Source organism: Salinisphaera orenii subsp. orenii MK-B5 (assembly GCF_003788635.1).
In the GTDB taxonomy this organism is placed as follows: Bacteria; Pseudomonadota; Gammaproteobacteria; order Nevskiales; family Salinisphaeraceae; genus Salinisphaera; species Salinisphaera orenii.
This window is the reverse complement of record NZ_AYKH01000013.1, coordinates 1-57,671: the sequence shown is the minus strand read 5'-3', so window position 1 is coordinate 57,671 and position 57,671 is coordinate 1. Positions and strand designations below refer to the sequence as shown.

45 protein-coding genes (1 of these 45 running past the window's edge) are annotated in these 57,671 nt (G+C 69.0%); 11 read left to right on the top strand and 34 right to left on the bottom strand.

Annotation, left to right across the window (positions count from 1 at the left end):
- Nucleotides 1-998, top strand: the 3' portion of a protein-coding gene (locus SAOR_RS08625; RefSeq protein ID WP_185015605.1) for a choice-of-anchor A family protein. Its footprint begins 31 nt before the window's first position; only the last 998 of its 1,029 coding nucleotides appear in the window; its start codon lies off the left edge, out of view; it ends in the stop codon at nt 996-998.
- 511 nt (nt 999-1,509) lie between these two features.
- Here SAOR_RS08625 and SAOR_RS08620 read toward each other — a convergent pair.
- The 17 genes from SAOR_RS08620 to leuC form a co-directional block, all read right to left on the bottom strand.
- Entirely contained in the window at nt 1,510-2,271 is a 762-nt protein-coding gene (locus SAOR_RS08620) for a ferritin-like domain-containing protein (protein ID WP_245965430.1), read from the bottom strand.
- Between the two features lie 29 nt (nt 2,272-2,300).
- Entirely contained in the window at nt 2,301-3,488 is a 1,188-nt protein-coding gene (locus SAOR_RS08615; RefSeq protein ID WP_123631065.1) for an O-succinylhomoserine sulfhydrylase, read from the bottom strand.
- Between the two features lie 224 nt (nt 3,489-3,712).
- Complete coding sequence (purF, locus tag SAOR_RS08610) at nt 3,713-5,224, bottom strand: amidophosphoribosyltransferase (RefSeq protein WP_123631064.1); 1,512 nt, start codon at nt 5,222-5,224, stop codon at nt 3,713-3,715.
- A 28-nt stretch (nt 5,225-5,252) separates the two neighbouring features.
- Nucleotides 5,253-5,777, bottom strand: a complete 525-nt coding sequence (locus SAOR_RS08605) for a CvpA family protein (RefSeq protein ID WP_123631063.1) — start codon at nt 5,775-5,777, stop codon at nt 5,253-5,255.
- A gap of 79 nt (nt 5,778-5,856) precedes the next feature.
- The gene (locus tag SAOR_RS08600; protein WP_185015604.1) at nt 5,857-6,609 is read right to left on the bottom strand and encodes an SPOR domain-containing protein; all 753 of its coding nucleotides are present in this window, start codon (nt 6,607-6,609) and stop codon (nt 5,857-5,859) included.
- A complete protein-coding gene (gene folC, locus SAOR_RS08595; RefSeq protein WP_123631061.1) occupies nt 6,609-7,874 on the bottom strand; it encodes a bifunctional tetrahydrofolate synthase/dihydrofolate synthase in 1,266 nt (421 codons plus the stop codon). Before folC ends, SAOR_RS08600 begins: the two co-directional genes overlap by 1 nt.
- Complete coding sequence (accD, locus tag SAOR_RS08590) at nt 7,871-8,761, bottom strand: acetyl-CoA carboxylase, carboxyltransferase subunit beta (protein ID WP_123631060.1); 891 nt, start codon at nt 8,759-8,761, stop codon at nt 7,871-7,873. The genes folC and accD overlap by 4 nt, the downstream gene beginning before the upstream one ends.
- The gene (trpA, locus tag SAOR_RS08585) at nt 8,758-9,594 is read right to left on the bottom strand and encodes a tryptophan synthase subunit alpha (protein WP_123631059.1); all 837 of its coding nucleotides are present in this window, start codon (nt 9,592-9,594) and stop codon (nt 8,758-8,760) included. The genes accD and trpA overlap by 4 nt, the downstream gene beginning before the upstream one ends.
- Complete coding sequence (gene trpB, locus SAOR_RS08580) at nt 9,591-10,838, bottom strand: tryptophan synthase subunit beta (RefSeq protein WP_221179928.1); 1,248 nt, start codon at nt 10,836-10,838, stop codon at nt 9,591-9,593. Before trpB ends, trpA begins: the two co-directional genes overlap by 4 nt.
- Before the next feature lie 2 nt (nt 10,839-10,840).
- Entirely contained in the window at nt 10,841-11,467 is a 627-nt protein-coding gene (locus SAOR_RS08575; RefSeq protein ID WP_123631058.1) for a phosphoribosylanthranilate isomerase, read from the bottom strand.
- Nucleotides 11,468-11,509: 42 nt separating this feature from the next.
- A complete protein-coding gene (truA, locus tag SAOR_RS08570) occupies nt 11,510-12,301 on the bottom strand; it encodes a tRNA pseudouridine(38-40) synthase TruA (protein WP_245965429.1) in 792 nt (263 codons plus the stop codon).
- Between the two features lie 192 nt (nt 12,302-12,493).
- Nucleotides 12,494-15,346, bottom strand: coding sequence for a FimV/HubP family polar landmark protein (locus SAOR_RS08565; RefSeq protein WP_123631057.1), 2,853 nt, complete (start codon nt 15,344-15,346; stop codon nt 12,494-12,496).
- A gap of 97 nt (nt 15,347-15,443) precedes the next feature.
- Entirely contained in the window at nt 15,444-16,469 is a 1,026-nt protein-coding gene (locus tag SAOR_RS08560; RefSeq protein WP_123592661.1) for an aspartate-semialdehyde dehydrogenase, read from the bottom strand.
- Between the two features lie 41 nt (nt 16,470-16,510).
- Entirely contained in the window at nt 16,511-17,587 is a 1,077-nt protein-coding gene (gene leuB / locus SAOR_RS08555) for a 3-isopropylmalate dehydrogenase (RefSeq protein ID WP_123631056.1), read from the bottom strand.
- 333 nt (nt 17,588-17,920) lie between these two features.
- Nucleotides 17,921-18,565 carry a 3-isopropylmalate dehydratase small subunit gene (gene leuD / locus SAOR_RS08550; RefSeq protein WP_123631055.1) on the bottom strand — a complete coding sequence of 215 codons (645 nt, stop codon included), beginning with the start codon at nt 18,563-18,565 and terminating at the stop codon, nt 17,921-17,923.
- Between the two features lie 12 nt (nt 18,566-18,577).
- Complete coding sequence (locus tag SAOR_RS08545; protein WP_123631054.1) at nt 18,578-19,384, bottom strand: class I SAM-dependent methyltransferase; 807 nt, start codon at nt 19,382-19,384, stop codon at nt 18,578-18,580.
- Nucleotides 19,385-19,389: 5 nt separating this feature from the next.
- Nucleotides 19,390-20,802 carry a 3-isopropylmalate dehydratase large subunit gene (leuC, locus tag SAOR_RS08540; protein WP_123631053.1) on the bottom strand — a complete coding sequence of 471 codons (1,413 nt, stop codon included), beginning with the start codon at nt 20,800-20,802 and terminating at the stop codon, nt 19,390-19,392.
- 108 nt (nt 20,803-20,910) lie between these two features.
- On the opposite strand from leuC, the gene SAOR_RS08535 reads away from it, so the two are divergent.
- Nucleotides 20,911-21,807, top strand: a complete 897-nt coding sequence (locus SAOR_RS08535) for a LysR family transcriptional regulator (protein ID WP_123631052.1) — start codon at nt 20,911-20,913, stop codon at nt 21,805-21,807.
- On the opposite strand, the gene SAOR_RS08530 is transcribed toward SAOR_RS08535, so the two are convergent.
- The 3 genes from SAOR_RS08530 to prmB form a co-directional block, all read right to left on the bottom strand.
- Nucleotides 21,791-23,086 carry a L,D-transpeptidase Cds6 family protein gene (locus tag SAOR_RS08530; protein WP_123631051.1) on the bottom strand — a complete coding sequence of 432 codons (1,296 nt, stop codon included), beginning with the start codon at nt 23,084-23,086 and terminating at the stop codon, nt 21,791-21,793. The genes SAOR_RS08535 and SAOR_RS08530 overlap by 17 nt on opposite strands.
- 130 nt (nt 23,087-23,216) lie before the next feature.
- A complete protein-coding gene (gene aroC / locus SAOR_RS08525; protein WP_123631050.1) occupies nt 23,217-24,320 on the bottom strand; it encodes a chorismate synthase in 1,104 nt (367 codons plus the stop codon).
- The gene (prmB, locus tag SAOR_RS08520; RefSeq protein ID WP_123631049.1) at nt 24,320-25,255 is read right to left on the bottom strand and encodes a 50S ribosomal protein L3 N(5)-glutamine methyltransferase; all 936 of its coding nucleotides are present in this window, start codon (nt 25,253-25,255) and stop codon (nt 24,320-24,322) included. The genes aroC and prmB overlap by 1 nt, the downstream gene beginning before the upstream one ends.
- A 185-nt stretch (nt 25,256-25,440) precedes the next feature.
- On the opposite strand from prmB, the gene asd reads away from it, so the two are divergent.
- Entirely contained in the window at nt 25,441-26,337 is an 897-nt protein-coding gene (gene asd, locus SAOR_RS08515) for an archaetidylserine decarboxylase (protein WP_123631048.1), read from the top strand.
- Nucleotides 26,338-26,430: 93 nt separating this feature from the next.
- On the opposite strand, the gene epmA is transcribed toward asd, so the two are convergent.
- Nucleotides 26,431-27,384, bottom strand: a complete 954-nt coding sequence (gene epmA, locus SAOR_RS08510; protein WP_123631047.1) for an EF-P lysine aminoacylase EpmA — start codon at nt 27,382-27,384, stop codon at nt 26,431-26,433.
- 19 nt (nt 27,385-27,403) lie between these two features.
- A complete protein-coding gene (gene efp, locus SAOR_RS08505) occupies nt 27,404-27,976 on the bottom strand; it encodes an elongation factor P (protein WP_123631046.1) in 573 nt (190 codons plus the stop codon).
- Between the two features lie 71 nt (nt 27,977-28,047).
- Here efp and epmB point away from each other — a divergent pair, with 71 nt between their 5' ends.
- Both epmB and SAOR_RS08495 read left to right on the top strand, forming a co-directional pair.
- Complete coding sequence (epmB, locus tag SAOR_RS08500; RefSeq protein ID WP_123631045.1) at nt 28,048-29,109, top strand: EF-P beta-lysylation protein EpmB; 1,062 nt, start codon at nt 28,048-28,050, stop codon at nt 29,107-29,109.
- Between the two features lie 31 nt (nt 29,110-29,140).
- Complete coding sequence (locus SAOR_RS08495; RefSeq protein WP_123631044.1) at nt 29,141-31,246, top strand: EAL domain-containing protein; 2,106 nt, start codon at nt 29,141-29,143, stop codon at nt 31,244-31,246.
- 306 nt (nt 31,247-31,552) lie between these two features.
- Here the strand turns inward: SAOR_RS08495 and parC are convergent, their stop codons facing one another.
- Nucleotides 31,553-33,790, bottom strand: coding sequence for a DNA topoisomerase IV subunit A (gene parC, locus SAOR_RS08490; RefSeq protein WP_123631043.1), 2,238 nt, complete (start codon nt 33,788-33,790; stop codon nt 31,553-31,555).
- A gap of 15 nt (nt 33,791-33,805) precedes the next feature.
- On the bottom strand, nt 33,806-35,716 hold the full coding sequence (gene parE, locus SAOR_RS08485; RefSeq protein ID WP_123631042.1) for a DNA topoisomerase IV subunit B: 1,911 nt from the start codon (nt 35,714-35,716) through the stop codon (nt 33,806-33,808).
- 132 nt (nt 35,717-35,848) lie between these two features.
- On the opposite strand from parE, the gene SAOR_RS08480 reads away from it, so the two are divergent.
- The gene (locus SAOR_RS08480) at nt 35,849-36,136 is read left to right on the top strand and encodes an exodeoxyribonuclease VII small subunit (protein WP_123631041.1); all 288 of its coding nucleotides are present in this window, start codon (nt 35,849-35,851) and stop codon (nt 36,134-36,136) included.
- Between the two features lie 154 nt (nt 36,137-36,290).
- On the opposite strand, the gene SAOR_RS08475 is transcribed toward SAOR_RS08480, so the two are convergent.
- Nucleotides 36,291-37,202, bottom strand: a complete 912-nt coding sequence (locus tag SAOR_RS08475; RefSeq protein ID WP_185015603.1) for a DNA/RNA non-specific endonuclease — start codon at nt 37,200-37,202, stop codon at nt 36,291-36,293.
- Between the two features lie 71 nt (nt 37,203-37,273).
- Between SAOR_RS08475 and SAOR_RS08470 the strand changes: the two genes are divergently transcribed.
- A complete protein-coding gene (locus tag SAOR_RS08470; protein WP_123631039.1) occupies nt 37,274-37,945 on the top strand; it encodes a Bax inhibitor-1/YccA family protein in 672 nt (223 codons plus the stop codon).
- A gap of 77 nt (nt 37,946-38,022) precedes the next feature.
- On the opposite strand, the gene cysG is transcribed toward SAOR_RS08470, so the two are convergent.
- A complete protein-coding gene (cysG, locus tag SAOR_RS08465; RefSeq protein ID WP_245965428.1) occupies nt 38,023-39,441 on the bottom strand; it encodes a siroheme synthase CysG in 1,419 nt (472 codons plus the stop codon).
- 27 nt (nt 39,442-39,468) lie between these two features.
- Nucleotides 39,469-40,284 (bottom strand): sulfite exporter TauE/SafE family protein, encoded by an 816-nt coding sequence (locus SAOR_RS08460; RefSeq protein WP_123631083.1) that lies wholly within the window; start codon nt 40,282-40,284, stop codon nt 39,469-39,471.
- A gap of 127 nt (nt 40,285-40,411) precedes the next feature.
- Here SAOR_RS08460 and cysB point away from each other — a divergent pair, with 127 nt between their 5' ends.
- Complete coding sequence (cysB, locus tag SAOR_RS08455; RefSeq protein ID WP_123631038.1) at nt 40,412-41,392, top strand: HTH-type transcriptional regulator CysB; 981 nt, start codon at nt 40,412-40,414, stop codon at nt 41,390-41,392.
- On the opposite strand, the gene serS is transcribed toward cysB, so the two are convergent.
- The 5 genes from serS to SAOR_RS08430 all read right to left on the bottom strand — a co-directional run bounded on the left by serS (nt 41,386) and on the right by SAOR_RS08430 (nt 47,859).
- Nucleotides 41,386-42,684 carry a serine--tRNA ligase gene (gene serS, locus SAOR_RS08450; RefSeq protein ID WP_123631037.1) on the bottom strand — a complete coding sequence of 433 codons (1,299 nt, stop codon included), beginning with the start codon at nt 42,682-42,684 and terminating at the stop codon, nt 41,386-41,388. The genes cysB and serS overlap by 7 nt on opposite strands.
- Nucleotides 42,685-42,857: 173 nt before the next feature.
- On the bottom strand, nt 42,858-43,559 hold the full coding sequence (locus SAOR_RS08445; RefSeq protein WP_123631036.1) for an ABC transporter ATP-binding protein: 702 nt from the start codon (nt 43,557-43,559) through the stop codon (nt 42,858-42,860).
- Nucleotides 43,546-45,432, bottom strand: coding sequence for a branched-chain amino acid ABC transporter ATP-binding protein/permease (locus tag SAOR_RS08440; protein WP_123631035.1), 1,887 nt, complete (start codon nt 45,430-45,432; stop codon nt 43,546-43,548). Before SAOR_RS08440 ends, SAOR_RS08445 begins: the two co-directional genes overlap by 14 nt.
- Before the next feature lie 5 nt (nt 45,433-45,437).
- Nucleotides 45,438-46,313 (bottom strand): branched-chain amino acid ABC transporter permease, encoded by an 876-nt coding sequence (locus SAOR_RS08435; protein ID WP_123631034.1) that lies wholly within the window; start codon nt 46,311-46,313, stop codon nt 45,438-45,440.
- Between the two features lie 190 nt (nt 46,314-46,503).
- Nucleotides 46,504-47,859 (bottom strand): substrate-binding protein, encoded by a 1,356-nt coding sequence (locus tag SAOR_RS08430; RefSeq protein WP_123631082.1) that lies wholly within the window; start codon nt 47,857-47,859, stop codon nt 46,504-46,506.
- Between the two features lie 1,321 nt (nt 47,860-49,180).
- On the opposite strand from SAOR_RS08430, the gene SAOR_RS08425 reads away from it, so the two are divergent.
- Complete coding sequence (locus SAOR_RS08425; protein ID WP_123631033.1) at nt 49,181-52,630, top strand: PAS domain-containing hybrid sensor histidine kinase/response regulator; 3,450 nt, start codon at nt 49,181-49,183, stop codon at nt 52,628-52,630.
- Nucleotides 52,631-53,427: 797 nt separating this feature from the next.
- On the opposite strand, the gene SAOR_RS08420 is transcribed toward SAOR_RS08425, so the two are convergent.
- The gene (locus tag SAOR_RS08420) at nt 53,428-54,117 is read right to left on the bottom strand and encodes a response regulator (RefSeq protein WP_342782577.1); all 690 of its coding nucleotides are present in this window, start codon (nt 54,115-54,117) and stop codon (nt 53,428-53,430) included.
- A gap of 479 nt (nt 54,118-54,596) precedes the next feature.
- On the opposite strand from SAOR_RS08420, the gene SAOR_RS08415 reads away from it, so the two are divergent.
- Together SAOR_RS08415 and SAOR_RS08410 are read left to right on the top strand one after the other, a co-directional pair.
- A complete protein-coding gene (locus SAOR_RS08415) occupies nt 54,597-55,943 on the top strand; it encodes a DcaP family trimeric outer membrane transporter (RefSeq protein ID WP_123631032.1) in 1,347 nt (448 codons plus the stop codon).
- Nucleotides 55,944-56,082: 139 nt separating this feature from the next.
- Complete coding sequence (locus SAOR_RS08410; protein ID WP_123631031.1) at nt 56,083-56,757, top strand: haloacid dehalogenase type II; 675 nt, start codon at nt 56,083-56,085, stop codon at nt 56,755-56,757.
- Between the two features lie 172 nt (nt 56,758-56,929).
- Here SAOR_RS08410 and SAOR_RS08405 read toward each other — a convergent pair.
- Nucleotides 56,930-57,671: AAA family ATPase (locus SAOR_RS08405; protein WP_484336707.1), on the bottom strand; the 742-nt coding region annotated here is incomplete at its 5' end.

Sequence of the window (57,671 nt, the reverse complement as noted above, 5' to 3'; positions counted from 1 at the left end):
CCGTGGCCGGGGGCGTGTTTCTGGCAACCGCGGGCGGCGCTTCGGCCGCGCCGATCACCGGCGATGCGCTGATGCAGCAGTTCAATCTGATCGTACTGGGCGATCTGGATTCGACCTCCGAGGTCGAGGGTCGCACCTATGTCGGTGGCAATCTCGGCGGTTCCTCGTCGACCTACTACACCCGCGGCAGCCAGGCACCGGCCTCGAGCTACGACGCGGTCACCGTGGGCGGCAACATCACCGGCGGCTACAAGAACATCAACGGCGGCGGCAATGTCGCGGTCGGCGGCAACGTCGAGAACATGAATCTGAACGGCGGCAGTGCGCGCATCGGCGGCACGGTCACCGGCAACGTCAACGGGTCGAAGCAAACGGGTGCCACGGTCACGATTCCCAGCTTCGGAACCGTGTTCCAGGACTATTCCGGTTCGCTCAACAGCCAGACCAGCAACAGCACGTTCACTCAGAACAGCCAGGGCGTGCGCTTCGCTGGCGGCGGCGCCGATCTATCCGTGTTCTCCATCGGCGCCGACCTGCTCTCGAGCAGCCGCGAGATCGGCTTCTCGCTCGGCACCGACGACCACATCCTGATCAACGTCGACGGGTCGTCGCTGGCCAGTGGCAGCATCCTGTCGCTCTCGGCCAACTTCCTTGCGCCGACGTCGACCATCGCCTCGAACGTGATCTGGAACTTCGGCGACATCGGCGCGATCGATTTCGGCACCGAATTCTGGGGCTCCATACTTGCCCCTGACGCCCAGCTGACCAACCGCAACAGCCTCAACGGCAGCGTCGTCGCCGCCGGCTTCACGCAGCGCGGCGAAGTACATCAGCCGGTGCTCGACGGCGACTTCCCGTCGCCAGTACCGAACGATCCGCCGCGCGCGATCTCCGAACCCGCGATCTGGCCGTTGTCCGCCCTGGCAATGGCCGCCATCGCCGTCGTCGGTTTCCGTCGTCGGCGCGATGATTCGGCCGCAGGTGCGGTGCAGGCCTGATCACGGCCCGCACCGTCATCGGATAGCGCCCCGGCGCATCGCGCCGGGGTCCTGTCCTTGAGCTTGGGCCTCAGCACTTCATTCGAACGCTGCGTTGGCGATCGCACATCGTGCGCGTCAAGGCGCGAGTCGCGGGTCGTGGCACGTCACGATCAAGACGTGCAATGCCGCAGCGCGCCCATGGTTGTTTCTTGCGCAGCCCAAACCTTCGAGACAAGTGTCGTTGTGTGGCAATCCAGCGTTGCCGCATGCTGACGCAGAATGATCGCGCGGCGCGCACGACGCCTCGTCTTGCGCCCATAGTCGATTTTTTGGAAGCGTTTGGCTCGGGGCTCTGAGGTATTAATAGGCTCTGGGCGATCGCCACCACGCTAGGCGAGCCCGGTAGTCGGCCTGTGGCGCCGACCGCCCCGTTCCTTCCCGATCTACTGCTGACACCGCTACGGCGCAGTGCGTCACGCGGGCCAGACCGGGGCGCGAGCCGTTGTCGATCTCACCGCGTCCCCCCGGATCAACGGCGCTCGCGCTCGGCGAGCCAGTCCAGCTCCGGTTCCGAAAACCGCGCCTCGCGGCGCGCGGGAAAATTGTAGGGCCCGGGCGGGCCGCCGTTCATGTATTCGTCGAGCAGACGGGTGAAGGTGGTATCCGGGCCCAGGCCGCGCGGCTCGGCGCAGTGGCGGAACCAGCGCGTGCCGATCTCCACGTGCGGCACTTCCTCTTCGAGGATGATCTCGAAGATCGCCACCGTCTCGTCGTCGCCCGCCTGGCGCAGCTTTTCGATCATGCCGGGCGTGACGTCCAGTCCGCGCGCCTCGAGCACGCGTGGCACCAGGGCCATACGGATCATGACGTCATGTGCGGTCTTGACCGCCATCTCCCAGAGGCCGTTGTGGGCATCGAAATCGCCGTAGGCGAAGCCGTGATCGGCCAGACGCGCGTGGAGCAGTTCGAAGTGGCGGGCCTCGTCGGCGGCCACCCGCAGCCAGTCGGCGTAGAAGTCCTCGGGCATGCCGCGAAAGCGGTAGGCGGCATCCAGTCCCAGGTTGATGGCGTTGAACTCGATATGGGCGATGGCGTGGATGAGTGCCGCCCGGCCTTCCGGGCTGCCGAGCCCGCGTTTGGACAGCTTCGCCGGATGCACGAGCGCGGGGCGCTCCGGCCGGCCGGGCACTGGGACATCCACGGGCGTGCCGCCGGCCGCGGCCAGCGGCGCACTGTCGGCGGCGTGCAGCGCGCGTGCCGCCGCGCACTTGGCCGCCGGATCGCGGGTCATCAACGCCGCGTGAACGTCGTCCGGGTGCATCAGGCCAGCCCCGGCTCGAGGTCGGCGATGATGTCCTCGACGTTCTCCAGCCCCACGGCGACGCGCACCACGCCGTCGGTGATGCCCGCCCGCGCGCGCTCCTCGGCGGAGATGCGGGCGTGGGTGGTGCTCGCCGGGTGCACGATGGTGGTTCGCGTGTCGCCCAGATTGGCGGTGATCGAGATCATGTTCGTCGCATTGATCAGCCGGAAGGCGGCCTCGCGCCCGCCCGCCAGGCGCAGCGAGAGAATGCCGCCGAAGCCGCCGGGCTGCTGGCGCGCGGCAAGTTCGTGCTGCGGATGCGACGCCAGCCCGGGGTAGTAGACGTGCTCGACCGCCGGCTGGTCGGCCAGCCATTCCGCCACTCGCTGGCCGGCCGCGCTGTGCGCGCGCATGCGCACTTCCAGCGTCTCCAGCGCCTTGTGGAATATCCACGCGTTGAACGGGCTCATGGTGGGCCCGCAGGTGCGCAGGAAACGGAACACCCGGTCGCCGACGATGTCCGCGTCGCCGATAACCGCACCGCCGAGCGCCCGCCCCTGGCCGTCGAGGAACTTGGTCGCCGAATGGACGACCACGTGGGCACCGAAATCCAGCGGCCGCTGCAGCGCGGGCGTGCAGAAGCAGTTGTCGACCACCAGCAACGCGTCGTTGTCATTAGCCAGGTCGGCCAGCGCCCCCATGTCGACGACCTCGGTCAGCGGGTTCGAGGGCGTCTCCACGAACAGCATGCGCGTGGCCGGGGTGATCGCCGCCCGCCAGGCGTCGAGATCGTCCGGCGCGACATAGCTGGTCGTGATGCCAAGCTTGCCGAGATAGTTGTTGAACAGGCCGATGGTGGAGCCGAACAGCGTGTGCGCGGCCACGATATGGTCGCCGGATTCCAGCGTGGCCAGACAGGTCGCCAGAATCGCCGACATGCCCGATGCGGTGGCCACGCAGCACTCGCCGCCCTCCATGGCCGCCAGACGCTTCGAGAACGCATCGACCGTGGGGTTGGTGAAGCGTGAATAAATGTTGCCGGGCGCCTCGCCGGCAAAGCGCGCCGCGGCCTCGTCGGCGGACTCGAATACGAAGCTGGACGTCATGTAGATGGCGCCGCTGTGCTCGCCTTCGGGCGTACGGTGCGTCCCGGCGCGTACGCCGCGGGTGGCGGTTCCCCAGTCGGGGTCGAAATCGTCGCTCATGGCTGTCTCCTGGCTGGGTCCGGGCACAAAAAAACCCGCTGTCGCGCATGCGAAAGCAGGCCTGCCACCCTCGACCCGTTTAGCGGAATTTCAGGCCGGTTCACGCTGTGCGTGCCGTGGTCCGGCCCTGGGGCGCCCGCAAGCTGTTTCAAATCGGCGCGCGGGGCAGTATGCAGCGGCCGCGCGAGGCGATCAACCGCTCCGCACGGCCCGGCATACCGCATCTACTCGGCGTTGTGCAGTTCGAGCACCGCATTGTCCTGATTGCGCCGCTCCTCTCGCTTGGCATCGGCACGGAAGAGCTCGAGCTGCTCGAGATAGTCGGCGCTGACGTCTGCGGTGATGTACTGGCCCGAGAACACCGAGTCCTCGAACGCGGTCAGTTCGGCGTTGCCGGCGCTGACCGCGCGCTCGAGGTCGGCCATGTCCTGATAGATGAGCTTGTCGGCGCCGATGACCTGGGCGACCTCTTCCTCGGTATGGCCGTGGGCCACGAGCTCGGTCGCGCTGGGCATGTCGATGCCGTACACGTTGGGATAGCGCACCGGCGGCGCGGCCGAGGCGAAATAGACCTTGCGCGCCCCGGCCTCGCGCGCCATCTCGATGATCTGGCGCGAGGTCGTGCCGCGCACGATCGAGTCGTCGACCAGCAGTACGTTCTTGTCGGCGAACTCCAGATCGATGGGATTGAGTTTCTGGCGCACGGACTTCGCCCGCTGCTGCTGGCCGGGCATGATGAAGGTGCGGCCGATGTAGCGGTTCTTGATGAAGCCCTCGCGGTACTTCACGTCGAGCTGGCTGGCCAGTTCGACCGCCGCCGTGCGGCTGGTCGACGGGATCGGGATGACGACATCGATGTCGTGATCGGGCCAGTCGCGGCGGATCTTGTCCGCCAGATACGTGCCCATGCGCAGGCGCGCCTTGTAGACGTAGACGTCGTCGATGACCGAGTCCGGGCGCGAGAGATAGACATACTCGAAGATGCACGGCGCGTAGCTGGGCTGGTCGGCGCACTGCTGGACGTGGATCTGGCCGTCCAGGGTGATGACCACGCACTCGCCCGGGTTGATGTCGTCGATGATCTCGTAGCCCAGCGCGTCCAGCGCCACCGACTCGGAGGCGATCATGTAGTCGGTGCCGGCTTCGGTCTCGCGCTTGCCGTAGACCACCGGGCGGATGCCGTGCGGGTCACGAAAGCCCACCAGCCCGTAGCCGGTGATCAGCGCGGTCGCCGCATAACCGCCGCTGCAGCGGCGATGCAGGCCGGTCACTGCGCGGAAGATATCGCCTGGCGAGAGTTGCAGCGCCTCCGTGCGCATGAGTTCGTGGGCGAACACGTTGAGCAGGATCTCCGAATCCGAGTCGGTGTTCAGATGCCGGCGGTCGGTCCGGAACAGGTCTTCGGCGAGCTGTTCGGCGTTGGTGAGATTGCCGTTGTGCGACAGGCAGATCCCGTAGGGCGTGTTGACGTAGAACGGCTGCGCCTCGGCGCTGCTCTCCACGCCCGCGGTGGGATAGCGCACGTGCCCCACCCCGGCGTTGCCCTGCAGCCGCAGCATGTGGTCCGTCCGGAACACGTCGCGCACCAGACCGTTGTCCTTGCGCAGGAACAGCCGACCCTCGTGCGTCGTGACGATGCCGGCGGCGTCCTGCCCGCGGTGCTGAAGGACGGTCAACGCGTCATAGATTTCCTGGTTGACCGGGGAGTGGGAGACGATGCCAACAATGCCGCACATAGCGAGACCGCTTGGAGTGAATGAGTGATCAGGGCGCCGCCGGGGCGTCCGCGGGCGGCGTGTCCGGGTAGGTCACCGCGCCGGCCAGATCCGGCGGCAGGAAATCCCGCGCCCAGAGCGCGCCGTCCTCGAGATGGCCGATGAACATCGAACGCTGCCACCAGGCGTCGCGCGGCACGGGCGTGACGCCTGCCAGCAGCACCAGCAGTACCAGCACGGCCACGCCGCGCAGCACGCCGAAGGCGCCGCCGAGGGCTCGGTCCGTGCCCGCGAAGCCGGTCTCGCTGACCAGCCGCCCGATGATGTAGTTGACGATCGCACCGAGCACGAGCACCGCGACGAAGACGACACCGAAGGCCACCGCCAGGCGCGCGGAGTCGACCGAGATCCAGTTCTGCAGAAAGCGGGCGCCGACTTCCGCGAAGGTGAAGGCGAGATAGAGCGCCAGAATCCAGGTTGCCAGACCCAACGCCTCCCGCAGGAATCCGCGAAAGAAGCCGATGATCGCCGACAGCGCAATCACCGCGAGAATAGCCACGTCGACCCAGATCATCGCACCCGCTCGTGCCCTGCGCGCGCGGACAGTCTAGCAAACACCGCGACCGCCGGCGCGATCGGCCGCCGCGTGGCCGTCACCTGTTGCGCTGCACGAGCGCTGATCGTCCCTGCGAACGCAGAGTCGAGGCCGCAGCACGGGCGGCGTCCTCGCTCTCGAACGGGCCGACTCGCACGCGATAATAGGTGGTGCCGTCGACGTCGCCGGCGCGGTAGTAGGCGTCGAAGTCGCCCGACAGCGCGTCGGCCACGCCCTGTGCGTTCGATTCCTGTCGGAAGCTGGCCACCTGCACGACCCAGCCGCCGCCGGCCGGGGCACTGTCGCGGCGCAGCGCGCCGCCCTCGGAGGCGGTGGACTCGGCGTCCGCGGCCCCGGCCTCCGGCGGTTCGGGTTCGGAGTCGGCCTCGGCTTCGGGCGCCGCGTCGGACGGGCCATCCGGCGCCGACGCGGTCTGAGTGTCGGCCGCCGGTTCGGGCGGCAACTCCGGCGTCGGCGTCGACTCGGGCTGCGGCTCGTCAGGCTCGGCTTCGCCGGCGGCCGTCGCATCCGCATCGGACTCCGGCGATACCGGCTCCGGGGGCGGCGCCGATTGCGCGTCGCCGGAGCCATCGCCCGTCGCGTCTCCGCCGGCGCCGCGGGCCTCGTCCGCGGCGTCCGCCTGCTGCCCTTCGCCCTCGCCGGCGCGGCGCGCCTCGCCCTCCGGCGTGATCTCGTAGACGCGCATCGATTGCGTGGCGCCGTCGCCGCCGTTCAGGCACCGGGCCAGCAGAAGCGGAATGAGCACGCCGATGATCACGAGCACCACCGCACCGACGATGCGTTTTTTCATCACGTCCTGCATGACAGCGTCTGCCTCCGGGCGTTGGCCACGGTGAAGAAGGAACCACAGACCACGATGCGATCACCGGCGGCACTCGCCGCGCGTGCCGCCGCCAGCGCCGTTGCCGGATCCGGATGGCAGGGCGCATCGCTTGCCAGCCGCTTCGCGAGCGCGGCCGCGGGCAGGCCGCGATCGGTGACCGTATCCAGACCCGCGATGTAGAGCGCATCGGCCAGATCACGCAGCCGCCCGCCCGCGGCCTCCACCGGCTTGTCGGCGAGCATACCCAGCACCACATGCGTGCGCCCGGGAACCGGCTGGCGGGCCAGATCGTCGACGAGCACGGCAATGGCCTCGGCGTTGTGCCCGACATCGTAGATGATCGCCACATCGCCGTCGACGACCCGTTCGCGCCGTCCCGGCAGCGCCGCCTGGACGCGCGCCGCGGCGATCACGTGCTCGTCTCGCACGGCCGCGCCGAGCCGCCGCACCACACTCAGCGCCGCGGCCAGATTCTCGACGAGCACGCCCGCCTGCGCCGGGATGTCCAGCGCGGCGTCACCATCCCGCCAGCACCAGCGATCGTCCTGCGCCTGAAGGTCGAAATCACGGCCGATGACCGCCAGCGGCGTTCCCTGGGTCGCCGCCCGCTCGGCGATCGACGCCGGCATGTCGCGGTCGGCACAGACCGCCGGCCGGCCGGCGCGGAAGATGCCGGCCTTCTCGAAGCCGATCTGTTCGCGATCGTCCCCCAACCAGGCCACGTGATCGAGGCCGATGTTGGTCACCAGCGCAACGTCGCCGTCCACTACGTTGACGGCATCGAGCCGGCCCCCGAGCCCGACCTCCAGGACCAGGAAATCCAGCGCCGCACGGGCGAACAGCCACAGGGCCGCGAGCGTGCCGAACTCGAAGAAGGTCAGCGCCACCCCGCCCCGCGCGGCTTCCACCGCGGCGAACGCCGCGCAGAGATCCGTGTCGGCCACGGGCGCCCCGTCGATCCGGATACGTTCGTTGTAGCGCCAGAGATGCGGCGAGGTGTAGCTGCCTACCCGGCCGTGGTGCGACAGCAGGGATTCGATCAGCGCCACGCAGCTGCCCTTGCCGTTGGTGCCGGCCACGACCACCGATCGTCCAGGCGGCGGCAGCACCTCCAGCGTGCGTGCCACGGCCGCCACGCGGTCGAGGCCGAGCTCGATTTCGGTGTCGTGCAGCGCGAGCTGCCAGTCCAGCCAATCGTCGACGCTGCCGCCGATCGGCGCCGCCGCGCTCACGCGTCGGCAGTCTCGCCGGAGGCGGGCGCCTGCGGGCTGTGCGTAAGCACCGACAGCACCCGGTGGATGCGGTCACGCAGATGCCGACGCTCGACGATCATGTCGATCGCGCCGTGCTCGAGCAGGAACTCGCTGCGCTGGAAACCCTCGGGCAACGTCTGCTTGACGGTCTGCTCGATCACGCGCGGGCCGGCGAAGCCGATCAGCGCCTCCGGTTCGGCGACGTTGATGTCGCCGAGCATGGCGTAGCTGGCGGCCACGCCGCCCATCGTCGGATGCGTGAGCACGGAGACGAACGGCAGGCGGCGCTCCGCCAGTCGTGTGAGCGCCGCGCTCGTCTTGCCCATCTGCAGCAGCGAGAACAGGCCCTCCTGCATGCGGGCGCCGCCGCTGGCGGAGAAGAATACGAAGGGGCTGCCGTTGTCGACCGCAGCGTCGACGCCGCGCACGAAGGCCTCGCCGACGACGCTGCCCATCGACCCGCCCATGAAGCCGAAATCCAGCGTCCCGGCCACGATCGGCATCTGCTTGAGTGAGCCGCGCATGACCAGCACCGCCTCGCGCTCGCCCGAATCCTTCTGAGCCTGGGCGAGACGGTCGCGATACTTCTTGCTGTCGCGGAACTTCAGCGGGTCCTTCGGCTCCAGGCCGGTGGCGATCTCCTCGCGGCCGTCGGCGTCCAGGAAGAGGTCCAGCCGCTTGCGCCCGCGCAGCCGCTGATGCGCGTTGCACTTGGGACAGACCTCCAGCGAGCGCTCCATCTCGGCGCTGTAGAGCACCGCGCCGCAGTCGTTGCACTTGGTCCAGAGCCCCTCCGGCACCGCGTTCTTCTTGGCCGCCGAGTCGTTTCGCATCTGCGACGGCATGATCTTTTCGAGCCAGCTCATGCGCGGCGTTCCTCTCTGTTGTTCGAATCCTGTGCGTCGATGGCCGAGCGCATCCCGGCCAGCGTCGTGCCCAGCGCCTCGCGCGTGGCCGCCAGATCGTCGCCGCCGTCGGCGATGCAGCGCACCAGCGTGCTGCCGACCACCACCGCATCCGCCACCCGCGCCACGTCGGCCGCGTTGGCCGCGGTGCGCACGCCGAAGCCGACCGCCACGGGCAGCCGACTGTAACCGCGGATGCGCTCGATCTGGCCGCCCAGCGAGGACACATCCAGACTGGACGAACCAGTCACGCCCTTGAAGGACACATAGTAGACGAAGCCGCCGGCGTTCTCGCAGATCCGCGCCATGCGCGATTCGCTGGTGGTGGGCGCGATCAGGCAGACCGCGTCCAGGCCGTGCGCGTTCAGTGTGGGCATGATCTCCGGCGTCTCCTCGGCGGTCATGTCCACGATCAGCACGCCGTCGACGCCGACCGCCGCGGCCCGCTCGGCGAACCCGGCCAGGCCGAGCCGGTCGATGGGGTTGAGATACCCCATGAGCACGACCGGCGTATCGCCGTCGTCGCGCCGGAATTCGGCGACCATGTCGAGCACCTGCGACAGGCTGGTGCCGTGAACGAGGGCACGCTCGCAAGCGGCCTGGATGACCGGGCCGTCAGCCATCGGATCGGTGAACGGCACGCCGACCTCGATCACGTCGGCGCCGGCCGCGACCAGCGCGTGCATGAAGCCGACGGTGGCCTCCGGCCGCGGATCGCCGGCGGTCAGATACGGGATGAGCGCCGTGCGGCCGGCCTCGCGCAGGGCCGAGAATCGCGTGTCCAGACGGCTCACAGGCTTTCCCCCGCGGCCTCGGCGACGCTCGCCATGTCCTTGTCGCCGCGGCCGGACATGTTGACCAGCACGATCCGGTCCGGCGCCATGGTGGCCGCCAGCTTCTGCGCGTAGGCGACCGCGTGGGCGGATTCCAGCGCCGGCATGATGCCCTCGATCCGGGTGCATTCGTGGAAGGCGGCGAGCGCGTCCTGGTCGTCGACGGCGACGTAGTGGGCGCGGCCGATGTCCTTGAGCCAGGAGTGCTCCGGGCCGACGCCCGGGTAGTCCAGACCCGCCGAGACCGAGTGGGTCGCGCTGATCTGGCCGTTGTCGTCCTGCATCAGATAGGTGCGGTTGCCGTGCAGCACGCCCGAGCGCCCCGCCGACAGCGGCGCGGCGTGGCGGCCGGTGGCCACCCCGTCGCCGCCGGCCTCCACGCCGTAGATCTCGACCGATTCGTCGTCGAGGAACGGGTGGAACAGACCGATGGCGTTGGAGCCGCCGCCGACGCAGGCGACGATGGCGTCGGGCAGGCGGTCGCAGCGCTCGAGCATCTGCCGACGCGACTCGCGTCCGATCACGGCCTGGAAGTCGCGGACCATGGCCGGGTACGGATGCGGACCGGCGACGGTGCCGATGATGTAGAAGGTGTCGTCGACGTTCGCCACCCAGTCGCGCAGCGCCTCGTTCATGGCGTCCTTGAGCGTCCGGGAGCCGGACTCGACCGGCCGGACCTCGGCGCCCAGCAGACGCATGCGGTAAACGTTGGTGGCCTGGCGGCGCATGTCCTCGCTGCCCATGAAGATCACGCATTCCAGCCCGAGGCGCGCCGCCACGGTAGCCGTGGCCACGCCGTGCTGGCCGGCGCCGGTCTCGGCGATGATGCGGGTCTTGCCCATGCGGTCGGCCAGCAGCGCCTGGCCGATGGTGTTGTTGATCTTGTGCGCGCCGGTGTGGTTGAGATCCTCACGCTTGAACCAGATCTGGGCGCCGCCGGCCTTCTTCGACAGCCGTTCGGCGTGGTAGATCGGCGTCGGCCGGCCGACGTAATCGGCCATATCGGCGTCGAGCGCGGCGATGAAGGCCGGGTCGTTGCGCGCGGATTCGTAGGCGGCGGCGAGCTCCTCGAGCGGCGCCATCAGCGTTTCCGCGACGAAACGCCCGCCGTAGGGTCCGAAATGGCCGCGGGCATCCGGCATCTCGCGCCACGCCTGCGCCAGCGTGGCGGGGTCGGCGGCGTGCTGGGGATCGATGGTGGCCATGCTCATCCTGCTCTGGTTACCGCATCCACGAAGGCGTGCATGCGCTCTGGGTCCTTGACGCCCGGCGCGCTCTCCACGCCGCTGCTCACATCCACTGCATACGGCGCAAAACGCCGAATGGCTGCACCGACGTTGTCGGCATCGAGGCCGCCGGCGATCACCAGCGGCATGTCGGGCAGCGCGGTGTCATTGTGCCACTCGAAGCGCTGGCCCTGCCCGCCCGCGGCGCCGGCGCGGTTGGCGTCCAGCAGCAGCCCGTGCGCCTCCGGATAGGCCCCGGCCCAGGCCGCGGGGTCGGCGTCGGCCTCGCCCATGGGCACGGTCTTGATATAGGGCATGTCGAAGGCGCGGCAGTATTCGGGCGTCTCGCGGCCGTGAAACTGCAGCATGGAGGGGCGCACCCGATCGATCACGGCCTGCACGTCGGCGGCCGCGGCGTCGAGAAAGAGCGCAACGCGGGCCACGAAGGGGGGCATGCTGCGCGAGATCGCCAGCGCCTCGTCGAGATCCACGTGACGGGGGCTGTCGGCGTAGAAGACGAAACCGATCGCATCCGCGCCGGCGGTCACCGCCGCGCGCGCGTCGGCTTCACGCGTGATGCCGCAGATCTTGACGCGAACCCGTTTCATCGGCTGCTGCGCACGCCTCGAGCGTTGGAACGATCCTCTATTCTACCAGCCGCCATCGTCCAGCGCCGGGGGCGGCAGGCCGAATGCCGGGTCGTGAAACACCCGTCGCAGCGACAGCCCCTGCGCCGGCGCGGTCATGCCGGCGACCCGCCGATCGCGACCGGCCAGCAGTCTCGTCAGCCACGCCGGATCGCGCTCACCGCGGCCGATCGGCAGCAGGCTGCCGACGATATTGCGCACCATGTGGTGCAGAAACGCGTTGGCGCGCACGTCCAGGCGCAGCCAGTCGCCCGTGCGGGTCACGGTGAGCCATTCGATCGTCCGCCACGGGCTGCGGGCCTGACAGGCCGCCGCGCGGAAGGCGCTGAAATCGTGCTCGCCCACGAGCTGGGCGGCTGCGGCATGCATGGCTTCGGCATCGAGCCGATGATGGCTGTGAAAGGCCCGGTTGCGCCACAGCGCGCTCGGCGCGGTGCGGTCGAGGATCCAGTAGCGGTATTCGCGGGCGAAGGCGCCGAAGCGGGCGTGAAAGGTGTCGGGCACGGGCCGGCACCACTGCACCGCGATATCGTCGGGCAGATACCGGTTCGTGCCGAGCACCCAAGCCCGTTCGCGACGCTCGACCGTGGTGTCGAAATGCACGATCTGGCCCTGGGCGTGGACGCCGGAATCCGTGCGTCCGCTGCAGACCGTGCGCACGAAGGTATCGGCCACCCGCGATAGCGCGGCCTCCAGCGTGTCCTGCACGCTCGGCGCATGCGGCTGGCTCTGCCAGCCCGAGTAGTCGCTGCCGTCGTATTCGATACAGGCCGCCCAGCGCATGTCAGCGTCCACCGCGACGTCGTGCGGCCGCCGCCGATGTAAAGGCCGCGGTGGCCATGCGGCCAAACCGCGTCGCCCGTGCCGGCGCGGCGCTCGAAGCGCACAACGCGGCTTCGCGGTGTCCGTGTCCGTGTCGGTCGATGCTCATCGGCAGGCCGTCCCTTCGAACGCACGATGTGCTGTCTCACGAGCCATCGGCACCGCCTAGCCCAGCCGCTGCATGAGCTCGCGCGCGGTTTCGCGCTGGTCGGCGTTGCCGTCCGCGGCCGCCTCTTCGAGCAGCTCGCGCGCCGCCTCCGGATCGTCCATGTCCAGATACATACGCGCCAGATCCAGACGGATGTCGATTCGATCGTCTTCGGTGTCGGCAGCGCCGTCCTCGGCCTCGCCGCCCTCGTCCAGATCGAACTCGCTGGTATCGATCGGCGGCAGCGACGCGCCCTCATCGGCCACCGGCCGCGGTTCGCTGTCGGGCGAATCCGAGGTATCCAGTTCGAAGGCCAACCCGGGGTCCGCACCGCGATCGTGCTGGCGCGCCTCGCCCTCAGCCACCTCGGACGCCTGCCAGTCGTAGCCGCCGATATCGTCTGAGGAGGTATCGAGTTGTAGGCCGTCGCCGGCGTCGCCGGGGATTTCCGCCGATGCCCGCGGCGATGCCTCGGCCTGAGGCCCGAGCTCCGCGTCGTCATCCGAAGGCGCAGGCGGCTGCGAGGGCTGCGAGGGCTGCGAGGGCTGCGAGGGCTGCGAGGGCTCGGACGGCTCGGACGGCTCGGACGGCTCGGACGGCTCGGACGTGTCCGGCGTGTCCGGCGTGTCCGGCGTGTCCGGCGTGTCCGGCGTGTCCGGCGTGTCCACAGGATCGTAGGCTGAAGACACGTCGATGTCGGGTTCGCGATCCGTCCTCACAGGAGCGTCGCCCCCTGTGACCGCATCGGGCGCCGATGCCCGATCGTGATCCGCCGAATCGTATGACGCGGGGACGACCGAAGGCGGCGCATCGGTGGGGTCGTGATCGGCCGGATCCCGCTCCTGCACCGGGGCGGGGGCCGCGGGCGCGGGCCGGGCCGGTTCCGCGGCACGCCCCGACGCAAACCGCGGGTCGTCCGGACGCAGGACCCGTCCCATCGCCGCGACGCCGGCCCAGCGCACCCCGCTGCCCGCCAGCGCGCTCTGGAACCGCGTGATTGTGTCGCCGAAGGCGTTCGCGTCGCCGGCCAGATACTCGAGTTCGATGCGCTTGTCCTGCAGCGCGGCATCATCGGGAGCCCGCGCCAGGGCCTCGTCGAGCGTGGCACGCGCCTCGTCGAACAGGCCGATCTCCATCTGGCGATCGGCGTCATCCAGCGCGGCCCCTGTGGTCGGCACGGAAGAGGCGACCGGCGTCGCGGGCCGGGCGGGCGGCGGCGTTTCCCCGGCGGTCGTCTGCGTCGACGTGGCCGTTACCGCATGCGTTTCGTCCTCGTCGTCGTTACCGAAGTCCAGCGCCACCGGTCGATACTGGCGCCGACGCTGCCAAGCGATCAACAGTCCGACGAGGGCCGCGAGCAGGGCGAGCAGCAACAGATTGCGGATGGAGAACAGGCCGCCGCCCTCGCCGGCGGCGGCGACATCGCGCTCGCCCGCCGCCGCGATCGGGCGTGAGCCGTCGTCGCCGTCGGTGCCCGACTCTTCCGCGGTGTCGGAGGCTGCATCCGCTTCGCGGGCGTCGCCGTCCCCGGAATTCGCCTCCGATCCCGCGCCCGCGACGGCCGGGCCGGCCTCATCCGCGGCCGACGGCGCATCGACGGCCGACGAGGCGGCCGCGGCGGCCTCCGATTCGGGAGCCGATGCCTCGGTGTCGCTTGTCTGCGGGCGGTCGACGTTCGAATCGACCGCGGTCGTGCCGCCGGTCACGTCACCGTTCTGTGGATCGCCGGCGTCGACCGTCATCGGCGTCGACGGCCCGGACTCGTCTTCGCCAGCAGGGTCGGCGCGTTCAGTGTCGGCGCCGTTCTCCGCAGTCTGATCAGCCACATCGGACGCGGCGGGTCCGGCCCCGGTATCAAGCGAGAGGCGCGATCCGGTATTCGCCGCATCGGCGAAGGCGGGTGCCGACAGGCGACCGAAGCCGGACGCCCCCTCGCCCGCCACACGAGGCTCATCCGCGCTCCCATCCGCCGTCGAGCCCTCGACGCTGGGCGGCTGCAGACGCAGCCGGGCCCGGCTCGATGACGGCTCGGCGTCTGCGGCCGCTGCCGGCGTGTCGCCGTTCTCGGCCACAGCCGCGGGCGCCGGCTCCCGGCTCGGCCGCTGTGTGCGTACCGTCGATCGCGCTGCGGCTGCGTCGATCGCCGCCACCCGTGCCCGGCCGGGCACGGACAGGGTCGCGCCGCGCCGCAGGACGTTCATGCTCTCGCCGAAAGCCTGCGGGTTCTCCCGGTACAGCGCCACCTGCATCTGTTCGCGGGTCACGTCGGGATAACGCAGACGGGAGGCGATGCTGAACAGCGTATCGCCGGCTCGAATCGGGCCATAGGAATCGGCGGTGTCGCGACCGGCGGCGGTCGTCGGGTCGCTGACCGACTCGACCGCCGCCCTGTCTTCGCGCCGTGCCGGGGCCCGACGATTCGGCGGCGCACTGCGGTCCGCCGCGGCCGGCGCCCGGCCGGGCGGATCCAGCAGGACGGTGTATTCACGCAGCGCCCGGCCGCCGCCGGTTCGGGCTTCGAGCAGAATACGCACGAAGGGCTCGCGCACCGGTCCGCGCGTCGTCAGATGTACCTGCGCCTGCCCCGAACCGGTGGCCGCGACATCGATGCGGATATCGTCGGCGAGCGCCGTGCGCTCAATGCCGAAACGCTCGAACATCGCCGGCGGCGCGACGCGCACCGACAGCGTGTCGGCTTCGTCTGCCGAAAGGGCGGTCAGCGTGACGCGGGCATCCAGCGGTTCGTTGAGGGCCGATTCCAGCCGGAGAGCGCCGAAGCCGAGCGCGAACGCCGCGCCCGCATAACCGAGGCACAGCAGCACGGCGAGGCCCGCGCCGAGGCGCCGGATTGTCGGCATGAGATCAAGCACGGGCCCTGCATCGCTCCCGGTGGCGGACTTCCTGGCGGACGGCCGGCGCCTGCCGCCGCGACGCCGGCCGCGGGCCGACGCCGTGGCGGTGCAATCTCTACAGATACGTCTCGATCAGCTTCTCGGCGATCTGGACACTGTTGAGCGCCGCGCCCTTGCGCACGTTATCGGCCACGACCCAGAAATCCAGACCGTTGTCGTGCGAGATGTCCTCACGGATACGCGAGACGTAGACGTCGTCGGTGTTGGCCGCCTCGGTCACGGCGGTGGCATAGCCGCCCGCCTCGCGGGTGTCGAGCACCGACACGCCCGGCGCGGCCCGCAGCAGCTCGGTCGCCTTCGCGGCCGTGAGCTTGTCGCGGGTCTCGATGTGGACGGCCTCGGAATGGCCGAAGAACACCGGCACGCGTGCGGCGGTCGGGTTGATGCGGATGTCGGGCTCGCCGAGGATCTTCTGCGTCTCCCAGACCATCTTCATCTCTTCCTTGGTGTAGCCATTGTCCAGGAAGACGTCGATGTGCGGCAGCGCGTTGAACGCGATCTGCTTGGGATAGGCCTCGGGCTTCTGGATCTCCTGGCCGTTGAGCAGGCGCGCGCTCTGGTCGGCCAGCTCGCGGATCGCCGACGCGCCGGAACCGGATACCGCCTGATAGGTCGCCACGTTGATCCGCTCGAGGGTGGCGAAGTCATGCAGCGGCTTGAGCGCGACCACCATCTGGATGGTCGAGCAGTTGGGATTCGCGATGATCCCGCGGTTGCGGTAGTCCGCGATGCGCTCGGCGTTGACCTCCGGAATCACCAGCGGCACGTTCTCGGCCTGACGGAAATGCGACGTGTTGTCGATGACCACGCAGCCGGCCTCGGCGGCCTTCGGCGCGAATTCCTCGGAGATCGAGCCGCCCGCGGAGAACAGGCCGATCTGGACCTGCGAGAAGTCGAACTCGGCCAGGTTCTGGATGGTGACGTTCCGACCCCGGAACTGGATCTTCTTGCCGGCGGAGCGCTCGCTGGCGAGCGGATAGATATTGCGGATCGGGAAGTTCCGCTGTTCGAGGATGCTCAGCATGGTCTCGCCGACGGCGCCGGTGGCGCCGACGACGGCAACGTCGTATTCCTTGGCCATGTAGGGTTCTCAACCGTTCTGCGCGGGTGGATAGACGCTTTTCAGCGTAGCATATCGACGATCGCGCCCCCCATCTCCTGGGTGCTCGCCATCTGCGTTTCGTCGTCCATGATGTCGCGGGTGCGCAGACCGCGATCCAGCGCGTAGCCGACCGCGTTCTCGACCTTCGCCGCCAGATCCGCGCGGCCGAGGGTGTAGCGCAGCATCATGGCCACGGAGAGGATGATCGCCAGCGGATTGGCCACGCCCTGGCCGGCGATGTCCGGCGCGCTGCCGTGCACCGGTTCGTAGAGGCCCTTGCCCGCCGCGTCCATGGACGCCGACGGCAGCATCCCGATCGATCCGGTCAGCATCGCCGCGGCGTCGGAGAGAATGTCGCCGAACAGGTTGCCGGTGACCACCGTGTCGAACTGCTTCGGCGCCCGGACCAGCTGCATGGCGGCGTTATCGACATACATATGGGTGAGCTCGACGTCCGGGTAGTCGCCGGCCAGGCCGTTCATGATGTCCCGCCAGAGCTGAGAGACATCCAGCACGTTGGCCTTGTCCACGCTGCACAGCCGGCCGCTGCGGGCGCGCGCGGTGTCGAAGGCGGCCCGGCCGATGCGCTCGATCTCGGCCTCGTCGTAGCGCATGGTGTTGTAGGCCTCGCGACGGCCGCTGGCGGTGGTGTGCAGCCCCGAGGGCTTGCCGAAGTAGATGCCGCCGGTAAGCTCGCGCACGATCATGATGTCCAGCCCGGCCACGATCTCGGGCTTGAGCGCGGAGACATGCGCCAGCTGGGGATACAGGATCGCCGGGCGCAGGTTCGCGAACAGGCCCAGTTCGCTGCGCAGCCGCAGCAGGCCGGACTCGGGGCGCTTGTCGCGCGGCTGTTCGTCCCAGGCCGGGCCGCCGATGGCGCCGAAGAGCACGGCATCGGCCTCGCGCGCGGCGGCCAACGATGCCTCGGGCAGCGGATCGCCCTCGGCGTCGATGGCGGCACCGCCAACCAGCGCTTCGTCCAGCTCGATGTCGAGCCCGTGGTCGCTGGCCAGCGCGTCCAGCACGCGGACCGCCTCGCGGCAGATCTCGGGCCCGACGCCATCGCCGGGCATGACGAGTATTTTCGCGGTCATGAGTCGTCCCTTGTCCGGTATGCGGCGATCGCGCCGCTTGGGCCTGTTGCCGTGTCGTACGAGTTCGCGCCAAGCGCTGTTTTGCGGCAAGACGAGGCGTAGTACGCGCCGTGCAGTGGTTCTGCACAAGCGTGCTGCAACGCTGGATTGCCGTCGTGTTGTTTATTTCCGGGCGCTTGTCCCTTCGGGTTGGGCCGCCCATAAAAAATTGACCATGGGCGCCCGACGGCGTTGCGAGCCTGGGTCGTGGCACGCCACGACGCGGCGGCTCGCGCCTTGCCGGACACGATTTGCGGTCTCCAACGGGGCGCTCGTACGACACGGCAACAGGCCCTAGAGTTCACGAAAGATCCAGGGCTTTTCGCCGGCCCGCCGCGCCTCGAACGCCCGGATCGCATCGGCGTGCTGCAGCGTCAGGCCGATATCGTCCAGGCCTTCGAGCATGTTCTTGCGCCGGTAGGCGTCGATCTCGAAGTCGCAGGCCGTGCCGTCGTCGAGGCCGATACGCTGCTCGACCAGATCGACGCGCGCCTCCAGACCCCGGCGCGCCTCGGCCGCGGCGAACAGCGCATCGACGGTTTCGGCGGGCAGCGCGATCGGCAGCACGCCGTTCTTGAAACAGTTGTTGTAGAAGATGTCGGCGAAGCTCGGCGCGATCACGCAGCGGATGCCGAAATCCTCGAGTGCCCAGACCGCGTGCTCGCGCGAGGAGCCGCAGCCGAAGTTCTCGCGCGCCAGCAGGATCGAGGCATCGCGATACGGTTCGGTGTTGAGCACGAAGTCCGGATTCTCGCGCCGCGTGGCGACGTCGACGTCCAGCCCGCCGGCATCGAGATAGCGCCAGTCGTCGAACAGATGCGGGCCGAAGCCGGTGCGCCGGATCGACTTCAGATACTGCTTGGGAATGATCGCGTCGGTGTCGACGTTGGCCCGGTCCAGCGGTGCGACGATACCGTCGTGAATGGTGAATGCCTGCATGAGGTTCTCTCGTTAAGGGGTTGTCGCAAAACGGTTCGCACCCGGCCGGCGCGCGACGAAGCGAAGCCGCACATAGGGTGCGGTCCAGTGGCCGTCCGCGTCCTGCATCACCGGTGCGAGCCGGGCGCGAACCGCCCGGATGTAATCCCGGCGGTCGTCGCCCGCAGCGAAGGCGTGCACGAACGGCCGCGCGAGCGTGGTCAGCCAATCATCGATGTCGCCCGGCAGCGGCGTCGGCCGTTCGAAGCAGTCGTCACGTTCGATCGAGAAACCGGCCGTTTCGAGTTGTTTCAGATAGGTTTTCGGCGCCGGAAAAACCCAGGGATCGAGCGCGTCGGGTTCCCGACCGCGGGCGGCAGCCTCGGCCCGCAGGGCCTCGCGTATCGGTGCCACATTGCCGGCCACGCCGAACTCGGCCACGAAGCGCCCGCCCGGCTTCAGCGCCGCATAAACGCCCGCGATTACCGCATCCGGATCTGACTTCATCCAGTGCAGCGCGGCGTTGGAGAACACGGCGTCGAAAGCTTGGGTGAACGCCAGCCGCTGGCCGTCGCCGGCCTGCACCGACAGTCCGCGCTCGCGGGCGGCGGCCAGCAGGGCCATGCTGCTGTCGAGGCCCAGCACGTCGGCGCCGTGGGCCGCGATGCGCTCGCTCAGGGCGCCGTCACCGCAGCCCAGATCGAGTATCCGCTCGCCCGGCGCCGGCGCCAACCAGTCGACCAGGGAGGCCGCCCGGTCGGCGACGAAGCGGGCGTGCCGGCCGTAGGCCTCGGCGTCCCAGCCGGCATCGGCGCCGCTGCCGCCCGCGTTCGCGGCCACCGCGTTCACCGGCCGGTGGCCTCGAGCTCGCGGATGTCGACGAAGTGCCCGTAGACCGCGGCCGCCGCGGCCATGGCCGGGCTGACCAGATGCGTCCGGCCACCCTTGCCCTGGCGGCCCTCGAAGTTGCGGTTCGAGGTCGACGCACAGCGTTCGCCGGGCAGCAGGTTGTCGTCGTTCATGCCCAGACACATGGAACAGCCGGCGTCGCGCCACTCGAAGCCCGCCGCCCGGAAGATCACATCCAGGCCTTCCTTCTCGGCCTGCAGTTTCACCAGGCCGGAGCCCGGCACGACCATCGCCAGCTTGATGTTGGGCGCGATGCGCCGCCCTTCGAGATAGTGCGCGGCCACGCGCAGATCCTCGATCCGGGCGTTGGTGCAGGACCCGAGGAATATCTTGTCGAGCATGACCTCGGTCAGCGGCACGCCGGGGGTCAGGTCCATGTATTCGAGCGCGTTGCGCCAGCCTTCGGCCTGGGTCTCGCTGCCCGCATCCTCGGGGGCCGGCACCCGCGCGGTCACGGGTACCACCATCTCCGGCGAGGTGCCCCAGGTCACCTGCGGCGCGATCTCGGCGGCGTCGAGCACCACCACGCGGTCGTACTCGGCGTCGTCGTCGGAGACCAGCGTGCGCCAGTAGGCCTCGGCGGTCTCCCACTGGGCGCCTTCCGGCGCATAGTTGCGCCCGCGCATGTAGTCGATGGTGGTGTCGTCAACCGCGACCATGCCGGCCCGCGCGCCGGCCTCGATGGACATGTTGCAGATCGTCATCCGCCCTTCCATCGACAGCGCGCGGATCGCCTCGCCGCCGTATTCGATGACGTAGCCCGTGCCGCCCGCGGTGCCGATCCTGCCGATGATGGCGAGCATGATGTCCTTGGCAGAAATACCGGGCGCGACCTGGCCGTCGACACGCACCAGCATGGTCTTCGAGCGCGACTGCGGCAGCGTCTGGGTGGCCAGCACGTGCTCGACTTCGGAGGTGCCGATGCCGAAGGCCAGCGCGCCGAAGGCGCCGTGGGTGGCGGTGTGCGAATCACCGCAGACGATGGTCATGCCCGGCTGGGTCGCGCCCTGCTCCGGGCCGATGATGTGCACGATGCCCTGGCGCGGATCGCCCATGCCGAACAGGCGGATGCCGTGTTCGTTGCAGTTGGCCTGCAGCGCCTCCACCTGGGCCCGCGAGATGGTGTCGGCGATGCCGCCCTCGCGGTTGATCGTGGGTACGTTGTGATCGGGCACCGCGAGGTTGGCGCTCACCCGCCACACGTCGCGCCCGGCCAGACGCAGGCCCTCGAAGGCCTGGGGCGAGGTCACCTCGTGGACCATGTGGCGGTCGATGTAGAGCAGGCCGTTGCCGCCCTCCTCGCGCACCAGGTGTTCGTTCCAGATTTTCTCGTACAACGTCTGACCCATGACGACTTCCTCACTGGCGATACGCGCGAAAGCGTATGGGTCGCCGGCGAATAACTCAAATGAATGTTATCGATATAATCCATTACTTTTCGGAACCAGTTGCAGCCCATGCAGACCGAATCCATCCGCGCCTTCGTCACCATCTGCGAACAGGGCTCGTTCCAGGCCGCGGCGCGGACGCTGCACCTGAGCCAGCCGGCGATCAGCAAGCGCCTGGCCAATCTCGAGGAGCGGCTCGGCCATCCCCTGTTCGACCGGGTCGGACGCGGGGTCGCCCTCACCGAGGCCGGGCGCGCCTACCTGCCGCATGCTCGTGAGCTGCTGGCCGTGCTCACCGACGGCCAGCGTGCCCTCGACAATCTCGGCGGCCGCGTCGCCGGCCCGCTCCGGCTGGCGCTCTCGCACCATGTGGGCCTGCACCGCATGCCGGCGGTGCTGCGCACCTACGTCCGCCGCTATCCGGACGTGGAACCGCAGATTCTGTTCATGGATTCGGAGACCGCCTGCCGGGCGGTGGCCAACGGCACCCGCGAGCTCGCGGTGATCACCCTGCCGACGTCGCCCCATCCCGTGCTCACCGAACACGCGATCTGGGACGACCCCATGCGCGTGTTCGTCGGCCGCGACCACGCCCTGGCGCAGCGCACGGCGGTCGACGTCGCGGACCTGGCCGCGCATGCCGCGATCCTGCCGCCGGTCGACAGCTACACCTACGCCATCATCGAATCGGCGCTGGCGGCCCACGACGTAGCGGTGGCCCCGCGCATGACCAGCCACTACCTGGAGACGCTGCGCATGCTGGCCGGCGTCGGCATCGGCTGGACCGTGCTGCCGGCGTCCATGGCGCATCCCGAACTCGTGCGTCTCGAGCTGCCGGGGCTGGCCCTGCACCGGCGGCTGGGCGCGGTCCGGCACCCGCAGCGCAGTCTGTCCAACGCCGCCGCACGCCTGCTCGCCCTGCTCGAGGACGAGCGCGGCGACGCCCCGTTCAGCTCTCGCGAATGATGCGCCAGCCGCCGTTCTCGCGTTCGAGGGTCACCTGCTTGCGCTCGCGATCCGAATAGCCCTCCGACTCGTAGTGCTGCTCGAAACGGGCTTTCACCGCCCCGTCGGCACCGCGCGTCACCCGGATATCGTCGAGTTCGACACGAATCCAGTCCGGCGATTGCACGCGCTCGCGCCGCGTCTCAGCCCAGGCCGCCCGGCTCCGGTCGCCGGCGGGCTCGAAGTTGTCGCTGTAGGCGTCGAGATAGCCCTGCACATCCTGATCGGACCACGCCTCGGCCCAATTCTCGAGCGCAGCGCGCACATCTGCAGCCACCGCATCGGCCGAGGCCCGGGCCGGGTCGCCATCACCCGTGGGCGCGGTGTCGCCCGCGGCCGTGAAATCGACCGTGTCGGGCGCGCCTTCGCGCAGGATCCGCCAGCCGTCATCGGTCTCGGTCAGCAGCAGCGCCTTGGCCTCGACGTCCTGATAGGTATCGGAGCGATAGCGCTGCTCGAAGCGGGCCAGCGCCTGATCGCCGCGGCGCTCGATGCGCGTATCGCCGAGACTCACCTCGATCCGCGCCGGCGAGGACACGCGTTCGCGGCGTTCGGCAGCCCAGGCGGCACGGCTGTCCGCCTCGGCCGGCACGAAATCCTCGGCGTAGACCCCGAGATAGGCGGCCACGTCCTGCGCCGACCAGGCGTCGGCCCAGCGCTGAACGGCCGCGGCCGGCGTGTCCGCATCCACGAGGGCGCGATCGGCGCTATCGCCGTCCGCCGCGCTCGTGTTCGCGCCGGCGTCGGCATCGCCTGACGTGTCCGCTGCGCCGATTCCGCTGCCGCCGGCGTTGTCGATGAAGGCGGCGAGCTGCTCGCGCTTGGCGCGGGCGATGGCGTTGTCCTCCTCCAGATCGCCCGCGCGGCCGTAGGCCTCGCGCGCTAGTGCTACGTAGATGTCGCCGAGATTCTCCTGGGCCGGACCATGTTTTGGATCAATCCGGATGGCGCGCTGGAGCGCGTCGCGCGCACCGGTAAGCGAGCCCCGGCGGGCCCGCAGCACGCCCAGATTGTTCCAGGCCTCGGCCATATCCGGGCGCTGCCCGGTGAGACGCTCGAACACCGATATCGCGGCCTGCGTGTCGCCGCTACGGGCCAGTGCCAACCCCTTGAGAAACCGCGCCTTGCTGTCGTCGGGCCGCTCTGCGAGCACGGCCTCGAGCTGCTCGACGGCCTGGGCGTAGTCGCCTTCCGACAGCGCTTGTCGGGCGGCCTGCATGTCGGCATGCGCGATAGACACGCCGGCGGCCGTGAGCGCGGCCAGAGCGAACCGCCGTGTTCGCACAAATCCTTTTGTTATCAATCGATCCCCCGTCGTCGCTGCACACCGGCATCACTATGCCCGACACGAGCGGCGCGAGGCGAGCGGTTCAGCCGCCGGGCTCGCCTCCGATCGGCGGCAGGCCGCTGTCGACGTCGGCGTTCTGGCCGCGGTGGCGCAGCGCGTGGTCCAGCAGCACGATCGCGAGCATGGCCTCGGCGATCGGGGCGGCACGCAGACCCACACAGGGATCGTGGCGGCCGGTGGTGCGCATCTGCGTGGCCTGGCCGCGGGTGTCGATGGTGTCCCCGGGGATGACGATGCTCGAAGTCGGCTTCAGCGCCATGCTGGCGCGGATCGTCTGGCCACTGGAGATGCCGCCCTGAATCCCGCCGGAGTGGTTGCTCCGGAAGCCGGTCGGCGCCATCTCGTCGCGGTGCTCGGAGCCGCGCGTCTCGACCACGCCGAAACCGTCGCCGATCTCCACGCCCTTGACCGCGTTGATACTCATCAGCGCCTTGGCGATATCCGCATCGAGGCGGTCGAAGACGGGTTCACCCCAGCCCGGCGGCACGCCGGCGGCGACGACGTCGATGCGCGCACCAATGGAGTCGCCGTCGCGTCGCAGGGCGTTGATGTAGTCCTCGAGTTCGCCCAGGCGTGCGGGCTCGGCGCAGAAGAACGGGTTCGTATTGGCGGCATCCAGGTCCTCGCAGGCCAGCCGGATCGGGCCCATCTGAGCCAGATAGCCCTGGATACGCACGCCGAAGCGCTCAGCGAGCACCCGGCGTGCGATCGCACCCGCGGCCACCCGCACGGCGGTCTCGCGGGCCGACGAACGGCCGCCGCCGCGATAGTCGCGCACGCCGTATTTCTGCAGGTAGGCGTAGTCCGCGTGGTTGGGCCGGAACACGTCCTTGATCTTGGAATAGTCGCGCGAGCGCTGATCGGTGTTCTCGATGATCACCGCGATCGGCGTGCCCGTGGTCACGCCCTCGAACACGCCGGAGACGATGCGCGCCTCGTCGCCCTCGCGGCGCTGGGTCACGTAGCGCGACGTCCCGGGCTTGCGCCGGTCGAGATCGGTCTGCAGCAGCGCCTCGTCGATCGCGATGCCCGGCGGGCAGCCGTCGACCACGCAGCCGATCGCCGGGCCGTGGCTCTCGCCGAAGGAGGTCACGGTGAAGGCCTGTCCCCAGGTGTTGCCCGCCATCAGTGACGCTCCTGCTGCTGTGCGGCGACCCAGGCCGCCAGATCCTCCGCTTCGAGCACGCCCACGCCGAGCCCGCCGCGCTCGAGATCGACCCAGGTGATGGGCAGATCCGGGTGACGCTGCTCGAGCGCGAACGCGCTGTAGCCGACCTCGAGCACCAGCAGGCCGTCCTCGACGAGATAGTCGGGGGCCGCGAACAGCAGACGGGTGACCAGCGACAGATCGTCGCTGTCGCCGTGGAAGGCGAAACCCGGTTCGTGCCGATACTCGGGCGCCAGCCCGGCCCACTCGGCCTGGCTGACATAGGGCGGGTTGGTCACGATCAGGTCGAAGCGCTCGGCCGGTAGACCGTCGAACAGATCCGCCTCGACGTATTCCACCTGCGGCCCGATGTCGTGCTTGTCGCTGTTGATCCGGGCCACGTCCAGCGCGTCGGCGCTGGCATCGGTGGCGACCACCCGCGCCTCCGGAAACGCCAGCGCGCAGGCGATCGCGATCGCGCCGCTGCCGGTGCACAGATCCAGGATCGCCAGCGGCTCCCGATGGCCGAGCCAGGGCTGGAAGGCGTTCTCGACGAGCTCCGCGATCGGCGAGCGCGGCACGATCACGCGTTCGTCGACGAAGAACTCGAGCCCGGCGAACCAGGCCTTGCCGGTCAGATAGGCCGCGGGCAGCCGCGTGTCGATGCGCCGCTCGATGGTCGCGCGCACGGTCTCGCGCTCGGCCGGCGTCAGCGTGGCCTCGAGATAGGCATCCGGGAGGCTGTGATCGAGTCCGAGCGCGTCCAGCACCAGATGCGCGGCCTCGTCCACGGGATTGTCGCTGCCGTGGCCGAAGGCGAGCCCGGCCGCGGCGAAGCGCGATGCACCCCAGCGGATATAGTCGAGCACACGCGTGAGCGTGGCGGTGATGTCCGGGGCGCTGTCGTGGCTCATATGTCGGATACCCGGGCGACCGTGCCCGTCGATCTGTCGGTTGGTGTCAGGCGGGCCCGTCCGCCGGCTCCCGCCGTTGCGGCCGGCGCCGGTGCGGGCGCGACTAGGATAAACCACCGGCCCTGCTTTGCGTGACGGCCGCCGGGCGCTAGGCTTGCGCTGCCCGTTGCCAACCTCGCATGCCCATGTCCGAACGCACGCCGGCGAGCCACGCCGACCGGCTTTTCGCCGCCCTGTTCTGGCTGCTGCCCACCCGGCTGATCTCGCGCGGCGCCCACACGCTGGCCGGGGCCCGCGCCGGCTGGCTGCGGCGCGCGCTGATCGCGGGCTTCCTGCGTCTGTACCCGGCGATCGACATGACCGAGGCCGAGGAACCCGACCCGCAGGCCTACCCGTCCTTCAACGCATTCTTCACCCGCGCGCTGGCGCCCGGGCAGCGCCCGCTGCCGAGCGATCCGGAGACCGTCGTCTCGCCGGTCGACGGCACGCTCGGGGCCTGCGGCGAGGCCCACCGGGGCACGATCTGCCAGACCAAGGGCATGACCTACGACCTCCAGACTCTGATGGGCGGCGACGAGGGCTGGGCCGCCGCCTTCCTCGGCGGGCGTTATGCCACCTTCTATCTCGCGCCCCACGACTATCATCGGGTGCACATGCCGCTCGACGGCTGCGTGCGCGACATGCGCTACGTGCCGGGGCGGCTGTTCGGCGTCAATCCGCGCTGCGTGCGCGCCATCCCGCGCCTGTTCAGCCGCAACGAACGCCTGGTGACCCTGTTCGACACCGCGGTCGGGCCCATGGCGCTGATCATGGTCGGCGCCTTCATCGTCGGCGGCATCGAGACCCGCTGGGCCGGCACGATCTGTCCGCCCCATCGGCGCGCGCCGCACCGCCAGCCCGTCGCCGAACGCGACATCGACGCCGCCTACCACGCGCGCGGCGAAGAGATGGGCCGTTTCGCCATCGGCTCCAGCGTCATTCTCCTGTTCGGCCCCGGCGCCCTCGAATGGCCGAACACCCTCGCCGCCGGCCGGTCCCTGCGGTTGGGCACACCCATCGGCCGGCTCGGCACCGGCGCCTGAGCGCGCCCGGCTGGCCGCCACGGGCGCAAGCGCGCAGCTCGGCGCGCTGGCTCGAGACGTTTCGACCGTGCTCGGCTGGCCGGATACGCGGCGTCAGCGACGCGCCCAGGCGAACGGCAGCACCGCGCCGATGCCGTCGTGGCCGAGCATGAGCGCGAGCAGCCGGTCCACGCCGAGCGCCACGCCTGCGCTGGCGGGCAGGCCGTGATCCATCGCTGCGAGCAGCGCCGTGTCGGTGGGCACCGGCGCCGCCCCGGCGGCTTCGCGTGCCTCGTTTTCACGGGCCATGGCCGCACGCGCGCGCTCCGGATCGGTCAATTCCTGGGCGCCGTTGGCGAGCTCGACGCCCTGCCAGTAGATCTCGAACCGACGGCTGATCCGCGCGTCCGCCGGTTCGATCTCCACGAGCACGGCATCGTCGGCCGGAAAGCCGCTGACACAGACCGGCCCGTTCCGGCCGAGTCGCGGCTGCACCACGACGCTCATGAGCAGATCGAGCCAGAAGACGCGGCTGTCGGCCGGCGCCCCGGGCGGGGCGACGCCGCGTTCGTCCGCGGCCCGGGCGAGCGCCGCGGGCCCGGCCGCGAGCGGATCGAGGCCGACGTGCTCGCGAAAGACGTCGCGATAGCGGACCCGCTCGACCACGGACGTACCCGCCACCGCGGCCAGCAGCGCGGCGGTCTCCTCGACGACGTCGGCCATCCTGGCGCCGGGGCGATACCACTCCAGCATGCAGAATTCGGGGTTGTGCCAGCGGCCGGACTCGCCGGCGCGGAAGACGTGGCCAAGCTGGTAGATCGCGCCGCTGCCGGCGGCCAGCAGACGCTTGAGCGCGTGTTCAGGCGAAGGGGCCAGCCACCCCGCGCCCGCGACCGACAACGCATCCAGCCCGCGTTCGGCGGGCGGCGCGCGGCCGATCACGCCGGTATCGACCTCCATCACGCCGCGTTCGGCCATGAAACGGCGGACGTCGGCGAACAGCGCCGCACGCCGCGCCAGCGTCTCGCGGGTCGCGCTCGGCCGCCAGCTCGGCGCCTCGTCGGTCAACGCGCGGCGGCCGGGCCCGTCAGCCCTCGCTGGCGCGGGAGACGTATTCGCCCTTGCGGGTGTCCACGCGCAGCACCTCGCCCTCCTCGATGAACAGCGGCACCTGCACCACCGCGCCGGTCTCCAGCGTCGCCGGCTTGGTGCCGCCGCTGGAGGTGTTGCCGCGCACCCCCGGATCGGTCTCGGTGACCGCCAGGGTGACAAAGTTCGGCGCATCGACCTGCAGCGGTACGCCGTTCCACAGCGTCACATCACAGTGGTCCTGGGGCTTGAGCCATTTCGCGGCGTCGCCGACCGCGGCCTCGCTGGCCTGATACTGCTCGAACGAGTTCGGCTCCATGAAGTGATAGAACTCGTCGTCCTGATACAGATACTGCAGATCGAGATTGAACACGTCGGCGGCCTCGACCGAGTCGCCCGACTTGAAGGTCCGCTCGACCGTACGATTGGTCTTGAGGTTGCGCACCTTGACGCGATTGAACGCCTGCCCCTTGCCCGGCTTGACGAACTCGTTCTCGACGATGGTGTAGGGATCACCGTCGAGAATGATCTTGAGACCGCCCTTGAACTGATTGGTGTTGAACTGCGCCATAGAAAAACTTCCGGATCGGTCGAGCCAGCGGCGTGTTGGCGCGCGAGGCGCCGCACTCTAGACTGGAGGGCATGGAACACGCGCCCGCCGAGCCCTCGAGCGCCGCCGCGCGAAAGCGCGTCAGTCTATCGCAAAGCGCGCCCCGCTGGCAGCAGGCGATGCGCGAGGCCGTCACCGACGTCGACACTCTGTATGACGCACTCGAACTGCCCGCCGAGGGTCGCGCCGCCGCCCGCTCGGCGACGGCGCTGTTCGGCCTGCGCGTGCCGCGCGGCTATCTCGCCCGGATGCGCCGGCGCGACCCGCACGATCCGCTGCTGCGCCAGGTCCTGCCGGTCGCCGACGAGCACGCCGAGGTCCCCGGTTTCGACTGGGATGCCGTCGGCGACAACGCGAGTGCCGCCGGCGACGGCGTGCTGCACAAGTACCACGGCCGGGCGCTGCTGATCACCACCGGCGCCTGCGCGGTGCATTGTCGCTACTGCTTCCGGCGTCATTTCGACTATGCCGGCCAGCACGCCGGCGGCGCCCACGCCGACGCCGCCCTGGCCCGCATCGACGCCGACCCGAGCATTCGCGAGGTCATCCTCTCCGGCGGCGATCCGCTGTCGCTGAGCAACCCGCGCCTGGCGGCACTCGGCGAGGGCCTCGACCGCATCGACCACGTAAGCCGGCTGCGGCTGCACACACGGACCGCCATCGTGCTGCCCGAGCGCATCGACGCCGGGTTCATCGACTGGCTCGCCGCGCGCCGCCAGCAGGTGGTCATCGTCGTCCATGCCAACCACGCCAACGAACTCTCCGACGATGTCTGCCGGGCGCTCGCGGCGCTGCGCGCCACCGGTGCCACCCTGCTCAATCAGGCGGTGCTGCTGGCCGGCGTCAACGACAGCCCCGACGCGCTCGCCGCGCTCAGCGAAAAACTCTTCGCCGCCGGCGTGATGCCGTACTATCTTCATCTGCTGGATCGGGTCGCCGGGACGGCGCACTTCGAGGTCGACGAACGCCGGGCCGACGGCATCATGCAGCAGCTCGCCGCCCGCCTGCCGGGCTATCTCGTGCCGCGGCTCGCGCGCGAGACCCCCGGCGCGGCGGCCAAGAGCGTACGCGCGACCACGGCGCCGGGACGTTAGGCTGGACGCAAGCAAACAGGGGGACTCAGGCTTGAATCAGGCACAGGCGAGCGCCGCGGCCACGTCCGAGGCGACGCCGGAAACTCTCAAGGCAGTCGTGATCGGTCGCGAACAGGACGCGATCGAAGCCGTGCGCGCGGCGTTATCGGCGCAGCCGCATGATTGCGAACTGATCCATGCCAGCGATCCGGCCAACGTCGTCTCGCCCGAGCAGGTGGGCACGATCGCGCTCTACGGCCTCGTCTGCCCGGCCGAAACAGACAGCGCCCGCCGGGCGCTGGCGCTGTTGCGCAATCTCGCCGGCGACGCCCCGATACTGCTGTTCGTCACGGCCGAGGCGGGTCTCGATGCGGTACAGGCCGTGGCCGAAGGCGCCTGGGATCTGTGTCCGCTCGACGACGCGTCGACGCTGAATCGGCGCGTCGCGCAGGCGATGGAGATCGGCCACAGCCGCTTGGCACGCCACGATCTCGGCCAGCGCCTGGTGCACTCGCAGCGCCGGCTGGACGTGCTTCTCAGCCAGGGCGAGGACGCCCGGGCGAGCCTCATCGACGGCCGTATCGTGGACGCGAGCCCGGCGTTCGCCCGGCTGCTGGGGCTGGCGGACGTCGCCGACGCGAACGGCCTCGATCTGCTCGACGCGGTCGCCGAGCACGAACGCGGCCGGGTCGAGGAGGCCATCGCCCAGGTCGCGCGCGAGCACACCGACACGTCGATGGTGTTCGATCTCGCCACGCGCGAAGGCCGGCGCCAGCCGGTGCGGGCACTGTTCCAGCCCGGCGTGGACGAATCCGGCGGCCGCCAGCGCGTGAGCGCCGTGTTCCAGGCCTCCGATCAGGGGCGCGCGCCCATCGCGAACGCGCCACAACGACCGCTGCACGACGGCCGCATGGCCCTGCACAAGGTACTTGCCCACACCGACGCGCGCAGTCCGGAGCGCGTCCCCGGCCTGATATTCGTGGCCACCGACGGGATCTCCACGCTGCAGGATCGTATGGGTCTGGCCCAGAGCGACCTCGTCCTGCAGGAGCTGGGCCTGTTCCTGCTGGAGAACCTGCGCGGCGAGGATCGCGTGTTCCGCTTCGGCGCGGGTGAATACGTGCTGCTCGTCGAACGGCATTCGAGCCGCGAGATCGCCGAGAGCGCAGAACGCCTTCACCAGATGCTCTCCGAGGAGATCTTCGGCGACGAACGCCACAGCGCGACGCTGTCCGCCAGCGTCGCCCACATTCCCCTGGTCGCGGGCGGTGCGCACAGCGCCGATCAGCGGCTGCGCATGGTCATGGACGCCGCCTACGACCTGCGCGCCGAGGGCGGCAACGCCTGCCGCGCCTGCGAAACCTCGGAGGCGGAGCAGGCCGATCCGGCAGCCGACGCCGAGCAGTGGGTACCGCGGCTGCAGCAGGCGCTGGTTCGCGATCGCTTCAGCCTGGCCTATCAGGGCATCACCAGCCTGGCCGGCGACAGCCAGCCCTATTTCGACTGTCTGCTGCGCTATGTCGACGATCGCGGCGCGCTGGTGCGGCCGGGCGAATTTCTGGGCGCTGCGGAACAGGCGGGCCTGATGCCCGAGATCGATCGCTGGGTCGCGCGCCGCGCGATCGCGGTCATCGACCAGCAGCGGGCCAAGGACGCCCACATCACGCTTTTCGTCAAACTCTCGGCAGCCACGCTATCGGACGCCGATGCGTTCGTGGCCGCCCTCCGAGAGGCGGTGCGCGAACGCGCCATCCCGCGGCACCAGCTGATCCTCAGCCTGCGCGAGGACGACGTCCGCGCACAGACGCATGCGGCCCGCGCCCTCGCCCGCACCCTCGACGAAGACGGCTTTCGCGTCGCCCTCACCCATTACGGCAGCACGCCCAAGGCGATCCAGGTGCTGGACAACCTCCCGGCCGCATTCATCAAGCTGGCCCCGGATTTCGCCCGGCAGGTCCTCGGCGGCAACGAGGATGGCCAGCTCGGCGCGATCATCGCCAATGCACGTGAACGCCGGATCCCGCTGATCGCCGAACAGATCGAGGACGCCAACAGCATGGCCCGGCTGTGGCAGGCCGGCGTGAACTATGTGCAGGGCCACTTCATCCAGGAGCCGGACACCGAGGCGCTCGCCCACACCGAGAACCGTCTGCGCTGAGCGGGCGAACGCCCGGCTGGCGGCAGCCCCGGCAACGACGCCGTGCCGGGCCGCGCACCACGCGCGATCCGGCGCGCTCGGATCGTCCCCGCCGGCTGCGATGGAAGCCATCTGACGACCGGCCCGAAAGCGACGGCGGCCGACGCCGCGATGTTCGCGGGACGGCCCCGGGCGGTGACGAGGACCACGCGTTATCCGGCGTGCGGCCCGTCGGCACTTGCCCGGGCACCGACACCGGTTCGAACGCACGTGCGGCGTGGCAACCGCGGCCGACCCTGAAGACCGCGGGTCAGCGGTTCGTCGGTATCACGACGCCGGTTTGCCGGCAGCCACCGCGAGCGCCTGGACCTGGGTGTAGCCGCGGGGCAGTTTCCGCCCGCGCGAGGCGCGCGGCCCGCGATAGGGGTCGCGCTCGCCGGACTTCAGCGCCATGTGGCGCTTGCCGCTGTAGAGCAGCAGCGTCGCCTCGGCCGCGATCGCCTGCACCGCCACGACCGATTCGTCGCCTTTCAGCGCGATCAGCTTGTTGCCCTTGCCCTTGGCCAGCACGGGCAACTCCTCGATGGCCAGGCACAGCAGCTGGCCGGCGCTGGTGACCACGCAGACCTCGGCGTCGGCGGCCGCAACGAGGGTGGGCGCCAGCGCCACGGCGCCCCGGCCCGGCGTGATCGTGGCCTTGCCGGACTTCTGGCGGCTGGCCAGTTCGCCGAGGGTGGTCGCGAAGCCGTTGCCGGCGGTGCTCGCCAGCACGCATCGCAGCGTTTCGTCGCCCAGGGCCACGCCGACGAAGCGCGCCCCGTCCGCCGGGCTCAGGCTGCCGGTGAGCGGCTCGCCCTGGCCGCGGGCCGAGGGCAGCTTGTGCGCGGCCAGGCTGTAGCTGCGCCCGGTCGAATCGAGCACGATCAGCGTGTCGTTGGTGCGCCCCGGGGCGTGCGCGAGGTAGTCGTCGCCGCTGCGGAAGTTCAGCCCCGGCGCGTCGACGTCGTGGCCCTTGGCGGCGCGGATCCAGCCCTCGCGCGAAAGCACGACGGTGATCGGCTCGCTCGGCAGCAGATCGGCCTCGGACAGGGCCCGGGCCTGGCCGCGCTCGACCAGGCGGCTGCGCCGTTCGTCGCCGTACTGCTCGGCGTCGGCGGCGATCTCGTCGGCGATCAGCCGGTTGAGCTTTTCCTTCGAGCCGAGCGTGGCCTCCAGCCACTGGCGTTCCGCCTCCAGCTCGTCCTGCTCGCCGCGGATCTTGAACTCCTCGAGCTTCATGAGGTGGCGCAGACGCAGGTTGAGGATGGCGTCGGCCTGGACGTCGGTGATCGAGAAGCGCTCCATCATCACCGGCTTGGGCTCGTCCTCGGTGCGAATGATGTGGATGACCTCGTCGATGTTCAGGTACGCGACCAGCAGTCCTTCGAGGATATGCAGGCGGTCGGTGACCGCGTCCAGCCGGTGTTCCAGGCGCCGCGTGACCGTGGTGGTGCGATAGGTCAGCCATTCCGACAGCAGATCGCGCAGGTTCTTGACCCGGGGCGCGCCGTCCAGACCGATGACGTTGAGATTCACGCGCACGTTCTTCTCGAGCCCGGTGGTGGCGAACAGATGCGCCATCAGGGCGTCGATGTCCACGCGGTTGCTGCGCGGCACGATCACCAGCCGGGTCGGGTTCTCGTGGTCGGATTCGTCGCGCAGGTCCGAGACCATCGGCAGTTTCTTCGAAGCCATCTGGGCCGCGATCTGCTCGAGCACCCGGGCGCCGGAGGTCTGATACGGCAGCGCGTCGATCACCACCTCGCCGGCCTCGACCGTGTAGGTCGCGCGCAGACGGATCACGCCGTTGCCGGTGGCGTAGAGATTCCGGATCTCGGCGGCCGGGGTGATGATCTCGGCGCCGGTCGGGAAGTCCGGCGCCGGCATATGCGCAATCAGCGCGTCGACGTCGGCGTCGGGGTGTTCCAGCAGATGGGTGGTCGCCGCGGCCACCTCACGGATGTTGTGCGGCGGGATGTCGGTGGCCATGCCGACCGCGATGCCGGTGCCGCCGTTGAGCAGCACGTTGGGCAGGCGGGCCGGCAGCGTGACCGGCTCGTCGAGCGTGCCGTCGAAATTGGGCTGCCAGTCGACCGTGCCCTGGCCGAGCTCGGAGAGCAGCGTGGCCGCATAGGCGGTCAGCCGGGATTCGGTATAGCGCATCGCCGCGAACGATTTCGGGTCGTCGGCGGTGCCCCAGTTGCCCTGCCCGTCGACCAGCGGATAGCGATAGGTGAACGGCTGGGCCATGATCACCATGGCTTCGTAGCAGGCCGAATCGCCGTGCGGATGGAACTTGCCGATGACGTCGCCGACCGTGCGCGCGGCCTTCTTCGGCTTCGAGGCGGCCGACAGGCCGAGCTCGGACATGGCGTAGACGATGCGCCGCTGGACCGGCTTCAGACCGTCGCCGACATGCGGCAGCGCCCGGTCGAGGATGACGTACATCGCATAGTCGAGATAGGCCTTCTCGGCGAAGGTGTTCAGCGGCAGGCGCTCGCTGTCGTGTTCGAAAGGGGTGGCCATGAGTCTGGGATCCGGTTACTGGACTTCGGCTTCGTGGCCGCGGGCCTCGAGCCAGTCGCGGCGGTCGGCGGCGCGTTTTTTCGCCAGCAGCATGTCGAGCAGTTCGTCGACGCTGGCGCTCGCCTCGTCGGAGGGCTCGATGCCGAGCTGGACCAGGCGCCGGGTGTCCGGCGCCATGGTGGTCTCGCGCAGCTGCAGCGCGCTCATCTCGCCGAGGCCCTTGAAGCGGGTGACGCCGATCTTGCGCTGTTTTTTCTCGTTCTCCAGCCGCTTGACGATGGCGTCGCGCTCGTCGCGGTCCAGCGCGTAGAAGACCTCCTTGCCGGCATCGATGCGAAACAGCGGCGGCATCGCCACGAACACGTGCCCGTTGGCCACCAGCGCGCGGAAATGCTTGACGAACAGCGCACACAGGAGCGTCGCGATATGCAGGCCGTCCGAATCGGCATCGGCGAGGATGCAGATCTTGTGATAGCGCAGCCGTTCGAGATTGTTGCTGCCGGGGTCCATGCCCAGCGCCACGGAGATGTCGTGAATCTCGTTGGAGGCCATGATGTCGGCGGCATCGACCTCCCAGGCGTTGAGGATCTTGCCTCGGAGCGGCATCACCGCCTGGAAGTTGCGATCGCGGGCCTGCTTGGCCGAACCGCCGGCCGAATCGCCCTCCACCAGGAACAGCTCCGAGCGCGACGGATCGTCGGTCACGCAGTCGGTGAGCTTGCCGGGCAGCGCCGGCCCGGCGGTCACGCGCTTGCGCTTGACCTTCTTGGCGGATCGGGCGCGGGCCTGGGCGTTGCCGATGATCTGTTGTGCCAGCGCCTCGCCGGTCTCGGCGTGCCGGTTGAGCCACAGCGAGAAGGCGTCCTTGACTGCCCCGGAGACGAAGCCGCTGATATCGCGCGAGGACAGCCGCTCCTTGGTCTGGCCGGAGAACTGCGGCTCGTTCATCTTCACCGAGAGCACGAAGGCGCAGCCCGACCAGACGTCCTCCGGCGCGATCTTGACGCCGCGCGGCAGCAGATTGCGGAATTCACAGAACTCGCGCACGGCCTCGGTCAGGCCGGAGCGCAGGCCGTTGACGTGGGTGCCCCCGGCCGCGGTCGGAATCAGGTTGACGTAGCTCTCGGCGACGCCGTCCACGCCCGGCTGATCCGGAGCCAGCCAGGTCAGCGACCAGTCCACGGTCTGCGTGTCCTCGCTCTCGCCGCCGGTGAACGCCGGCGCGATCAGCGTCTCGACCCCGTCCAGCGCATCGGCCATGTAGTCGGCCAGGCCGTCGGCGTACTGCCAGACGATGTCCTCCTCGCCGGCCTCGTCGACGAAGCGCACCTTGAGGTTCGGGCACAGCACGGCCTTGGCCCGCAGCAGATGCTTGAGCCGGCCGGTGGCAAACCGCGGGCTGTCGAAATAGCTTTCGTCCGGGGTGAACCGCAGCATCGTCCCGGTCCGGGTCTTCGCGCACTGGCCGATTTCGGTCAGATCGGCGACCTTCTCGCCGCCGGCGAAGCGCATCTCGTAATGACGGCCGTCGCGCCAGACCTGCACCACCAGCGCCGTCGACAGCGCGTTGACCACCGACACGCCGACGCCGTGCAGGCCGCCGGAGAACTGGTACTGCTTGCTGGAGAACTTGCCACCGGCGTGCAGCCGCGTGAGAATCAGCTCCACACCCGAGACGCCGTGCTGGCCGTGGGTATCCACCGGCATGCCGCGGCCGTCGTCGACCACGGACAGCGCGCCGTCGGCATGCAGCGTCACGGTGATGGTCCTGGCATGCCCCGACAGCGCCTCATCCACGCTGTTGTCGATGACCTCCTGGGCCAGATGGTTCGGCCGGGCGGTGTCCGTGAACATGCCGGGACGCTTGCGCACCGGGTCGAGGCCGGACAGCACTTCTATATCGGCGGCATCGTAGCGACTGGCCATCGACTCCTCGGGAGAACGGGCGGGAACGGTTGCGCGGCACGGTAAGCCAGACCGGCAGGGCTGGCAAGACACGCCTGACGCGGTCTCGCCGCGCGGTTACACTTCGCAGGCCCAATCGATACCGGTTCCGCCATGGCCCGAAAAGACGACACGCCCACCCCGCCCGCGACCGAGGACGACGCGCCGCGACTGGCCGAATTCGAATCCTCGGTGGCCGAGCTCGAGGCGCTGGTCGAGGCGCTGGAAAGCGGCGAGGTCTCGCTGGAGACCGCCCTCGCCCAGTTCGAGCGTGGCGTGGTGCTCGCCCGCCAGTGCCAGTCGCTGCTCAAGAATGCGGAACTGCGCGTCGATCAGCTTCTGGCCGAGGGCGACGAGGAACGCGTGGCGGATTTCGATGCGCCCGACACGGACAGAGACTGAAACGGCGCCGCACACCGACGACGCGGGCTGCATGCGCGGTCCGTCGCTCGCGACTGCCGGGCGGAACGTCGCGCATCGCCCGGCCTTTAGCGCAACCGCGACCGGTGGGTGGCCGGGAATCGGCCGCCGAGCGTCGCCGCCGGCACCGGCCTGATCAATCCCGCGTCGGCACGCTGCAGCGATCGTAGCGCAGGCGCACACCGTCGCGGCCCTGCCAGCGTTCGCCGTAGCGCGCGGGCTGGCAGGCGTGGGCGGCGAAGCCGAAGGTCTCGGCCGCGGCGGGCCGCGCCTCGAGCGCGCGTTCGCGGTCTGCGGCCAGATCGGGCATGAAATCCAGCCCCGTCTCGGCCTCGATCGTATCCACCGAGACGAGGAACGAATCCAGCCGCTCGTCGCCGCGCACGCTCTGCGGCACGCGAAAGGCCAGCACCCGCCAGGCGCCGTCGTCGTCGCGGGCGAGCCAGATGCGATAAAAACCGGCGGGCGCGGCGTTGTCCGACGCGGCGGGGATGGGGCCGACCAGCACCCACAGGGTGACCGTGGCCGGTGCGATCTCGTCGGTCTCGATCTCCTCGAGCCGCTGCCAGACGAGCTGATTGAGCCGCGGCCGCTGCGGCACGACGTTGCTGTAATAGAAGCTCGCACGCTGGGCGTCGTTGCCGTATAGCTGGCCGATGGCGTAGTTCGGCGCGAGATGGCCACGATCGTAGCGACCGGCCCCGTAGCGACGGGTCTCCGGCGCCGTGTCCAGCCGCGGGTCGGCGATGAAATCCGGCCGCGATCGGTGCGTGTAGCGCCCCACCGGGGTCACCCGATAGGCCACCCAGGCGGCCCGGCCGCGCCTCGTGTCGTAGCCGACGGTGAAACCCGGGTTGACCAATCTGCGCAGTGGCCGGGCCGACGCCTCCGGGGCACCGACGGCCGCCGGCCAGTCGCCGCCCCCGGCATCGGCGCCGCCGCCGCAGGCGACCATGCCGAAAGCCATGGGGAACATGGCCCCCAGGGCCGCGGTCCAAGCGAGCGAGGCACGGCGCAGGCGCCGCTGCGCGAGGCGTTTTAACTGCATCATCCAACCAAAGATTTCAAGCCACGACTGCCGTGCTAGCCTTGGAATCAGTCATCTACACGAGAACTTCCATGACCGCGGAACGTACTGTACAGACCTCTAAAGCGCAGACCGCGCTGGCCACCAACAGCGTCCTGCGCAATACCTACATGCTGCTGTCGATGACGCTGCTGTTCTCGGCAGCGGTCGCCGGCACGGCCATGGCGCTGAACGCGCCGCACCCGGGCATCATCATCACGCTGGTCGGCTATTTCGGCCTGCTGTTCGCGGTCGAGAAGACCAAGGATAGCGCGATGGGCCTGGTCAGCGTGTTCGCCCTGACCGGCTTCATGGGCTACACGATCGGCCCGATCATCAACATGTATCTGACGCAGTTCTCGAACGGCGGGGAGATCGTGATGATGGCCCTGGGCGGCACCGGTGCGATCTTCCTCGGCATGTCCGGCTATGCGCTGGCTTCCGGCCGCCGCTTCAACCAGTGGGCCGGCATGCTCTTCGTGGGCATCATGGTGGCCTTCGTCATGGGCCTGATCGCGGTGATCTTCTCGATCCCGGCGCTGTCGATGGCGGTCTCGGCGCTGTTCGTGCTGCTCATGGCCGGCCTGATCGTCTACCAGACCGGCGAGATCGTCCACGGCGGCGAAACCAACTACATCACCGCGACAGTCACGCTGTTCGTCACCATCTACAACCTATTCCTCAGCCTCCTGCAGCTGCTCGGCGTGTTCGCCGGCGAGGAATAAGGCGCAACCGTCGACCGCGGCGGTCGACGACGTCCGAGACCGGCCCGGCATCGTGCGCGATGCCGGGCCTTTTCACGTCATGCCCCGGGTTCGCCGTCGGGATGAAACCAGCCCAGCGTCGCGTTCAGACGCACGACCTCGCCGACGATCAGCAGCGTGGGTCCGGTGATGGTCTCGGCCGCAGCCCGCGCCGGCAGGTCGTCGAGCGTGCCCGCGATCAGGCGCTGATGCGCGGTGGTGCCGTCGATAACCAGAGCCGCGGGCCAGTCGGCGGCCAGTCCGTGGGTCATCAGCGCCTCGCAGATGACCGGCAGACTCTTCAGGCCCATGAAGAACACCACCGTCTGGCCGGCGCGCGCCAGTTCGGGCCAGGACAGATCGAGCGCGCCCGCCTTGAGGTGGCCGGTGACGAATACCACCGACTGGGCGTAATCGCGGTGGGTCAGCGGGATGCCCGCATAGGCCGCGCAGCCGTTGGCGGCGGTCACGCCGGGCACGATCTGGAACGGCACCCCGGCTGCGGCCAGCTCGGCGATCTCCTCGCCGCCGCGGCCGAAGACGAACGGGTCGCCGCCCTTGAGGCGGAGCACCCGGTGCCCGTCGCGCGCCAGCCGCACCATGAGTTCGTTGATCCGCTCCTGGGCCAATGTGTGTCGGGCCGCGCGCTTGCCCACGTGAATCCGCTCCGCCTCGCGGTTGACCAGATCGAGCAGCGCCGGCTGGATGAGGCTGTCGTGCAGGACCACGTCGGCCCGCTGCATCAGACGCAGGGCACGAAAGGTCAGCAGATCCGGATCGCCCGGGCCGGCGCCCACGAGATAGACCTCGCCGGTCGCGGGCGTCGCCTCGCCGGCCGCGGCCGCGTCGATGGCGCGCGCCAGCTCGACACGCGCCTGGTCCGTTCTGCCGGCCAGCACGGTCTCGGCGATGGGGCCGTCGAGCACACGCGTCCAGAACGGGCCACGCCGGGCTCTTGGGAGCCGCGTCCGCACGGCTTCGCGAAACTCGCCGGCGAGAGCGGCCAGATCACCATAGGCGCGCGGCAGCCAGCTCTCCAGTCGCGCACCGAGAATGCGCGTCAGCGTCGGCGCGCGGCCATCGCTGGAGATCGCCACCTGCAGCGTGTCGCGGGTCACGGTCGCGGGCACCAGAAAATCCGATTCACCGGCCGCGTCCGCCCGCTGCACCCACACCCCGGCCGCCCGCGCGGCATCGGCGAGCGCGGCGTTGACGTCCGGATCGTCGGTGGTCGCAAACAGCAGCCGGTAGCCGGCCACGTCGTCGGCACGGGCTTCGCGGGCCTGCCAGTCGAGACGCCGCGCCTCGGCCAGCGCCCGGATCGCCGGGGTCGCCTCCGGCGCGATCACGGTGACCCGGGCGCCGGCACCGAGCAGGCGCTCGATGCGGCGGGCGGCGATACGCCCCGCCCCGGCCACCAGCACCGGGTGGCCGAACAGGCGGAGGAATATCGGCAGACTCAGCGGATCATCGGACAAGATGCGGCGCGACTCGGGCGAACGGGTTCAGCCGGCGGCCGTGAGCGTACGCACGCTGTCGAAGAGCATGCTAACGGCGACCACCAGCAGCAGGACCGATATGATCGGCCGCAGCAGCCCGTCGGGCAAGCGCGAGCCCAGCCGCGTCCCGAGATAGATACCCGGTAACGAGCCCAACAGCAGGAACGCCAGGACCGGCAGATCGGTCGTGCCCAGACTCAGGTGCCCGATACCGGCGACCAGCGTCAACGGCACGGCATGGGCGATGTCCGTGCCCACCACCCGGATCGCGGCCAGGCGCGGATACAGCAACAGCAGCAGCGTGGTGCCGAGCACGCCGGCGCCGACCGAGGACAGCGTGACCAGCACGCCGAGCACCACGCCACCGACGACCGTGACCGGCTCGCGCCAGCGGTGCATCGACGCCGGCAGACCGGACTCCTCGAGCGCGCCGTCGCGGGTGAGATACCGGAGGATATGCCGCCGCAGGAGGGTGAGCACGGCCGTGGTGATGATCGCGAGGCAGAGCGTGACCGTCATCAGCTCCTCCACCCACGGCTCGAGACCGACCAGATGCAGCCACAGAATCGTGAGCACCGCCGCCGGCAGACTGCCGCTGGCCATCAGGCCGACCACGCGCCAGTCGACCGTCTGCTGACGGCCGTGCAGCCAGGTGCCAAAGCCCTTGGTGCCGGCGGCATAAAGCAGATCCGTGCCGACCGCCGCCGACGGCGAGAAGCCGAACAGCAGGATCAGCAGCGGCGTCATCAGCGAACCGCCGCCGACGCCGGTCACACCAACCGCCAGACCGACGAACAGGCCGGCCGCGCTGAACGCGAGCATCACAGTCCAGAAACGATGGAAAACAGGCGCGCAGACTAGCAGCGGCCGATCAAAGCAGATAGAAATATCTTTTTATAGTTTAATAATATGTTGGAATATAAAATCCATGCCGGAGGGAAGGCCCGCCATGAAGCTACGCCAGCTCGTCTACATCAGCGAGGTCGCCAAGCGCCAGCTCAACATCACCGCCGCGGCCCAGGCCCTGCATACCTCCCAGCCCGGGGTGAGCAAGCAGATCCGACTGCTCGAGGAGGAGCTCGGCGTGCTCATCTTCGAGCGCAACGGCAAGCATCTGGACCGCGTCACCCCCGCCGGCGCGCGCATTCTCGAGACCGCGCGACGGGTGCTCTCCGAAGTGGAGAACATCACCCGCACGGCTGACGAATTCGCGGATACCGATCGCGGCTCCCTGTGCGTGGCCACCACCCACACCCAGGCCCGCTACGCCCTGCCCGGCGTCATCCAGCGCTTCCGGCAGGCTTATCCGCGGGTCTCGCTGCACATCAACCAGGGTGCTCCGCCGCAGATCGCGGCCTGGGCCGCGGCGGGCGACGCGGACTTCGCCATCGCCACCGAGGCGCTGGAACACTTCGACGAGCTGGTCATGCTGCCCTGCTATCACTGGAACCGCTGTGTGCTGGTCCCGCGCGATCACGAGCTGGCCGGCGTCGAGCGCATCGAACTCGAGGCGCTGGCCGAGCAGCCGATCGTGACCTACACCTTCGGCTTCACCGGCCGCTCGCATCTGGATGCGGCCTTCGACGCAAAGGGACTGACGCCCAACGTGGTGCTCACCGCCGTGGACGCGGACGTCATCAAGACCTATGTCCGCCTCGGGCTGGGCGTGGGCGTGATCGCCAACATGGCCTACGATCCGGCCACCGACACCGACCTCGTGCGCCTGGACGCCAGCCATCTGTTCGCCTCCAGCACGACCCACATCGGCTTCCGGCACAACCTGTTCCTGCGCGGCTACATGCGGCGTTTCATCGGCATGTTCGCCCCGCATCTGACCGGCGAACGCCTGGACCGGGTGCTGGAGACGTTTCCGGGCGCCGAGTACGAGGCGCTGATCCGAGAGATCCGGGATTCGCTGCCGCGCTACTGAGCGGCCGCCGCCTGCCCGGCCGGTGCCAGGCGCGTGGTGCCGCCCATGAACGGCTGCAGGGCCGCCGGGATCGCCACGCTGCCGTCGGCCTGCTGGTGGTTCTCCAGCACCGCGACCAGCGCACGGCCGATCGCCAGGCCGGAGCCGTTGAGCGTATGCAGCAGCCGCGGCTTGCCGGTTTCCGGATCGCGATAGCGCGCGCCCATGCGCCGGGCCTGGAAATCGCCGAAATTGCTGCAGGACGAGATCTCGCGATAGGTCCCCTGGCTGGGCAGCCAGACCTCCAGATCGTAGGTTCGCCCGGCGGCGAAGCCCATGTCGCCGGCCGCCAGCGCCACCACGCGATACGGCAGTTCCAGCGCCTGCAGGATGGACTCGGCGCTGGCGGTGATCGCCTCGAGGGCGGCTTCGGAATCGTCCGGGTGCACCATCCGCACCAGCTCGACCTTCTCGAACTGATGCTGACGGATCATGCCGCGCACGTCGCGGCCGGCCGCACCGGCCTCGGCCCGGAAGCACGGCGAATGCGTGACGAACCGCAGCGGCAGCGCCTCCGCCTCCACGATGCTGTCCGCCACCAGATTGGTCACCGGCACCTCGGCGGTCGGGATCAGATAGTAGTCGGCCGGCTCGGCCAGGCGGAACAGATCGTCGCCGAACTTCGGCAGCTGGCCGGTACCGAACAGCGAGTCGGCGTTGACGATGTAGGGCACGTTGAGCTCGGTGTAGCCGGCAGCCGTATGCGTCTCCAGCATGAAGGCGATCAGCGCCCGGTGCAGACGCGCCACGCCGCCCTTCATCACGGTGAAGCGCGCGCCGGTGATCTTCGCGGCGGCGGCGGCATCCATGCCGGCCAGCGCCTCGCCGATCTCCACGTGATCGCGCACCTCGAAGTCGAACCCGGCCGGCTCGCCGACGCGGCGCAGCTCGACGTTGTCGTCCTCGGACAGGCCGTCGGGCACTCCGTCGTGCGGCAGGTTCGGCAGCCCACTACGGATCTCGTCCTGTTCGGCCTGGACCGCGTCGAGCTCGCGCTTGGCCGCCTCGAGCTGATCGCCCAGGCCGCTGACCTCGGCCTTGAGCGGCTCGATATCCTCGCCCGCGGCCTTGGCCTGGCCGATCGCCTTGGAGCGGCGATTGCGTTCGGCCTGGAGTTCCTCGGTGCGCGTCTGCAGCGCCTTGCGGCGCGCGTCGAGCGCGGCGTAGGCGTCGGCGTCGAACTCGAAACCACGCCGCGCCAGCGCCGTGGCCACGGCGTGCGGGTCATTGCGAAGCAGGCGGGGATCGAGCATAACGTCGAGAACTTGGGATTTGCGCGGCATTATATGGGCCGCATCGGTCGCCTGCAGCCGGCGGCGCCGTCAGCGTGCCGCACACGGGCGCACTTCGCACCGGCGCACGCCACGACAGTACCCGGAGACAGCGCGACGGATCGCGCCCGACCGACCGACGGCCGATTCGACCATCACACGCCGAGGTAGCGGTCCATGACCTCGGGCGAATCGCGAAGCGCCTCGGCACTGCCCTCGTAGACCATGTGCCCGTTCTCGATGAGATAACAGCGATCGGCCAGCCGGAGTGCTGCCGCCACGTTCTGTTCGACCACCAGGAACGTCTGCCCCTCGCGGGCCAGCTGCTGGCACGAGGCCATCAGATCCCGGACGATGATCGGGGCGAGGCCCTCGAACGGCTCGTCGAGCAGGATCAGCTTGGCGTTGCGGATGAGCGCCCGTCCGATCGCCAGCATCTGCTGCTCGCCGCCGGACAGATCCTTGCCGCGGCTGCGTCGACGTTCCTGCAACCGCGGGAAGAACTCGTAGACGCGCTCGAAACTCCAGGCGTCGCGCCCGGCACTCAGGGCCGCCAGCTTCAGATTCTCGTGAACCGAGAGAGTGCCGATGATGCGCCGCTCCTCGGGCACGAGCTGCATGCCACGCCGGGCGATCTCGAACGGCGGCCTGCCGGCCACGTCCTGACCATCGAAGCGCACCTGCCCGCGCGTCGGCGTGACCACGCCCATCAGCGACTTGAGCGTCGTGCTCTTGCCGGCGCCGTTGCGGCCGAGCAGTGCTACCACCTCGTTGGCCTCAACTCGCATGTCGACATCGAACAGGATATGGGAATCCCCGTAGTGGCTGTTGATGCCCTGGACCTCAAGCAGACTCATCTTCGCTCATGCCTCCGAGATACGCGTTCTGAACCCGATCGTCGTTCTGGATCTGCTCGGGTGTGCCTTCCGCCAGCAGTTCGCCCTCGTTGAGTACGCTGATGTACTCCGCGAGTTCGAATACGGCGTCCATATCGTGCTCGACGACCACCATCGTGCGTCCGCGCCGGACCCGTTTGAGCAGCGCCACCGTGTCGGCGCGTTCGGCCGGGCTCATCCCCGCGAGCGGCTCATCGAGCAGCAGCACGGTCGGTGAGGTGGCCAGCGCGAGGCCGATCTCCAGCCGCCGTTTCTCGCCGTAGGCGAGCACGCTCGTCGGCGCGTCGGCCCGGGCACTCAACCCAACCAGGTCCAGCGTCCTGTCCACCTGTTCGTCCAGCCGCTCGACTCCGCCCAGGCTGCGGAGCATGTCGAGTGCGAACGGTCCGCGGTTCCGGCCGAGAATCGGAATCAGCATGTTCTGGCGCACTGTCAGGCTGTCGAACAGCTGATTGATCTGATAGCTCTTGCTGAGACCGTGCTGACAGATGCCGGTCGGCCCCACCCCGGATACGTTCTGGCCGTGCAGGAAGACGTCGCCGGCCGTGGGCGTGATCTCGCCGGCGAGCATCTTGAACAACGTGCTCTTGCCGGCACCGTTGGGCCCGATCAGTCCGCGCAGCTCGCCAACGCCGATCGACAGGCTGACATCGGTGACCGCGTGCACGCCGCCGTAATGCTTGGTCAGACCCCGCGCTTCGAGTGCCGGCGTGCCGTCGGCGGGCTCGATCTGCGGGACGCGCCCCCGCTCCAGTGTGACCGGGCCGGACGACTCACGCTCGGGCGCGGGCGCGGTTTCCGGGACCTGTCGCTCGACCGCATGGCCGTCCGCGGCCGCCTCGGTCGTGGCCGCGCGGCGATGACGAACCCAGTGGATCAATTCACCACACAGACCGCGGCGGAAGAACGTCACGAGCAGGATGAAGATGATGCCCAGTATGAGCTTCCAGGCCGCGCCGATATCGGGGATGTACTGCAGTACCGTACGCAGCCAGAGCCACACGGTCGCGCCGACCAGCGGCCCGAACAGCGTGCCGGCACCGCCGATCACCGTCTGCATCACCAGCTGCCCCGAGGTCTGCAGCGCAAAGGCACCGGGGGGCATGTAGTTCTGCAGCACACCGAGAAGGCCGCCCGCGAGACCACCATAGGCGGCCGCGATCGTGAACACGGCGAGCTTGTAGCGCTGCACTGCGTGGCCCAGCGCCATCGCGCGGCCGGTGTTCTCTCGGATCGACACCAGGATCATTCCGAACGGCGAGCGACTGATCCGACGCGCGAGCACGAAGCCGATCCAGAACAGGGCGGCGATGAAGCCGTAGAGCGGCCAGCCGCTGCTGAACTCGTACTCGAGAAAACCGAGATGAATCGACGGCACCGGCACCCCGGCGATACCGTTCTCTCCGCCCGTCCATTCCGACAGCGGCGAATTCTCAAGAAAGAACGACATCTCGCCAAACGCCAGGGTCAGCATCGCGAAATACAGCCCGGTGCGCCGAAGCGCGAACAGGCCGATGATCACGCCGTAGACCATGGCCGCCAGCGTGCCGACGATGAGACAGAGAATGACGTTGTCGATGACCCCGGTGGTCGAGAGATAGGCGGTCACGAAACCGCCGGTGCCGTAGAAAGCCGCCTGACCGAAGGAGAGCAGGCCGGTGAAACCGAACAGCAGATCGAAACCGAGGCCGAACAGCCCCCAGATCAGGATTCGGGCAGCGATGTCGGCATTGAAGCCGAGGTGCGGCAGTATCCACGGGGCAACAATGAGCGCGGCCGCAGTGACGAGTTCCGGCAGCCACGGCCAGCGCAGCGCAGCGGTATCCCTGGTCATTCCCGTCATTCCCGACCCTCCACGCCGAACAGACCCTGCGGTCGCAGTACGAGCACCACCGCCATGGCCAGATAGAGCATCACGTGCGAATAGGCCGGATTGAACATGGTCGTCAGCGTGAGGATCTCACCTGCGATCAGGCCGCCGATCACGGCCCCCGGAAAAGAGCCGAGCCCGCCGATGACCACGACCACGAACGACTGCACCAGCAGTTGTTCGCCCATTTCGGGGTTGACCGCGATGATCGGCGCATAGACCGCACCGGCAAACCCGACCGCGAGCGACCCCAGGGCAAACACCGCCAGGAACGTGCGCTTCACGTTGATGCCCAGCAGCCCGACCATGCGCTGGTCCTCGATGCCGGCCCGCACGATCAGTCCCAGCCGGGTGCGGTAGAGCACGAGATAGAGCGCGAGCAGCGCCACCGCGATGATGCCGAGCGCGAGCACGCGGTACTTCGGATAGATCAGAAAACCCATGTTGACGATGCCCGAACCCCAGTCGGGTACCGGCATGCTGTGGGAGATGCCGCCGAAGATGACGCGGATGACCTCGACGAGCACGACACCAATACCGAAGGTCACCAGGATCTGATCCTCTGGCGGCCGGCTGTAGTAGAACTGGATGATGCCGCGCTCAATGATCATGCCGAGCACCACGAGCACGGCACAGGCCGCTAGCGCGGCAAGCACGTAAGACTGGGTGGCGACCATCGTCCACCAGGCCACATAGGCCGCCACCATGAACATCGCGCCGTGGGCGAAGTTCAGCACGCCGAGCGTGCCCAGAATGATGGTTAGCCCGGCACTGACCAGCGCCAGCAGCGAGCCGAGCGCGAGGCCATTGAACAGTTGCGCGAAGAATAGCGATGGACTGGGCATGAACAAGCTCCCCTGCGGTTCAATGCATCGGCGACGTGTACGGCACCGTCCCAGGCCCGCCAGTGAACCGGCCATGACCATGCCGGCGCACTGTGTGCCCGCGGATACGGGTCAGCGCGACACGTACACCGATGTCAGGCGGCCGGCCGCCGCACCCCGCGCGTCGGCCGACCCGGTGACAGCCCGTCCCTCAGGTATACGGGCCCAGCTCGCAGCCGAAGTGATCACAGGCCGGCATGACCTCCTCGGCCCCCGACATGCCCACGACCTCGAAGAAGTCGTCCTTATTGCGCATGTCCGCCGGCTTCTTGCCCTTGACCACGGGGATCGGGCGTACGAGCTGGTGATCGCAGGCACGCCAGTGGGCCTCGCCGTAGATCGTGTCGCGCGTCACGCTCTCGTCCTCGTAGGCCTTGACGACGGCCGGCGGGTACCAGGTGCCGGCCCGTTCGACCGCATCGGCCCAGAGGGCGGTCTGCATGTAGGCGGCAGCGGCCGACCAGCGCGGCTTGTCCCCGTATTTCTCCTCGAAGGCGTCGACAAAGTCCTTTGCGATCTGATTGTCGTCGGCCATCGTCCACCAGAAGTCCTGCACGCCGTAGACGTCCTGCATGATGTCGGCGCCCACTTCGTCGGCCAGGAACGGCGACATGTAGGGCACCACATAGGCCATCTTGTCGAGGATGCCGAACTGCTTGGCCTGCTTGGTCGAGTTGGCGGCGTCCGCGCCGAAGGCGATGTTGACCATGACGTCGGCATCGCTGTTCGCGATATTCAGCAGGTAGGAGCTGAAATCGGAGGTACCGAGCGGCGCCAGCTGCTTGCCGACGGTCTTCCAACCCAGGGCCTCGGTGAACTCGGTCATGGAGTCGTAAACCGTATGCCCGTAAGTGTAGTCGGGCACGAGATACACGGCCTTGCGATCCTTGCCCAGGGCGTCCGCCAGGATCGGCGCCTGTGCCTTGGCCGAATTATAGGCGAAGGGGCAGCTGCGGAAACCGTAGCGCTGGCAATCCTTGCCGGTCGTATCGTTGGAGCCGCTGATGCAGGCCAGATACGGCGTCTTCTCGCGCTGGGCGAGTTTTTCGCAGGCAATGGCCACCGCACTGCTCACGGAGCCGGTGATCATCATCGCCTTCTTGTCGCGGATCCAGCGTGTGTTGGCCTGAACGGCCGTGTTCGGATCGGTTTCGTTGTCGGCGACCTCGTGGACGACCTTCTTGCCGAGCACACCCTGCTTGGTATTCGGCGAGATCTTCTTGATCCGCGAATCCCCCGCGTTGAGCTGCGCGATGGCCAGTTCATAGCCCCGCTGCTCGTCGGCACCCTCGGTCGAGTACGGTCCGGTCAACGGCACGGAGATACCGACGAACACGGTATCGCCCTGTACTCCGGCCGGATAATTGCCCACGGCGGGATGATCCCCGTCGGCCGCGTACGCGAGGCTGAAGATCGACGGGACCATCAGCCCCCCGACCACACCCGCGCTGCTTTTCATGAACGACCGCCGGCTCAGGGCGGCGTCGGTCTCGTGGCCACTGCTCATTCTCGAATCGTCGTTTTTATTGGACATAACGCTTCTCCTCCTCGTGCATGGCAAATCGGTTCGAACACGCGAACGCATCGAACCAAGGAAAGAGAGAGCAAGTCGTCGAGTGCACTCGATGCCAACGCCGGCGGACGGGCCGGTACGCGGCGCCAGCGACCCGGGCTTCGGACGGCCCGATGTCGCATGCGTTGCCGGCAACAAACCGACCAGTGCATCTCGCATCCCCCCTCTTTCGTGGCCGGATATACGCCTCGAACGTGCGGAGGCGCTTCTGACCGTCAATACACCCTGCAACACACCGGGGAGCCGAAGTATTGGAAAAAGGTATATTAGATGTAGGTAGTAGCCATCGACCGTGCGGTGCGGGCCGCCGGCGCTGTCTCCGCCTGTGCATTTCGGCGAATCAAGGTTGCTGGCGGCCGTCAGGCCTGTTCCTCGGTGGTGCCGGACAACACTTGTGCGCCAAGCGTCGTTGGCCTATTGCCCTGGCCCCACCGCGGCCGGCCGGCGCACCGCTGCTCGCGGTCATCCGGAACGCACGCCACGCCCGCGCGCACGATCTCAACCCGGCGCGCACCGGCCGGGACTACCGTGGGCGCCCGCCACCGCCGCGAGCCCTGATGGCGCCTCGGCGTGCGGCACGACAACGTGTGACGATGGTTGGCCGATCCCGCCCGGAATTGAGCCGACGACCTGAACAATGACCAAGGGCAGCGACTAAGTTGGTAATCGGTCGAGCGGGATCGATGAACCCTGGGCACCGGCCATCTTCAACCCGTGCACGTGATAGGGCGTCGGTTCCAAGCAACCGCCGGGCTGCCGGGGTGCAGCGGGTCCCGCAACGACCCGAACCCGCTTGGCGCGGCGGACGGCTCGGCCCGCCGGAGCCCTGGGCGGTGGGGCAGGCCAACGCATCCGCGACGACCCACGCGGTCGAAACTGTCGCGCGCCTACCTGTCCTTCACTCACCGACAGCCCAACACCCCCAAGGCGGCAATCACCTCCGCGTCGGACGGCTTGATGTCCGACGAAGGACAGCTGCAACCAAAGCACAACCGATCATTGCGTCGCAGCCGGGAATCGCCGATAACGTCGCCACTCGCGCATTCGCGCGGCATCATGGGGGCGGACCGGCCGTCATCGCGACGGGCATCCATTCACACGCGAGGCGGCCGATTGGCCGCGGGGGAGAATCGCCATCGTCAGCGCCTGGGTCCTGATCGCGCTTTCGCTGATCTACATCAGCATCCTGTTCGCCATCGCCTATGCCGCGGATCGACGCGGGCGGCTGCAGAAGCGGCCGGGCCCGCGGCCGGTCGTGTATGCGCTGTCACTGGCCGTCTACTGCACCTCGTGGACGTTCTTCGGCAACGTCGGCAGCGCGGCGACCGAGGGCTGGACGTATCTGCCCATCTATCTGGGGCCGATGGCCGCCCTGCTCGTGTTCTCGCCGATCCTGCGCAAGATGCTGCTGATCTCGCGCCAGCAGAACACGACCTCGATCGCCGATTTCATCGCCGCGCGCTACGGCAAGTCGCAGGGTCTGGCCGCGCTCATCTCGGCCATCGCCCTGCTGGTCGTGCTGCCCTACATCGCGCTGCAGCTCAAGGCGCTGACGATGTCGTTCAACACGCTCACCCAGGGCGCGCGCGTGTCCACCGTGGTCGAGGCCCCGGATGCGCCCTGGGTGGACACCGGGCTGTACGTGGCGATCCTCATGGCCGCGTTCTCGATCGTGTTCGGCACCCGCCACGTCAATCCGCGGGAGTCCCATCAGGGGCTGATCCACGCCATCGCCTTCGAATCCATCGTCAAGCTGGTGGCGTTTCTCGCCGTGGGGCTGTTCGTGGTCTACGGCATGTTCAACGGCCTGGACGATCTGTTCCGCCAGGCCGGGGCCGTCCCCGCTTTCAGCAACCTGTTCGAACAGCCGCTGATCGACGCGCGCTTCGTGACCACCTCGATCCTCGCGGTCGCCGCGATATTCTGTCTGCCGCGCCAGTTCCACGTCGGGGTGGTCGAGAATACCGACACCCGCGACCTGGTCACCGCGCGCTGGCTGTTCCCGCTGTATCTGTTCCTGATGTCGCTGTTCGTGGTGCCGCTGGCCGCCGCCGGACTGGTGCTGTTCTCGCCGGGCGAGGTCAATCCGGATCGGTTCGTGCTCGCGCTGCCACTGGAAGCGGGCGCCGAGAGCATCGCGCTGCTCGGCTACGTGGGCGGCGTCTCGGCCGGCACCAGCATGGTCATCATGGCCACGGTGACCCTGGCGACCATGCTCTGCAACGAGGTCGTGGTGCCGCTGGCGATGCGCATCCCGCGGCTGGGCTTCATCGGCAACCCGGACCTGAGCCGCTCGCTGCTGCGCATACGGCGCATCCTGATCGCCGTGATCCTGGTGCTGGCCTGGTGCTGCTACCGGCTTTTCGGCACCACCGAGGCGCTGGCCTCCATCGGCCTGCTCTCGTTCGCCGGGGTGGTACTGTTCCTGCCGCCGCTGATCGGCGGACTGTATCTGCGCCGGATCGGCCGCAAGGGCGTGTTCGCCGGGCTTGTGGCCGGGCTCGCGGTCTGGCTCTACACGCTCGTGCTGCCCAACCTCGCCTCGGTCGGCTGGTTCGACAGCGCCTGGATGGCGACCGGGCCGCTGGGGATCAGCTGGCTGACGCCGCAGGCGCTGTTCGGCTACGACTTCGGCGACACTCTCACCCACGGCGTGTTCTGGATCCTGGCGGCCGACATCGCGGTCATGGCCGCGGTGTCGCTCAACACGCCGACCACCCTCATCGAGCGCGCCCAGGCGATCGCCTTCGTCGATCTGGGTATCCCGCGCGCCAACCCCCGGCCGGTCGACGACCGCCAGCCGGCGATCCGCGTGGCGGAGCTGGAAGTGCTGCTCCAGCGCTTTCTCGGCCCGCAGGCGGCGCGCGCCGCGCTGGACGAATACGCAGGTCGCCACGATCGCGATCTGTTGTCCAACCAGCTCGTGGACGCGAGCCTGCTGCAGTTCGCCGAGCGGCGCCTGGCCGGTGTCGTGGGCAGCGCCTCGGCACGGCTGATGCTGGCCTCCGGACTGCGCCAGCGCGATCTGGCCATCGACGACATGGTACGGCTGCTGGATCGCACGGCCGACGCCGTCCAGTTCAACCGCAGCGTGCTCCAGGCCGCGCTCGAGAACATCGATCAGGGCATTTCGGTGATCGACCAGGATCTGCGGCTGGTCGCCTGGAACAGCCGCTATCTGGAGCTGTTCGAGTATCCGCCGGGGCTCGTGCGCACCGGGCGCCCGGTGGCCGACCTGATCCGCTTCAACGCCATGCGGGGCGAATGCGGCCCCGGCCCGGTCGAGGAACATGTGCGCAAGCGCCTGGCTCACATGCGCGAAGGCCGGCCGCACCGCTTCGAGCGCCATCGGCACAACGGCACCGTCCTGCAGATGACCGGCAATCCGATGCCGGGCGGCGGCTTCGTGACCACCTTCAACGACATCACGGCGTTCAAGAAGACCGAGGCCGCGCTCACCCGGGCCAACGAGGAACTCGAAGCGCGCGTGGCCGAGCGCACGGCCGCACTGTCACGCGCCAACGAGGGACTGCGCCGGGAGAACGATCAGCGCGCCGCCGCCCAGCGCGCGGCCGTGGACGCCCGCCGCGAGGCCGAGCGCGCCAACCAGAGCAAGACGCGCTTTCTGGCGGCTGCCAGCCATGACCTGCTCCAGCCGTTGAACGCCGCACGGCTGTTCGCGGCCTCTGCCGTCGAGGACGGCGGCACCGACCGCGCCCAGGCACTCACGCATATCCAGGCCTCGCTCGAATCGGCCCAGGCCCTGCTCGAGCCCCTGCTCGATATCTCCAAGTTCGACGCCGGCGCCTGGGAGACGAACGAGACCGACTTCCCGCTCGCACGCATTCTGGAGCCGCTGACCTTGGAGTTCGACGCGCTGGCCCGTCAGGCCGGCCTCGCGCTGCGCAGCGTGCCGTCGGGCTGCTGGGTCCACAGCGACCCCACCCTGCTGCGGCGCATCCTGCAGAACTTTCTGTCCAACGCCGTGCGCTACACCCCCGAGGGCCGCGTGCTGATCGGCGTGCGCCGTGAAGCCGAAACCGTGCGGATCGAGGTCTGGGACACAGGGCCGGGCATCGCCAACGACCAGCTGGCCTCGATCTTCGACGAGTTCCAGCGCGGCGCCTCGAGCACGGCCTCGGGCGAGCGTGGCCTGGGGCTCGGCCTGTCGCTGGCCGACCGCATGGCGCGCCTGCTCGGCCATACGATCGATGTACGCTCATCGGTCGGCCGCGGCACGCGGTTCTGTATCCACGTCGCCCGCGCGACGCCGCGCGACAACGCCGGGGCGCCGACACCGTTCGAGGCGCCGGCGCCCGACGCCGCACTCGGCGCGCGCCAGGTCCTGTGCGTGGACGACGACCAGGCGTCGCTGGACGCCATGACGGGGCTGCTCGAACGCTGGCGCATCGAATGCATCACCGCGCCCGCCGAGGACGCGGCCGCCGTGCTCGGCGACGAGCCCATGGACGCCGCGATACTCGACTACGATCTCGGCCCGGAGGCCCCGAACGGGCTGGAACTGGCCGAACGGCTGCGCGCGATCCGCGACGTGCCCTGTCTGCTGGTCACCGCCAACCGCGACCGCGCGATCGCGGCCCGGGCGCGCGAGCTCGGCGTGACCGTACTTTACAAACCGCTGGCGCCGGCCAAGCTGCGGGCTGCACTCAGCCAGGCGACGCGCGGCGGCGCGGACGAGCCGTGACGCCGCCTCGCGGTACCGCGACAGCTCGCCCGGCGCCGCACGCCGCGTGGAACATGGTCGACCGGCCGCACCGGTGCGGCCGATGCGAGCGATTCGCCCCATCGACCGAATCCGCCTACCGATACCGGGCCACCCCGTGACGCGCCACCGTTGCATCCACGCAAATTCGCGCATCGCCGCGCGGAAACCGAGCCCTTCGTCTACCACCCGCCGCACCATCGCTTTTGGAGCGCTCGGCTGAGCCTCGGCACTTGGGTGGGCGTCCACGTGGGCCGTCTGTACGGACCGCGGCTTTGGCTTGTCCGCCATTCTTTCGCGACGACCCCACCCGGACGATCGGGCTCCAGGGCACGGCTGGCGCTGTGATTCAGCGTGACCGCTCGTGCAGACAGACCGAGCCGCACCGGATCGGCGCCGACACGTCGGCATGGGCTGCACACCGGCACCGAGACCGCGCCGGGAGGAACGACAGCCGCTGTAGTCTCGCGGCCGGATGCGGCCCGGCATCACGGGTGGCGGCGGTGCGCGAAAAATGGAACCAACCCGGCCGTGGCACGGCCTCGCCATGACCGCGGCTTCTACCGCGAAGCCAAGGCGCCCCGCGATCGCAGAAAGCGCGAGTCATGGCTATCGAGCGCAAAGCCGTCGCCGTGACAAGGAAAACCTGCGGGCGTCGCCGACGGCTGACCTGGCACGCGCAGCGGCGGTTTCAAGGCCTGCACCACACCGCAACACGCTTCCTTCCGAGTCGGCGCGTAATCGCAATATCCGCCGAAACCGGCGGTGAGAAGCCGGCGTCAGTCGCCGGCAGCGCCCTGCGAACCGCGGCCGTAGCTGGCCCAGTCGATCTCGAGACTGCGCGCGGCGATGACCGCCTGGGTGCGCGTATGCACGCCGAGCTTGCGCAGAATCGCGGTGATGTGGGCCTTGACCGTGGCCTCGGAGATATCGAGGTCGATCGCGATCTGCTTGTTGAGCAGCCCATCGGTGAGCATGATCAGTACCCGCTGCTGCTGCGGCGTCAGCAGTGCCAGCTTGTCGGTGAAGGCGTCGTCGCTGTTCTCGGGCGCGTCCGGCATGTCCGGCGCCCAGCTGCGGCCGTCGAGCACCGTGGCGATGGCTTCGGTCATCGTCTCCGGCGAGGCCGACTTGGGAATGAAGCCCGCCGCGCCGTGGTCCAGCGACGCCCGCGCCACGCTCGCCTCCTCGTAGGCGGAGACCACGATCACCGGCAGCGCCGGCGCCACGCTGCGGGCGTGCACCAGGGCCGAATACCCCCGAGCCCCCGGCATGTTCAGGTCCAGCAGCAGCAGATCCGCGGTGGCATGCGCCTCGAGGGCGGCGCGAAGCTCGTCGAACGAGCCGACGGTCTGCAGGTCGGGCGCGTCCAGACACTGGTTCACGGCGTTGCTGAGCGCGGTCCGGAACAACGGATGATCGTCGGCGATCAGGACCGTCATGCGCTGCGCCTGTGTTTCGGCTGCCATAGGCTCTGCCCCACTTCGCGAGCTGGAATCATATACGACGAACCGATATCAGACCTATTGCCAATAGTCGCTGTCGGAACGCCCGCACAGGATGCCCACCACAAGGCGAAAAGGCCAGCGCCCGAGCGCGTTCGGCAAACCTCATCTTTTCGTCCGGCACAGGGGCATGGGACAGGGTCGAAACGTTGTTTTTTCCGAAATCCGGATTACCGCAGCGCGCGGGCAACAGCCGACGGGAAAGCCATGCAGCTGCGCCCAAAGCGCTGGCAATCGGCCCGGCCTGCCGAAATATCTCATTGCAATCGCCAACAAAAGACGACGGCCGCCGCGATGACGTCGAGACTAGACAGTCAACGGTATACAGTTTAGATTCGGAACTCTGTTCCGCAACGAAAAGGGTCGCCGGGCGCCGCTTCGGCCTCTCGTCACGGCCCGGGGACAGACCGCGATTGTGCGCAACACAGCAAAGGGGAGATTCAATGAATACGTCACTCAAGGGCGCCTCGGCGCTGACGCTGGGCCTGGTCATCGCGACCGGCGCCGGCATCGGCTCGGCGAACGCCGCCACCAACGCAGAACTCGAACAGCGCATTCAGCGTCTGGAACAGATGCTGCAGGAAACGCGGGCGCAGCAGCAGGCGGACACCAACGTACGCAGCGCCGAACCGGACATGGACAAGTCGTCCAAGGTCGATCAGCCGGACGAAGGCTTCCGCCTGTCGGACAACACCACGCTCAAGGTCGGCGGCTACGTCAAGTTCGACACGGTCTACAGCACCTCCAGCGACGGCCCGGTCGGCGAGAAGGGGCGGAATTTCTATATCCCGTCGACGATTCCGGTCGGCAGCGGTGACAGCTACAGCTACACCGACTTCAACGCCCGCCAGACGCGCATCAACCTGACCAGCCTCACGGACCTCGGCGACCACAAGATCAAGGGCTTCGTCGAGTTCGACTTCTACGGCACCGACGGCAGCGACGGGCTGAGCAACGACTTCGCGCCGCGCCTGCGTCACGCGTTCGTGGAGGTCGACGACACGTGGCTGTTCGGTCAGACCTGGTCCAACTTCATGGATCTCGGCGCCTTCCCGGAGACGCTGGACTTCTTCGCCTCCAACGAAGGCATCGTCTACGCGCGCCAGCCGCAGGTCCGCTACACCAACCACGACTGGACACCGGGCGAGCTGTCGTTCTCGCTGGAGAACCCCTACAACTCGCTCGGCGCCGGTGAAGACGTCGCGCTCGACGGGGCCGAGGACGAAAGCGGCCTGCCCGAGGCCACGGTCAACTACACCCAGTCGACCGGCTTCGGCCACTTGAGCCTGGGCGGCCTGGTGCACCAGATCTCGGCCGACAACCTCGAGAACACCAACCCCGTCATCGAAGACGACAGCGCCGTCGGCTACGGCGTGCGCCTGTCCGGCACCATCAACCTCGGCGGCAGCGGCGACAAGATCGGCTTCTCGGGCACCTATGGCGACGGCCTCGGCCGCTACCTCGGCCTGGGCGTGATCGACGAGGGTTACGTCGACAGCAGCGGCGACATCGAGACCATCCCCTATGTGGGCGGCTACGCCTTCCTGCGCCATTACTGGAGCCCGAAGTGGCGCTCCAACCTGGTCGCCGGCATCCTCGACGTGGACAACGACGAGGCCCAGGGCCCGGACGTGACCAAAAAGGTCAACAGCGTCCACGCCAACCTGCTCTGGAATCCGCTGGAGCCGATCACGCTGGGCATCGAGTACGCCTACGCCGAGCGTGAGGTCGAAAGCGGCGCCGACGGCGCGATCAACCGCGTGCAGGCCTCGGCCAAGTACGCGTTCTGATCGACGCGGCATAGCCGGCATCGCCGGCACGACGACGGCCCGCCTCGTGCGGGCCGTTTTCGTTGGGGCGACGGAAGGCTGGCCGCGGCACTCGCCGAGGCGATACGCTGCGCGTATACGCCCCGCTGGACTGCTGGCCATGCCGACCCGTCATCTCGTATTCGACGTCAACGAAACCCTGCTCGACCTCGCGCCCCTCGACACGCTGTTCGCCCGCCATCTCGGCGACGCGGGCCTGCGCCGCACCTGGTTCGCCAGCCTGCTGCACTGGTCGACGGTGACCACCCTCACCGGCGACTTCATGGACTTCTCCGCGCTCGCCGGCGACTGCCTGGACGCCGTGGCCCGGGCCCGGCGCATCGACCTCGACGCCGACGCGCGCGAGGCGATCTTCACCGCCATCGGCCGGCTGCCGCCCCATCCCGACGTGGTGCCCGCACTGGAACGGCTGCGTGCCGCCGGCTTCACCCTCATGGCGCTGACCAATTCGGCCCAGCACACGGTCGATGCCCAGTTCGAACACGCCGGGCTGAGCGAACACTTCGACCACGTGCGCTCGGTGGCCCACGCGCGCTGCTACAAGCCGCACCCGGACGCCTACGGCGTGGCCACCGAGACGCTGGCCTGCGCGCCGGCATCGCTGTGTCTGGTGGCCGCCCACGACTGGGACGTCACCGGCGCCCTGCGAGCGGGGTTCGACGGCGCCTTCGTGGCCCGCGAGGGCGCGGTCTACAACAACGCCGGAACGCCGCCGACCCTTGTCGGCGACGATCTGACCGTCGTCACCGACCGGCTGATCGCCGCCTACGGCTGAGACCGGGGAACGATTACTCTGCGTGCCGCCTCGAGGCCCGGATACGCACCGCTCCGAGGCCGAACGCCCGCCGAGCTACGTCACGACGCGCCGACCCGCTCCGGCGTTTCCGATCCCTCGGGGCCGGCTGCCGGTCTGATCACAAGCGGCCGCGATCCGGCGCCGCCGGCGTTCAGCCGTCGCGCGAGGCCTCGGGATGGCTGCGGGTAGCGCGCCGCTCGCCCTGGGCGTCACGCTCGCGCAGCCGGGTGAGCTTGTCGCCGATCTTGATCTCCAGCCCGCGCGGGACCGGCTCGTAGTAGCGGGTCCCGACCAGCGCCTCGGGCAGATAGGTCTCGCCCGCGGCATACCCGTCGCCCTCGTTGTGGGCGTAGCGATAGCCCTCGGCGTAGCCGAGATCCTTCATGAGCTTCGTCGGCGCGTTGCGGATGTGCATCGGCACCTCCAGCGAGCCGTGCTCGCGGGCGTCGCGCCAGGCGGCGTTGAAGCCGGCATAGACCGCGTTGGACTTGGGCGCGCAGGCCATGTACGTCGCCGCCTGGGCGATCGCCAGCTCGCCTTCCGGCGTGCCCAGGCGCTCGTAGGTGTCCCAGGCGTCGAGCGCGATCCGCAGCGCGCGCGGGTCGGCGTTGCCGATGTCCTCGCTGGCCATGCGGGTGATGCGCCGCGCGACGTAGCGCGGGTCGCAGCCGGCCTCGAGCATGCGCGACAGCCAGTAGAGCGTGGCGTCCGGATCGGTGCCGCGCACGCTCTTGTGCAGGGCCGACATCTGGTCGTAGAAATAGTCTCCGCCCTTGTCGAAGCGTCGCAGGCCCTCGCGCAGGACCTCGTCGAGATCGTCACCGGTGATCGCCGCACCGGCGGCCTCCTCGCGCCCGGCTGCGATGTCCGCGGCGAGCTCGAGCAGATTCAGC

Excerpts from the sequence above, each read along its gene's own strand:
- SAOR_RS08460 (WP_123631083.1), bottom strand. The coding sequence starts at position 40,284 with ATGCTCGCGTTCAGCGCGGCCGGCCTGTTCGTCGGTCTGGCGGTTGGT.
- SAOR_RS08470 (WP_123631039.1), top strand. The coding sequence starts at position 37,274 with ATGACCGCGGAACGTACTGTACAGACCTCTAAAGCGCAGACCGCGCTG.
- trpB (WP_221179928.1), bottom strand. The coding sequence starts at position 10,838 with ATGGCCACCATCGATCCCCAGCACGCCGCCGACCCCGCCACGCTGGCG.
- accD (WP_123631060.1), bottom strand. The coding sequence starts at position 8,761 with ATGAGCTGGCTCGAAAAGATCATGCCGTCGCAGATGCGAAACGACTCG.
- SAOR_RS08445 (WP_123631036.1), bottom strand. The coding sequence starts at position 43,559 with ATGAGTCTGCTTGAGGTCCAGGGCATCAACAGCCACTACGGGGATTCC.
- serS (WP_123631037.1), bottom strand. The coding sequence starts at position 42,684 with ATGCTCGATCCCCGCCTGCTTCGCAATGACCCGCACGCCGTGGCCACG.
- SAOR_RS08415 (WP_123631032.1), top strand. The coding sequence starts at position 54,597 with ATGAATACGTCACTCAAGGGCGCCTCGGCGCTGACGCTGGGCCTGGTC.
- prmB (WP_123631049.1), bottom strand. The coding sequence starts at position 25,255 with ATGAGCCACGACAGCGCCCCGGACATCACCGCCACGCTCACGCGTGTG.
- SAOR_RS08575 (WP_123631058.1), bottom strand. The coding sequence starts at position 11,467 with ATGAAACGGGTTCGCGTCAAGATCTGCGGCATCACGCGTGAAGCCGAC.
- SAOR_RS08420 (WP_342782577.1), bottom strand. The coding sequence starts at position 54,117 with ATGGCAGCCGAAACACAGGCGCAGCGCATGACGGTCCTGATCGCCGAC.
- SAOR_RS08480 (WP_123631041.1), top strand. The coding sequence starts at position 35,849 with ATGGCCCGAAAAGACGACACGCCCACCCCGCCCGCGACCGAGGACGAC.
- purF (WP_123631064.1), bottom strand. The coding sequence starts at position 5,224 with ATGTGCGGCATTGTTGGCATCGTCTCCCACTCCCCGGTCAACCAGGAA.
- SAOR_RS08615 (WP_123631065.1), bottom strand. The coding sequence starts at position 3,488 with ATGAGCGACGATTTCGACCCCGACTGGGGAACCGCCACCCGCGGCGTA.
- SAOR_RS08430 (WP_123631082.1), bottom strand. The coding sequence starts at position 47,859 with ATGAGCAGTGGCCACGAGACCGACGCCGCCCTGAGCCGGCGGTCGTTC.
- aroC (WP_123631050.1), bottom strand. The coding sequence starts at position 24,320 with ATGGCGGGCAACACCTGGGGACAGGCCTTCACCGTGACCTCCTTCGGC.
- leuB (WP_123631056.1), bottom strand. The coding sequence starts at position 17,587 with ATGACCGCGAAAATACTCGTCATGCCCGGCGATGGCGTCGGGCCCGAG.
- asd (WP_123631048.1), top strand. The coding sequence starts at position 25,441 with ATGTCCGAACGCACGCCGGCGAGCCACGCCGACCGGCTTTTCGCCGCC.
- parE (WP_123631042.1), bottom strand. The coding sequence starts at position 35,716 with ATGGCCAGTCGCTACGATGCCGCCGATATAGAAGTGCTGTCCGGCCTC.
- leuC (WP_123631053.1), bottom strand. The coding sequence starts at position 20,802 with ATGGGTCAGACGTTGTACGAGAAAATCTGGAACGAACACCTGGTGCGC.
- leuD (WP_123631055.1), bottom strand. The coding sequence starts at position 18,565 with ATGCAGGCATTCACCATTCACGACGGTATCGTCGCACCGCTGGACCGG.
- SAOR_RS08435 (WP_123631034.1), bottom strand. The coding sequence starts at position 46,313 with ATGCCCAGTCCATCGCTATTCTTCGCGCAACTGTTCAATGGCCTCGCG.
- SAOR_RS08440 (WP_123631035.1), bottom strand. The coding sequence starts at position 45,432 with ATGACCAGGGATACCGCTGCGCTGCGCTGGCCGTGGCTGCCGGAACTC.
- SAOR_RS08475 (WP_185015603.1), bottom strand. The coding sequence starts at position 37,202 with ATGCAGTTAAAACGCCTCGCGCAGCGGCGCCTGCGCCGTGCCTCGCTC.
- SAOR_RS08410 (WP_123631031.1), top strand. The coding sequence starts at position 56,083 with ATGCCGACCCGTCATCTCGTATTCGACGTCAACGAAACCCTGCTCGAC.
- parC (WP_123631043.1), bottom strand. The coding sequence starts at position 33,790 with ATGGCCACCCCTTTCGAACACGACAGCGAGCGCCTGCCGCTGAACACC.
- epmB (WP_123631045.1), top strand. The coding sequence starts at position 28,048 with ATGGAACACGCGCCCGCCGAGCCCTCGAGCGCCGCCGCGCGAAAGCGC.
- efp (WP_123631046.1), bottom strand. The coding sequence starts at position 27,976 with ATGGCGCAGTTCAACACCAATCAGTTCAAGGGCGGTCTCAAGATCATT.
- cysB (WP_123631038.1), top strand. The coding sequence starts at position 40,412 with ATGAAGCTACGCCAGCTCGTCTACATCAGCGAGGTCGCCAAGCGCCAG.
- SAOR_RS08620 (WP_245965430.1), bottom strand. The coding sequence starts at position 2,271 with ATGACCCGCGATCCGGCGGCCAAGTGCGCGGCGGCACGCGCGCTGCAC.
- SAOR_RS08600 (WP_185015604.1), bottom strand. The coding sequence starts at position 6,609 with ATGAAAAAACGCATCGTCGGTGCGGTGGTGCTCGTGATCATCGGCGTG.
- SAOR_RS08535 (WP_123631052.1), top strand. The coding sequence starts at position 20,911 with ATGCAGACCGAATCCATCCGCGCCTTCGTCACCATCTGCGAACAGGGC.
- SAOR_RS08605 (WP_123631063.1), bottom strand. The coding sequence starts at position 5,777 with ATGATCTGGGTCGACGTGGCTATTCTCGCGGTGATTGCGCTGTCGGCG.
- SAOR_RS08560 (WP_123592661.1), bottom strand. The coding sequence starts at position 16,469 with ATGGCCAAGGAATACGACGTTGCCGTCGTCGGCGCCACCGGCGCCGTC.